General features: G+C 69.9%; 40 protein-coding genes (1 of these 40 only partly in view). 22 read left to right on the top strand and 18 right to left on the bottom strand.

Going from position 1 to position 57,671, the window contains the following annotated elements; genetic code table 11:
- Positions 1-55: 55 nt before the first annotated feature.
- From ACOACQ_RS01015 to ACOACQ_RS00995, 5 genes are all read left to right on the top strand, one after another.
- Positions 56-1,189, top strand: a complete 1,134-nt coding sequence (locus ACOACQ_RS01015) for a branched-chain amino acid ABC transporter substrate-binding protein (RefSeq protein WP_420287429.1) — start codon at positions 56-58, stop codon at positions 1,187-1,189.
- A 98-nt stretch (positions 1,190-1,287) separates the two neighbouring features.
- Positions 1,288-2,277 (top strand): branched-chain amino acid ABC transporter permease, encoded by a 990-nt coding sequence (locus tag ACOACQ_RS01010; protein ID WP_378599874.1) that lies wholly within the window; start codon positions 1,288-1,290, stop codon positions 2,275-2,277.
- Positions 2,274-3,416 (top strand): branched-chain amino acid ABC transporter permease, encoded by a 1,143-nt coding sequence (locus tag ACOACQ_RS01005; protein WP_378599871.1) that lies wholly within the window; start codon positions 2,274-2,276, stop codon positions 3,414-3,416. Before ACOACQ_RS01010 ends, ACOACQ_RS01005 begins: the two co-directional genes overlap by 4 nt.
- Positions 3,409-4,188, top strand: coding sequence for an ABC transporter ATP-binding protein (locus ACOACQ_RS01000; protein WP_378599869.1), 780 nt, complete (start codon positions 3,409-3,411; stop codon positions 4,186-4,188). The genes ACOACQ_RS01005 and ACOACQ_RS01000 overlap by 8 nt, the downstream gene beginning before the upstream one ends.
- A complete protein-coding gene (locus ACOACQ_RS00995) occupies positions 4,178-4,897 on the top strand; it encodes an ABC transporter ATP-binding protein (RefSeq protein WP_378599866.1) in 720 nt (239 codons plus the stop codon). The genes ACOACQ_RS01000 and ACOACQ_RS00995 overlap by 11 nt, the downstream gene beginning before the upstream one ends.
- Positions 4,898-4,923: 26 nt before the next feature.
- On the opposite strand, the gene ACOACQ_RS00990 is transcribed toward ACOACQ_RS00995, so the two are convergent.
- From ACOACQ_RS00990 to ACOACQ_RS00980, 3 genes are read right to left on the bottom strand one after another with little or no spacing between them, the layout of a single operon-like run.
- Positions 4,924-5,682, bottom strand: a complete 759-nt coding sequence (locus ACOACQ_RS00990; RefSeq protein ID WP_378599864.1) for an amino acid ABC transporter ATP-binding protein — start codon at positions 5,680-5,682, stop codon at positions 4,924-4,926.
- The gene (locus ACOACQ_RS00985; protein WP_378599861.1) at positions 5,679-6,485 is read right to left on the bottom strand and encodes an amino acid ABC transporter permease; all 807 of its coding nucleotides are present in this window, start codon (positions 6,483-6,485) and stop codon (positions 5,679-5,681) included. The genes ACOACQ_RS00990 and ACOACQ_RS00985 overlap by 4 nt, the downstream gene beginning before the upstream one ends.
- A 39-nt stretch (positions 6,486-6,524) precedes the next feature.
- Positions 6,525-7,313: an ABC transporter substrate-binding protein gene (locus ACOACQ_RS00980; protein WP_420287428.1), complete on the bottom strand. Its 789-nt coding sequence runs from the start codon at positions 7,311-7,313 to the stop codon at positions 6,525-6,527.
- Positions 7,314-7,491: 178 nt separating this feature from the next.
- On the opposite strand from ACOACQ_RS00980, the gene ACOACQ_RS00975 reads away from it, so the two are divergent.
- Positions 7,492-8,079: a GNAT family N-acetyltransferase gene (locus ACOACQ_RS00975; protein WP_378599850.1), complete on the top strand. Its 588-nt coding sequence runs from the start codon at positions 7,492-7,494 to the stop codon at positions 8,077-8,079.
- A 1-nt stretch (position 8,080) separates the two neighbouring features.
- Here the strand turns inward: ACOACQ_RS00975 and ACOACQ_RS00970 are convergent, their stop codons facing one another.
- Complete coding sequence (locus ACOACQ_RS00970; RefSeq protein WP_378599848.1) at positions 8,081-8,506, bottom strand: hotdog fold thioesterase; 426 nt, start codon at positions 8,504-8,506, stop codon at positions 8,081-8,083.
- A gap of 64 nt (positions 8,507-8,570) precedes the next feature.
- Between ACOACQ_RS00970 and polA the strand changes: the two genes are divergently transcribed.
- Entirely contained in the window at positions 8,571-11,267 is a 2,697-nt protein-coding gene (gene polA, locus ACOACQ_RS00965; RefSeq protein ID WP_378599845.1) for a DNA polymerase I, read from the top strand.
- On the opposite strand, the gene ACOACQ_RS00960 is transcribed toward polA, so the two are convergent.
- Entirely contained in the window at positions 11,264-12,517 is a 1,254-nt protein-coding gene (locus ACOACQ_RS00960) for a lipopolysaccharide biosynthesis protein (protein WP_378599842.1), read from the bottom strand. The genes polA and ACOACQ_RS00960 overlap by 4 nt on opposite strands.
- A gap of 86 nt (positions 12,518-12,603) precedes the next feature.
- On the opposite strand from ACOACQ_RS00960, the gene ACOACQ_RS00955 reads away from it, so the two are divergent.
- The 7 genes from ACOACQ_RS00955 (at position 12,604) to ACOACQ_RS00925 (ending at position 23,429) form a co-directional block, all read left to right on the top strand.
- Entirely contained in the window at positions 12,604-16,662 is a 4,059-nt protein-coding gene (locus tag ACOACQ_RS00955; protein ID WP_378599840.1) for an alpha-(1->3)-arabinofuranosyltransferase domain-containing protein, read from the top strand.
- Entirely contained in the window at positions 16,659-18,437 is a 1,779-nt protein-coding gene (locus tag ACOACQ_RS00950; RefSeq protein WP_378599837.1) for a hypothetical protein, read from the top strand. Before ACOACQ_RS00955 ends, ACOACQ_RS00950 begins: the two co-directional genes overlap by 4 nt.
- Positions 18,438-18,444: 7 nt before the next feature.
- Complete coding sequence (locus ACOACQ_RS00945; protein WP_420287427.1) at positions 18,445-20,133, top strand: hypothetical protein; 1,689 nt, start codon at positions 18,445-18,447, stop codon at positions 20,131-20,133.
- A gap of 51 nt (positions 20,134-20,184) precedes the next feature.
- Positions 20,185-20,316, top strand: coding sequence for a hypothetical protein (locus tag ACOACQ_RS00940; protein ID WP_272902622.1), 132 nt, complete (start codon positions 20,185-20,187; stop codon positions 20,314-20,316).
- Positions 20,317-20,412: 96 nt separating this feature from the next.
- Positions 20,413-21,222 carry a glycosyltransferase gene (locus ACOACQ_RS00935; protein ID WP_420287426.1) on the top strand — a complete coding sequence of 270 codons (810 nt, stop codon included), beginning with the start codon at positions 20,413-20,415 and terminating at the stop codon, positions 21,220-21,222.
- Positions 21,219-22,445: a glycosyltransferase family 4 protein gene (locus ACOACQ_RS00930; RefSeq protein ID WP_420287425.1), complete on the top strand. Its 1,227-nt coding sequence runs from the start codon at positions 21,219-21,221 to the stop codon at positions 22,443-22,445. Before ACOACQ_RS00935 ends, ACOACQ_RS00930 begins: the two co-directional genes overlap by 4 nt.
- A 12-nt stretch (positions 22,446-22,457) precedes the next feature.
- Positions 22,458-23,429 (top strand): DUF3068 domain-containing protein, encoded by a 972-nt coding sequence (locus ACOACQ_RS00925; protein WP_420287424.1) that lies wholly within the window; start codon positions 22,458-22,460, stop codon positions 23,427-23,429.
- Here ACOACQ_RS00925 and ACOACQ_RS00920 read toward each other — a convergent pair.
- The 4 genes from ACOACQ_RS00920 to ACOACQ_RS00905 all read right to left on the bottom strand — a co-directional run bounded on the left by ACOACQ_RS00920 (position 23,423) and on the right by ACOACQ_RS00905 (position 29,410).
- Entirely contained in the window at positions 23,423-24,463 is a 1,041-nt protein-coding gene (locus tag ACOACQ_RS00920; protein ID WP_420287423.1) for a hypothetical protein, read from the bottom strand. The genes ACOACQ_RS00925 and ACOACQ_RS00920 overlap by 7 nt on opposite strands.
- An 18-nt stretch (positions 24,464-24,481) precedes the next feature.
- On the bottom strand, positions 24,482-25,180 hold the full coding sequence (locus tag ACOACQ_RS00915; protein WP_420287422.1) for a class I SAM-dependent methyltransferase: 699 nt from the start codon (positions 25,178-25,180) through the stop codon (positions 24,482-24,484).
- A gap of 35 nt (positions 25,181-25,215) precedes the next feature.
- A complete protein-coding gene (locus tag ACOACQ_RS00910) occupies positions 25,216-28,473 on the bottom strand; it encodes a binary toxin-like calcium binding domain-containing protein (RefSeq protein ID WP_420287421.1) in 3,258 nt (1,085 codons plus the stop codon).
- A 112-nt stretch (positions 28,474-28,585) separates the two neighbouring features.
- Positions 28,586-29,410, bottom strand: a complete 825-nt coding sequence (locus ACOACQ_RS00905) for a class I SAM-dependent methyltransferase (protein WP_420287420.1) — start codon at positions 29,408-29,410, stop codon at positions 28,586-28,588.
- Between the two features lie 147 nt (positions 29,411-29,557).
- Here ACOACQ_RS00905 and rpsA point away from each other — a divergent pair, with 147 nt between their 5' ends.
- Both rpsA and ACOACQ_RS00895 read left to right on the top strand, forming a co-directional pair.
- Positions 29,558-31,048: a 30S ribosomal protein S1 gene (gene rpsA, locus ACOACQ_RS00900; RefSeq protein WP_378599819.1), complete on the top strand. Its 1,491-nt coding sequence runs from the start codon at positions 29,558-29,560 to the stop codon at positions 31,046-31,048.
- Positions 31,049-31,344: 296 nt separating this feature from the next.
- On the top strand, positions 31,345-32,289 hold the full coding sequence (locus ACOACQ_RS00895; RefSeq protein WP_420287419.1) for a GlxA family transcriptional regulator: 945 nt from the start codon (positions 31,345-31,347) through the stop codon (positions 32,287-32,289).
- A gap of 21 nt (positions 32,290-32,310) precedes the next feature.
- Here the strand turns inward: ACOACQ_RS00895 and ACOACQ_RS00890 are convergent, their stop codons facing one another.
- Positions 32,311-33,468 carry a DUF2306 domain-containing protein gene (locus ACOACQ_RS00890; protein WP_420287418.1) on the bottom strand — a complete coding sequence of 386 codons (1,158 nt, stop codon included), beginning with the start codon at positions 33,466-33,468 and terminating at the stop codon, positions 32,311-32,313.
- Between the two features lie 54 nt (positions 33,469-33,522).
- Here ACOACQ_RS00890 and ACOACQ_RS00885 point away from each other — a divergent pair, with 54 nt between their 5' ends.
- Together ACOACQ_RS00885 and ACOACQ_RS00880 are read left to right on the top strand one after the other, a co-directional pair.
- Positions 33,523-34,179, top strand: a complete 657-nt coding sequence (locus tag ACOACQ_RS00885) for a TetR/AcrR family transcriptional regulator (protein ID WP_378599807.1) — start codon at positions 33,523-33,525, stop codon at positions 34,177-34,179.
- A gap of 188 nt (positions 34,180-34,367) precedes the next feature.
- Positions 34,368-39,587, top strand: coding sequence for an MBG domain-containing protein (locus ACOACQ_RS00880; protein WP_420287417.1), 5,220 nt, complete (start codon positions 34,368-34,370; stop codon positions 39,585-39,587).
- A gap of 18 nt (positions 39,588-39,605) precedes the next feature.
- Here ACOACQ_RS00880 and ACOACQ_RS00875 read toward each other — a convergent pair whose 3' ends face one another.
- From ACOACQ_RS00875 to ACOACQ_RS00845, 7 genes are all read right to left on the bottom strand, one after another.
- On the bottom strand, positions 39,606-40,169 hold the full coding sequence (locus tag ACOACQ_RS00875; protein WP_420287416.1) for a GNAT family N-acetyltransferase: 564 nt from the start codon (positions 40,167-40,169) through the stop codon (positions 39,606-39,608).
- Between the two features lie 135 nt (positions 40,170-40,304).
- Positions 40,305-43,115, bottom strand: coding sequence for an immune inhibitor A domain-containing protein (locus ACOACQ_RS00870; RefSeq protein ID WP_420287415.1), 2,811 nt, complete (start codon positions 43,113-43,115; stop codon positions 40,305-40,307).
- A 121-nt stretch (positions 43,116-43,236) separates the two neighbouring features.
- Positions 43,237-46,530, bottom strand: coding sequence for a hypothetical protein (locus ACOACQ_RS00865; RefSeq protein ID WP_378599785.1), 3,294 nt, complete (start codon positions 46,528-46,530; stop codon positions 43,237-43,239).
- A gap of 142 nt (positions 46,531-46,672) precedes the next feature.
- Positions 46,673-48,292, bottom strand: coding sequence for a helicase (locus tag ACOACQ_RS00860; protein ID WP_378599782.1), 1,620 nt, complete (start codon positions 48,290-48,292; stop codon positions 46,673-46,675).
- 262 nt (positions 48,293-48,554) lie between these two features.
- Complete coding sequence (locus ACOACQ_RS00855) at positions 48,555-49,331, bottom strand: alpha/beta fold hydrolase (protein ID WP_378599780.1); 777 nt, start codon at positions 49,329-49,331, stop codon at positions 48,555-48,557.
- A gap of 23 nt (positions 49,332-49,354) precedes the next feature.
- Positions 49,355-51,847 (bottom strand): ATP-dependent helicase HrpB, encoded by a 2,493-nt coding sequence (hrpB, locus tag ACOACQ_RS00850; RefSeq protein WP_378599948.1) that lies wholly within the window; start codon positions 51,845-51,847, stop codon positions 49,355-49,357.
- Positions 51,848-51,885: 38 nt separating this feature from the next.
- Positions 51,886-52,473: a TetR family transcriptional regulator gene (locus ACOACQ_RS00845; protein WP_378599777.1), complete on the bottom strand. Its 588-nt coding sequence runs from the start codon at positions 52,471-52,473 to the stop codon at positions 51,886-51,888.
- 129 nt (positions 52,474-52,602) lie between these two features.
- Between ACOACQ_RS00845 and ACOACQ_RS00840 the strand changes: the two genes are divergently transcribed.
- Complete coding sequence (locus tag ACOACQ_RS00840) at positions 52,603-54,228, top strand: GMC oxidoreductase (protein WP_378599775.1); 1,626 nt, start codon at positions 52,603-52,605, stop codon at positions 54,226-54,228.
- A gap of 73 nt (positions 54,229-54,301) precedes the next feature.
- On the opposite strand, the gene ACOACQ_RS00835 is transcribed toward ACOACQ_RS00840, so the two are convergent.
- Positions 54,302-54,952 (bottom strand): TetR/AcrR family transcriptional regulator, encoded by a 651-nt coding sequence (locus ACOACQ_RS00835; RefSeq protein ID WP_378599772.1) that lies wholly within the window; start codon positions 54,950-54,952, stop codon positions 54,302-54,304.
- A gap of 102 nt (positions 54,953-55,054) precedes the next feature.
- Between ACOACQ_RS00835 and ACOACQ_RS00830 the strand changes: the two genes are divergently transcribed.
- The 3 genes in view from ACOACQ_RS00830 to ACOACQ_RS00820 are tightly spaced (each overlapping or abutting the next) and all read left to right on the top strand, a layout consistent with a single transcriptional unit that may run on beyond the window.
- Positions 55,055-56,188, top strand: coding sequence for a VOC family protein (locus ACOACQ_RS00830; protein WP_378599770.1), 1,134 nt, complete (start codon positions 55,055-55,057; stop codon positions 56,186-56,188).
- Positions 56,185-57,117 (top strand): fumarylacetoacetate hydrolase family protein, encoded by a 933-nt coding sequence (locus ACOACQ_RS00825; RefSeq protein ID WP_378599767.1) that lies wholly within the window; start codon positions 56,185-56,187, stop codon positions 57,115-57,117. Before ACOACQ_RS00830 ends, ACOACQ_RS00825 begins: the two co-directional genes overlap by 4 nt.
- On the top strand, positions 57,114-57,671 hold the start of the coding sequence (locus ACOACQ_RS00820) for a bifunctional 3-(3-hydroxy-phenyl)propionate/3-hydroxycinnamic acid hydroxylase (protein ID WP_378599765.1). It continues 885 nt past the right edge of the window; the window shows 558 of its 1,443 coding nt (coding positions 1-558); its start codon is at positions 57,114-57,116; the stop codon falls past the right edge of the window. The genes ACOACQ_RS00825 and ACOACQ_RS00820 overlap by 4 nt, the downstream gene beginning before the upstream one ends.

The raw sequence follows: 57,671 nt of genomic DNA, 5'->3' as shown, positions 1-57,671 counted from the left end.
CCTCCGCGTGCAGCGACCGCTGCACGCCGGAACGACACAGGAAGCGGGAATTGTCTTGAGGCGTAACAAGGTAGTCGGGCTCGGCGCGGTTGTGCTGACCCTCGGCCTTTCACTGACGGCATGTGGGACCACTGAGGACGGCGACGGCGGCAGCGACGCCGCCTGCGATCTCAAGCTCGCGTTCTTCGGCCCGGAGACCGGGCCGGCGGCTGGCCTCGGCAAGCCGATCATCCAGGGCATGCAGCTCGCCGTCGACGAGTACAACGACGACGCCGACTGCGACGTCGAAATGGTCAAGTACGACTCGCAGGGCAGCCCGGACGAGGCTCCGTCGCTGGCCACCGAGGTCGCGGGCGACGAGTCCATCGTCGGTGTCGTGGGCCCGGCCTTCTCCGGTGAAGGTGCCGCAGCTGGCCCGATCTTCGCCGAGGCCGGCGTTCCGACGGTCACCCCGTCGGGCACCAACCCCGGTCTGTCCACCAACGGCTGGGACACCTTCCACCGTGCCCTCGGCAACGACGCGACCCAGGGTCCCGCCGCTGCCAAGTACATCAAGGACACGCTGAAGGCTGCCTCGGTCTTCGTCATCGATGACGCCTCCGAGTACGGCGCCGGCCTTGCCGGCATCGTCGAGAAGGACCTCTCTGGCGCGGTCAAGGGCACCGACACCATCCAGACGGGCCAGACTGACTTCTCCACGACGGTCACCAAGGTGAACGACGCCAAGCCGGACGCTGTCTTCTTCGGTGGTTACTACGCCGAGGCGACGATCCTCATCGGTCAGCTCCGCGACGGTGGCTACGAAGGCAAGTTCGTCGTTGCCGACGGCGTGAAGGACCCGGCGTTCCTCGACGCGAAGGACGCCGCTGAGGGCACCATCATCACCTGCCCGTGCATCCCGGACACCGACCCGGCCGTCGCGACCTTCGCGAAGGACTACGAGGCGGAGTTCGGCGAGGCGCCGGGCACCTATGCCGCCGAGGCGTACGACGCCGCGAACATCTTCCTCGACGGCATCGAGTCGGGCATCGACAACCGCGAGGACCTGCTCGCCTTCGTCAACGACTACGACGAGAAGGGCATCACCAAGCAGCTGAAGTTCGACAAGACGGGTGAGCCGGCCGACGTCCACGTGTACGCGTACACGGTCAAGGGCGGCGCCATCGTCCCCGAGGGCGAGATCAAGTGATCGACGGCTGAACCGTTTCACAACCATGACAGTGCGGCGGTCGGGGACGTGCGTCCCCGACCGCCTCTCTGTCCACAACCAGGGGCCAGGAGGCCTGGGTGAATTTCGAATTCTTCTTCAACAACCTTCCCGAGCTCACCATCACCGGGCTCGCGTTTGGTGCCATCTACGCGCTGATCGCGCTCGGCTACACGATGGTCTACGGCGTTCTCCAGCTGATCAACTTCGCTCACTCCGAAGTGTTCATGTACGGCACGTTCGCGACACTCTGGACGGTCATCGCCCTCAATGCGGCTGATGCGAACGGCGTGAAGCTGATCGCGATCCTGATCGTGGCGTTGTTCGCCTCGATGGCGTTGTCCGCCCTGATCGCACTGGCTCTCGAGCGGGTGGCCTATCGCAGCCTGATCGAACGGGACGCACCGCGCCTGATCGCCCTGATCTCCGCGATCGGTGCCTCGTTCGTCCTCGCCGAGATCATGGGCCTGCGCGACCGCATCGCCGGCTGGTTCGGCCTCGAGGACGACCTCAGCGAATACGTCGGCAAGGCCCGCATCAACAACAGCATGGCCGGCACGCTCGAGAAGCCGCGCTTCGATGTCGCCGGGGTCTCCATCTCGAGCATCGACATCATCGTGATCGTTGCGGCGATCGGCATGATGGTCCTGCTCGACCAGTTCGTACGACGGTCCCGACTCGGCAAGGGCATCCGCGCCACCGCGCAGGATCCCGAGACCGCGTCGTTGATGGGCGTCAACCCGACCCGGACCATCCAGGTCACCTTCCTCATCGGCGGTCTGATGGCCGGTGTGGCGGCGTTCCTCTACATGCTCAAGATCGACACGACCAAGTACGACGTCGGCTTCCTGCTCGGCGTCAAGGCCTTCACGGCCGCCGTGCTCGGTGGCATCGGCAACCTGCGCGGCGCCCTGCTGGGTGGCCTGGTGCTCGGTGTGGCGGAGAACTGGGGCCAGGCACTGTTCGGCGGTGAGTGGCGTGACGTGATCGCCTTCGTCCTGCTGGTCCTCATCCTGCTCGTCCGGCCCACCGGCCTCCTGGGCGAGTCGCTCGGAAAGGCGCGGGCATGAACATCGGTTTCAAGGACAAGTTGACCGGGCTCCCGAAGCCCGTGCGGATCCTGCTCTGGATCCTGTTGGCGCTCTTCGCCTACGCGTTGCCGTTGCTCGAGCTGCCGATCATCTCGACGCCCGGCGTCGACTTCGGTGGCGTGCTGTTCACGGTGACGATCTACTGCCTCGTGGCGCTCGGGCTCAACATCGTCGTCGGCTATGCAGGCCTGCTCGACCTCGGGTACGTCGGCTTCTACGCCATCGGCGCCTACACCGTCGGCATCCTGACGTCGTTCCACGCGAACTGGCCGCTGCTCCTCGCGATTCCGGTTGCGGTCGTGGCTGCCATGATCTCGGGCGTCATCCTGGGCGCACCGACCCTGCGGGTCCGCGGCGACTACCTCGCCATCGTGACCCTCGGGTTCGGCGAGATCATCCGCCTCACCGCGGTGAACCTCGAGTGGCTCGGCGACGCACGCGGCATCAAGAACATCGCCAAGCCGCCGAACATCGGTGACGAGAAGACCGGCCTGTTCGAGATCCCGCACCTGCTCTGGGGCGACGGCACCGTGCTGGTCGACACCGAGCACCCGACGAAGTTCCTCGTGTTCGGCTACATCGACCAGGTGCCGTACTACTGGATGGGCCTGACCGCGGTCATCATCGTGCTGATCGCCGACATCCTCATCAAGAGCAGTCGGGTCGGCCGCGCCTGGGAGGCCACGCGCGAGGACGAGGACGCCGCCGAGCTGATGGGTGTCCCCACCTTCAAGTTCAAGCTGCTGGCCTTCTCCACCGGCGCGTTCGTCGGTGGCCTGGCCGGTGCGCTCTACGCCAGTCGCCAGGGGTTCATCAACCCGCTGTCGTTCCTGCTCCTCTACTCGATCCTGTTCCTCGCGGCCGTGGTCGTCGGTGGACAGGGGAACAGGTGGGGCGTCCTGCTGGGCGCGATCCTGGTCGCCTACCTGCCGCAGCGGTTCCGGGAGTTCGACGACTTCCGGGTGCTCGCCTTCGGCGCCGCACTCGTGCTGCTCGCGACCTTGCGTCCCGAGGGCCTGCTGCCGCCGAAGCGAACGGTCCGCGCCAAGCAGCTGGAACAGGAGCTCGAAGAGCTCGAACAAGGCACCGACGAGGGAGAGGAGGCAGCCCGTGTCTGAACGCATCCTGGATGTCCAGGGCCTGACGTTGAAATTCGGTGGCCTGACCGCCCTCGACGACGTCTCGCTCCACATCAACGAGGGCGAGATCCTCGGCCTGATCGGCCCCAACGGAGCCGGCAAGACCACCTGCTTCAACGCGATCACCGGTGTCTACGCACCGACGAACGGCGACATCCTGTTCCAGGGCAAGTCGATCGTGGGCATGAAGAAGCACCAGATCACCAAGCAGGGGATCGCGCGCACCTTCCAGAACATCCGGCTGTTCCCGACGATGACCGCGCTCGAGAACGTGCTCGTGGGGGCCGACGCCCAGCACAGCACGGGCATGCTGACCGCGCTGTTCCGGTTGCCCAAGCACCGGCGGGAGGAGAGGCAGGGCCACGAGCGGGCGATGGAGCTGCTCCGCTTCATGGGCATCCACCGCAAGGCCGACGAGCTGGCGGCCAACCTCTCCTACGGCGACCAGCGGCGTCTGGAGATCGCGCGGGCGATGGCCACCGGCCCGAAGCTGATCTGTCTCGACGAGCCGGCCGCGGGCTTCAACCCGGCGGAGAAGGTCGAGCTGATGGACCTGATCCGCAAGGTGCGCGACCAGGGCTTCACCGTGCTGCTGATCGAACACGACATGCGTCTGGTCATGGGCGTGACCGACCGGATCGTGGTGCTGGAGTTCGGCCGCAAGATCGCCGAGGGCAGCCCGTCCGAGATCCGTGACAACCCGGCGGTCATCGCCGCCTATCTGGGAGTGGACGAAGAAGATGCTTCTTGAGGTCGAAGGCCTCTGTGTCAACTACGGGCACATCGAGGCAATCCGTGACATCAGTTTCGGCGTGCCGGAAGGCACCGTCACCACCCTGATCGGCGCCAACGGCGCCGGGAAGACCACGACGCTGAAGACGGTCTCGGGGTTGCGGAAGGTGCGCGCCGGATCCATCAAGTTCGAGGGCAAGGACATCACCTCGATCGAGCCCTACAACCGGGTGAAGCTGGGCATCAGCCAGTCCCCGGAAGGGCGCCGCTGCTTCATCGGCATGACCGTGCGCGAGAACCTGGAGATGGGTGCGTTCACGCGCAAGGACCGCAAGACCGCGGCCTATCGTGAGGACCTCGACCGGGTGCTGGCGTTGTTCCCGCGCCTGGACGAGCGGATCGACCAGGTCGCCGGCACCATGTCGGGTGGCGAGCAGCAGATGCTGGCGATGGGGCGAGCCCTGATGTCGCGCCCGCGCCTGTTGCTGCTCGACGAGCCGTCCATGGGCCTGGCGCCCAAGCTGATCCAGCAGATCTTCTCGATCATCACCGAGATCAACCAGCAGGGCACGACGGTGCTGCTGGTCGAGCAGAACGCTGCGCAGGCGCTCAAGCGCTCGCACGACGCCCACATCCTCGAGACGGGCTCGATCGTGCGTACGGGCACCGGCAAGGAGCTGGCCGGCGACCCCGCCGTCAAGGCCGCCTACCTCGGTGGCGACGTGTGAGTCGTCCGGGGCTGCCGGCCTGAGGGTCAGAGCACCTTCGAGAGGAAGGCCTGCGTCCGCTCGTGCTGCGGGTTCGACAGTACGTCGGCGGGCCGGCCTTCCTCGACGACGACTCCGCCGTCCATGAAGACGAGCTTGTTGCCGACCTCGCGGGCGAAACCCATCTCGTGGGTCACGACCATCATCGTCATGCCCTCGCTGGCGAGGTCCTTCATGACAGCCAGGACGTCGCCGACGAGCTCGGGGTCGAGCGCGCTCGTGGGCTCGTCGAACAGCATCATGTCCGGGTCCATCGAGAGCGCCCGGGCAATGGCGACGCGTTGCTGCTGTCCGCCGGAGAGGTGCGCCGGGTAGGCCGCTTCCTTCTCCGACAGCCCGACCTTGGCGAGGTTCTGGCGCGCGATCTCCACGGCCTCGCCCTTGCCCCGGCCACGGACAGTGCGCTGGGCGAGGGTGAGGTTCTTCAGCACGGACAGGTGCGGGAACAGGTTGAACTGCTGGAACACCATGCCGATCCGCGACCGCACGTCGTCCAGGTCCACCTCGGGGTCGCAGATGTCGACGCCCTCGATGAGGATCTCGCCCGAGGTCGGCTCCTCGAGCCGGTTCACGCAGCGCAGCAGCGTGGACTTGCCCGAGCCCGAGGGACCGATGACGCACACCACCTGGCCGGGGTCGACGTGGAAGTCGATGCCCTTGAGCACTTCGTTGTGCCCGAAGTACTTGTGCAGGCCGCGCACGTCGATCGCGGGAGTCGTGGACTCCGCCAACAGCTCGGATGTCATCGTGTTGCCTTCCTCTGCCGGCGTTCGAGCCAGGCCACGAGCTGGGTGAGCGGGATGGTGATCACCAGGTAGAGCAATGCCGCCTGGACCAGGCTGGTGGCCGTTCCGGCGGACGGGCCCGAGGACTGGAAGTCGCGGGCGACGTTGGTGAGCTCGCGACCGTTGAACTCGGCACCGATGACCGAGAGCAGCGCGGTGTCCTTGATCAGGAGCACGAACTCGTTGGTCAACGGCGGGATCACCACGCGGAAGGCCTGGGGGAGGACGACCTTGAACATCGTGGACATCGGCCCCATGCCGAGGGACCGCGCCGCCTCGGTCTGGCCCTTGGGAACGGCCTGGATGCCGGCACGCAGCGTCTCGGCCATGTAGGCGCCGGCCACCATGATCAGGGCGAGCAGGCCTGCCCCGACCAGGCCGCCCGGCGGTGACCACTGGAACGCGATCGGCACGCCGAACCCCATGAACAGGATGACGACCAGCGCCGGCAACCCGCGGAAGAACTCGACGTACACGGTCGCGATCCAGCGCAGCGTCGCGATCGGCGACATGCGCATCAGCGCGAGGACGACGGCGAGCACCAGGCCACCGGCGAACGCGATCACGGTGTACTTGATCGTGTTGAGGGCGCCGATGGTGATCAGGTCGCCCCAGTTGCCGTCGCTGAGGGCGACACCGAGCGGGTTCCAGAAGTTCTGCTTGATGACCGTCCAGTCGGCGACGAGCGCCAGCGCGAGCAGGACGAGGACGATGGCGAGATTGACGCCGTAGCGGACCAGCCGCGTGCGGGTGGTCCGCTTCATGGTCGCCACGTCATGCCCGCCCGGCCGGAGCCGGGGTCATCACTCGACCTCGAAGTACTTGTTGTAGATCTCGTCGTAGGTGCCGTCGGAGCGCATCTCGTCCAGGGCCTCGTTGATGTCCTCGACGAGCTGGGTGTTGCCCTTCTTGATGGCGAAGCCGTAGTTCTCGTCGGTCTCGAAGGTCTCGACGACCTCGTACTTGCCGTCCTTGGCGTGGTCGAGGTTGACGGGCAGGTCCTGCAGCAGCGCCTTGACCTGGCCGGCCTTGATCGCCTGGAACATCTCGGCGTCGCTCGGGAAGGTCACGACCTTCGCGCCCTTGGCGTTCTCCTCGGTGTACGTCTTGCCGGTCGTGCCCTGCTGGACGCCGACCTTGACGCCGTCGAGGTCGCCGATGCCCTTGATGTCGCTGCCGGCCGGGACCAGGAGCGACTGCTTCGAGACGTAGTAGCCGTCGGTGAAGTCGAGGTTCTTCTTGCGGTCGTCGGTGATGGTCATCGCCGATGCCGCCAGGTCACAGGTGCCGGCGTTGAGCGCCTGCCCGCTCTGGAGGGCGTCGAAGCCGGAGTCCTTGATGGACAGCTCGAGGTCGAGGCGGTCGGCGACCTCGTCCACGATGTCCACGTCGAAGCCCTTGAAGCCGCTGTCGCTGGAGGTGTCGAAGTCCTCGAAGGGCGGGTAGGGGACATCGGAGCACACGGTGAGCGTGCCGGCCTTGACCACGTCGGCGCCGGAATCGGTCTTGCCGCTGTCGTCCGAACCGCACGCGCCGAGCGCGAGGGCGGCAAGGGTCGTCAGGGCCAGGGCAGGAAGTCGTGACTTGTGCATGGCCGCACTGTAGGACTTTACTTCCGCTGGCGCACTGCCCTGAGGGTCCCGAAACGTGGTTGTTCCACGATCGTGACCATCGGCCTGTTCGCCGCAATCCCGGGGGCGTACTCTTGGCCACCGGACCGCACGTCGCAGGGCGGTTCCCGTCTTGGGGTGAGGAAGGCAGGAGCCACAGGTGAGCCGATATTCGCTGACGACGCGCAGCGCGACCCCCCAGGACGCGGCGGCGCTTGCCGAGCTGTGGAGCGATGTCGTGCGGCGGGCCGACCGGTCCGAACAGGTCGCCGACGTCGAGCTGATCATCAAGAACTGTCTGGTGTCACCCGAGCACCGCGTCGTGGTCGTCGAGTACGAGGGGCAGCTCGCGGGCGCCGTACACCTGCGGATGACGACGCTGACGCCGCTGAACCTGGAGCCGTGCGTCCAGGCGATCCAGCCGCGGGTGGTCGAGAAGTTCAGCGGACACGGCGTCGGTCACACGTTGATGGAGGCAGCGACCGCGTTCGCGGAGGAGAACGGCATCCTGCACGTCGTCGCCGCGATCCCGCACGCTTCGCGCGACGACAACCGGTTCATGGCGCGGCTCGGTCTCGCGCCGGCCGCGATGTACCGGATCGCTCCTGCCGCGGTCCTGCGTGCGCGGTTGTCGCCCCAGCGCGTCCAGCCCGGTGTCGACGGGCGCAGCAAGGTCCTGGCCGCGCGACGCTCCATGCGTCGCTCCCGGGCCGAGCGGCTTGCCGTCGCCGGGACCGACCAGCCCTGACTCAGTTCTTCGGACCGGGGTCGCGGTCCAGCACGGCGCAGGTGATGCGCGAGGTGCACACCCGGCGACCGTCCTCGTCGGTGATGACGATCTCGAAGCTCGACATGCTGCGTCCGACGTGCAGCGGCGTGGCGACTCCGGTCACCACGCCCTGGCGCGCGGAGCGGTGGTGGGTGGCGTTGATGTCGGTCCCGACGGCGAACCGGTCCGGGCCGGCGTTCAGCGCGGCCGCCACGGACCCGAGGGTCTCGGCGAGGACGACCGAGGCGCCGCCGTGCAGGAGGCCGTAGGGCTGGGTGTTGCCCTCGACGGGCATCGTCCCGACCACCCGATCGGGGCTGACCTCGACGAGCTCGACACCCATGCGGAGGTTCAGTGCACCCATGTTGTCGCGCATCAACTGGGCAAGGTCCTGGTCGTTCGTCATGGTCCGACCCTAGCGACGGTGACCGAGGCCTGCCCCTGTCGGTCGGCCTCGGTAGAGTCGCCGGGTGCCAGAGACCAGTCTTCAGCGTCGTCCGCGCCTGCTCCTCCTCGACGGCCACTCGCTGGCCTATCGCGCGTTCTTCGCGCTGCCGGTGGAGAACTTCTCGACCGCCACCGGACAGCACACGAATGCCGTCTACGGATTCACCTCGATGCTGGTCAACGTCCTGCGCGACGAGCAGCCCACGCACGTGGCCGTCGCGTTCGACGTCTCGCGCCAGACCTTCCGGCTCGAGGAGTACTCCGAGTACAAGGCCAAGCGCAACAAGACGCCCGACGAGTTCCGCAGCCAGCTCTCGCTCATCGAGCAGATGCTGGCGACGTTCTCGATCCCGTTCCTCAAGCTCGACGGGTTCGAGGCCGACGACCTGATCGCCACGCTGGTCACCCAGACGCTGGCCGACAGTGACCTCGAGGTCCTGATCCTGACCGGAGACCGCGACTCGCTGCAGCTGGTCACCGACCGGTCGACGGTGCTCTACCCGATGCGCGGCGTGTCCGACCTGGCCCGGATGACCCCGGCCGCCGTCGAGGCGAAGTACGGCGTCCCTCCGCACCGCTACCCCGAGCTGGCCGCCATCGTCGGCGAGGTCTCCGACAACCTGCCCGGTGTGCCCGGTGTCGGTGCCGGCTTCGCAGCGAAGTGGATCAACACCTACGACGGCCTCGACAACGTGATCGCCGAGGCCGACAAGATCCCGGGCAAGAAGGGCGAGGCGTTCCGCGAGCACCTCGGCGACGTCATCCGCAACCGCCGGCTCAACGCGCTGGTGCGGGACCTGGACCTCGGCGTCACGACGGATGACCTCGTCCGCAAGGAGTGGGACCGCACCGCGGCCCTCGCGCTCCTCGACGAGCTGGAGTTCCGCGGGGAGCTGCGGACCCGGATCCTCGACGTGGTCGCGCCCGCCGAGGACGTGGTCGTCGAGCCCGGCATCGAGCTCGACGGCGAGACCCTGGCGCCCGATGCGGTCGCGAGCTGGTTCGACGCCGTGGGTGGCGAGACGGTCGGCGTCGCAGTGCGCGGCACGTGGGGCAGCGGCACGGGTCGCGCCGACGGCATCGGCCTGGCGCTCGGCGACGGCCGGGCGGCGTACCTCGACGTCGAGGCGCTCACCCCGGCCGACGACGCAGCGGTCGCGGCATGGCTCTCCGACGCGACTCGACCGAAGGTGCTCCACGATGCGAAGGGCCAGGGCCTGGCGCTCGCGGCCCAGGGCTGGCAGCTCGCCGGCGTGGCCGAGGACACCGCGCTGGCGGCGTACCTCGTCGCGCCCGACCAGCGTTCCTACGACCTCGCCGACCTCACCCTGCGCTACCTCCACCGCGAGCTCGAGCAGAGCACCGACGTCGACCAGGGCGTCCTCTTCGAGGAGGAGTCCGGCCAGGGTGGTGTCGCCCGCAGCGCGATGGTCCACGCCCGCGCGGCGCTCGACCTGTCGGTCGAGCTTGCCGACGAGGTGGAGCGTGCCGGGGGAGAGCGGCTGCTCACCGACGTCGAGCTGCCGCTGGTCGCGGTGCTCGCCGCGATGGAGCAGACCGGCATCGCCGTCGACATCGAGCAGCTCGAGGGGCTGGAGCAGTACTTCGCCGAGGAGGTGCGCAAGGAGGCCGAGGCTGCCTACGAGGTGATCGGCCGCGAGATGAACCTCGGCTCGCCCAAGCAGCTGCAGGAGGTGTTGTTCGACCAGCTGGCCATGCCGAAGACCAAGCGCACCAAGACCGGCTACACCACCGACGCCGATGCCCTGCAGAAGCTCGCGGTGACCAACCCGCACCCGTTCCTCGACCACCTGCTGCGGCACCGCGAGGTGATCCGGCTCCGCCAGACGATCGAGGGCCTGCTCAAGACCGTCCAGCCCGATGGCCGGATCCACACGACGTTCCACCAGACGATCGCAGCCACCGGCCGGCTGTCGAGCACCGAGCCGAACCTGCAGAACATCCCGGTCCGCACCGAGGAGGGCCGCCGGATCCGTGAGGGCTTCGTCGTGGGCAGCGGCTACGAATGCCTGCTGACGGCGGACTACAGCCAGATCGAGATGCGGATCATGGCGCACCTCTCCGAGGACGCCCTGCTCATCGAGGCGTTCCGGTCCGGTCACGACTTCCACGCCGCGACGGCGTCCCGGGTCTTCGAGGTCGCGCCCGAGGACGTCACGCCCGAGATGCGGGCCAAGATCAAGGCGATGAACTACGGCCTCGCCTACGGCCTGTCCGCCTTCGGGCTCTCGCAGCAGCTGGGGATCGAGCCCGGCGAGGCGCGCGGCCTGATGGACGACTACTTCGAGACCTTCGGTGGCATCCGTGACTACCTCGGCGGCGTGGTCGACGAGGCCCGGCGGACCGGCTTCACCGAGACCATCATGGGTCGTCGCCGGTTCCTGCCCGACCTGACCAGCGACAACCGGATGCGCCGCGAGTCGGCCGAGCGGATGGCGCTCAACGCGCCGATCCAGGGCTCGGCCGCTGACCTGATCAAGGTGGCGATGCTGCGCACGCAACAGGCCATCGCGGACGCCGGGCTGAAGTCACGGATGCTGCTCCAGGTCCACGACGAGCTCGTGTTCGAGGTCGCCGCGGGCGAGCGCGAGGCGCTGGACGCGCTGGTCCGTGCGCAGATGGCCGGTGCGGCCGACCTCACGGTCCCGCTCGACGTCTCCGTCGGCACGGGCCGTTCCTGGCACGAAGCCGCGCACTAGGCGACCTGCTGGGTCTCCCGCCGGTGCCGGAACATCTGGAGCACCGCGAGCAGGGCGACGACTGAACCGTCGACGACCGCGACCGTCACCGCCAGTGCGGTGACGCTGTCCGCGGTCGCACCGACGCCGATGAGCGCCACGACGCCCGCGGCGATGAGGTACTTCGTCGCGCGGCCGCGCTTGGCGAGGCCGGCGTAGACCAGCAGCTGGAGCACCGACAGCAGTCCACCGAGGACGGCGAACAGCCACAGCCTGTCCTGCACGGCGGCGTAGTCGTCGCCGCCGATGAAGACCAGGGCCAGGCTGGAGAGCAGGTACGTCGCCGCGGCGCCTGCCGCGCCCAGGCCGGTCAGGAACGCCAGCCCCTTGAGCACCGCGCTGCGGCTCTCGTGCTCGGTCGACATCGACGGGAACAGGATCACCACGGCGAACTGGGGCAGGAACAGCACGGCCTTGGTCACGATCAGGCCGCCGGCGTACAACCCGGCGTCGTGCTCGTCCAGCATGCTGCGGGCGACGACGACATCCAGGTTGGACAGGGCGACGAAGGCAAGGAGCGCGACCGAGCTGCCGAGCGTCTCGCGGAGCACGTCGCGGCGGACGTGGGTGTCGTGGTGGTCGATCTGGTCGTCGGCGCGCGGGTGCTTCAGCGCCCAGGTGCCGACGGCGACCGGCAACCACGAGGCCACGAGCACGCCCAGCATCGCGCTGGTCTCCGTGGGGGACACGAGCATGAAGGCGCCGCCGAACAGGACCCGGGGCACGCCGACGGAGAGGTAGACCATGCTCAGCGGGAGCCAGCGCCGTTCGCCCTGGAGCACGCCCGCCTGCCCACCCATCACCGTCACGGGGATCACGCAGAGGCCGAGCAGGATCGCGGGCCACAGGCCGTCGAGACGCAGCAGCTGCCACACCGCGGGGGAGGCAGCCACCGCCAGGACGCCAAGGACACCGGCGGCGCGCCACGTCGTGAGGAGCACGGTGTGCTCGATCGCGCCGACGTCGTCGGGCTCCGCGGAGATCCGCCGGGCCGCGGTGGCCTGGAGGCCGAGCTGGACCACCGAGAGCACCATGAGCAGCGCCATCATGCTCGCCACGGCGCCGTACTGGCTGGGGCCGAGCATGCGCGCCGCCACCATCTGGAAGGCGTAGGTGCCGACGTTCATCACGGCCATCGCGATGGCGATGCCCGCGGTGCTGCGCAGCAGCCGGACCAGTCGAGAGCCCGAGACCTCGGCGGTTGTCGTCACATGAGCAGATTAGGGCGTGGCCTGCCCTTGCCGCGGAACCGGACCCCCTCCCCGCATACAGTGACTTCCGCCACGGAGGAGGTGGGATGAGGGAGAGGCCGGAGCAGTCGGTCAGGGGAGCCGCGGTGGTGAGCGTGCTCTACGCCGTCATCACCATCTTCATGCTGCTGCAGCAGCCCGGGTCGACGACCTACGACACCCGCGCCGAGCTGACCCAGCGCCCGGGCGACTTCCTGTCCGGTGCCTTCACGTTGTGGCACCCCGAATCGAACTTCGGTGAGTTCCAGAACCAGGCCTACGGCTACCTCTTCCCGCAGGGCACGTGGTTCGTGCTCACCGACGTGCTCGGCATGCCGGACTGGATCAGCCAGCGCCTGTGGTCTGCGCTGATCCTGATCATTGCCTGCGAGGGCGCTCGCCGGGTCGCCCGCGCGATCGGGATGGGGGACCTTCCGGCACTGCTCGCCGGCGCCGTGTTCGCCTTCTCCCCACGCCTGCTCGGCACCGTCTCCGTCCAGACCGCCGAGTCGCTCCCCGGTGCGGTGATGCCGTGGCTCGTGCTCCCGGTCGTCCTGCACCTGCGCGGTCGACTCGGGCCCTGGCCCACGGCGTTGCTCAGCGGCGCCGCGATCGTCTGCATGGGCGGCGTGAACGCGGTCGAGACCGCCGCCTGCCTCCCGCTCGCCGTGATCCTGGTCCTGTGGGGCGCGCGCCATGGCCTGACCGACCGGCGCTTCGTCGTGGGGTGGTTCGCGTCGGTCGGCGCCGCGTGCCTCTGGTGGGCGCTGCCGTTGCTGGTGCTGGCCCGCTACACCCCGCCGTTCTACGAGTACGTCGAGAGCGCTGGCGACACGACGTCGCTCATCGGATGGTCGGAGGCCGCGCGCGGCGATTCGTCGTGGCTCGGATACCTGCTGTCCGGCGACCAGCCGTGGTGGCCGGCGATGTACCAGTTGACCAACGAGCCGGTGCTGATCGTCGTGGCGGCGGTCGTGGCCGGCATCGGGCTCGCGGGCCTCACCCAGGTGCCGGGCGACATCAAGCGTCCGTTGATGTTCGCCGCCGTCCTCGGGCTCGCCTGCATCACGGTCGCCCACGGAGGTGTCGCGGGCGCACCTTCGGCGGACGTCGTGCGGAACCTGCTGGACGGCGCCCTGCAGATCTTCCGCAACGTCCACAAGATCGATCCGCTCGTCCGCCTCCCGCTCGCGCTGGGCTTCGGGTGCGCGGTGGTGTGGGCCGTCGAGCGCCTCGTGGCCTGGCGTCCCCGCGTGGCACCAGGTCGCGACCTGCTGTTCCTTTCCCCGTTGCTGCTCGTGCTGGTGCTCGGCCAGCCGTACCTCGCCAACGACGCCCGCACGCCCGGCTGGGACACCATCGCGGCGCCGTGGCAGGAGGCGCGGGACTACCTCGAGGCGGCGGATGCCGCGGACGGACCCGGCCCCGGGAGTCGCGCACTCGTCGTCCCCGGATCGAGTTTCGCCCTGCAGGACTGGGGATGGACGATCGACGAGCCCCTGGTGATCCTGGGCGGGACCAGCACCGTGACCCGGAGCCAGATCCCGCTCATCCCCGGGGAGTCGATCCGCTATCTCTCTGCGCTCGACCAGATGATCGCCACCGGCCGGGCGACCGAGGCCCTGGTCGACCAGCTCGCGCGCGTCGACATCCGGTACGTCGTACTGCGCCGCGATCTGCTGCGGAACAACACCCGTTCGCCGCACCCCGGCGGTACCGCGGTCTCGCTCGCGCGGGCCGGCCTCGAGCGGGTGGCCGGGTTCGGCACTGCCGACAGCGGTGAGTCGGCCGTCGAGATCTTCGAGGTACCGCGACGCCTCTCGGCGGTGCGGGTGGCTGCGCTGGACGATGTCGCGACGGTCCGGGGAGCACCCGAGAGCGTGCTGGGGCTGCAGTCAGCAGGTCTCGTCGACGCGCAGCGCCCGACGGTGCTCGAGGGCGAACCCGGGTGGAAGGCCCTCGCCGACGTGGTCACCGACAGCAACCAGCGCCGCGAGCGCGCGTTCGGGAACAACGACGAGGGCATCTCGGCCCTGATGACACAGGACGAACCGTGGCGCCTGGACCGCGCGACCCACGACTTCCCGGCCGGCCCCGGACGCGACCAGGTGGTGGCGAAGTACCACGGCCTCACCTCGGTCACCGCCTCGACAGCGCAGGGCTACGCCGACAACTACGGCCCGGTGACCCTCCAGTCCGCGCCGTACGCCGCCATCGACGGCAACCTCGACACCCAGTGGGTCAGCTCGATCGTCGGGGCGGCCGACGAGCAGTGGCTCCGGCTGCGGTTCGACGGTGAGCGAGCGATCCGCGAGGTCACCGTGACGCCCGTCGCCGACGACCCCCAGGTCGTCCCGATCCGCACCATCGAGGTCGTGGCCGGCGACCAGCGCGTGCGTGCGAAGGTCTCGCCGAGCGGTGCCCCCGTCGTCGTCGAGCTCGACGGCAGCACGGTCGACGGCCTCGAGATCCGGGTCGTCGAAGCGGCGACCGATGCGCGCTCGGCACGTGTCGGACTGCGCGAGGTCTCCGTCAGCGGTCTCGTGCCCCGTCGTACGGCGGTGCTGCCGGGCGTCGTGCCGCGCGGTGCGCCGGTGCAGTTCTCGGTGACGCCGGGTCGGCGCGCCTGCAACATCGCCCTCGCCGCGCCGGACTGCGAGGTGGCGCGGGTGCGCACGGCCGAGGAGCAGGGTGGGCTCGACCGGACCTTCGCCACCGACGGCGACCAGCAGGTGCGGTTGTCCGGTCACGTCGTGGCCCGCGGTACGCCGGAGGCCGCTCGCCTGCTGGACCCGATCGAGCGGCAGTTGTCGGTCACCGCAACGTCCTCCTACGGCCAGGACCCCAAGGTTGCGGGGCGCTTCGCCTACGACGGGCAACCCACCACGGCCTGGGTGTCCGACAACACCGACCTCTATCCGACGCTCGTGTTCGAGTGGCCCGAACCCCGCACGATCACGGCACTCACGGTGCGTTCGGGTGGTGCCAACGAGGCTCCGGTGGCCGCGGTCGTCGGCGTCGGGGACGGCGAGCAACGGGTGCCGCTGACCAACGACGTGGCCGTCGCGATCGAACCGGTGCGGACCCGCACCCTGCGCGTGCGTTTCGAGAAGGCCCCCGGTGCCGCGCACGTCGTCGTACCCGAGATCGAGCTGAGTGGAGCCGACGTCACCCGGCCCTTCTTCGCAGAGACACCGACCGGAGCGGTGTGTGGCTTCGGTCCGCCGCTGCGCATCGACGGACGGGCCATTCCCACGAGGGTGACCGGCACGATGGCGGACGTCGTCAACGGCAGCCCGCTCTCCTTCGAGGCCTGCGACGTCGACGACGTGGGCGGCGATTCCCCTGCGCTGGCGCTGAACGGCGGTGACCACCACGTGGTGGCGACGCCCAACGCGGAGTTCGAGCTGCTGGACCTCGCGGTGGTGCCGACGCAGGCCGATGGTGGGTCGGTCAGCGCCCGCACGGTGCGCATCGAGCAGTGGGGGAGCAGTCGACGCACCCTGTCCGTTGCCGGCGGCCCCGCCTCGCTGCTCCACCTCCCGGAGAACTTCAATCCGGGCTGGCGCGCAGAGGTCGACGGGAAGGCGCTGACGGCGGTGCGGGTCGACGGCTGGCAACAGGGCTGGGTGCTGCCTGCCGGGGAGGAGACCTCCGTGCAGCTGCGGTACACCCCCGAGCGGACGTACGACGTCGTGCTGCCGGTCGGCCTCGCCGTGAGCGGACTGGTGCTGCTCGCCGGGTTCGCCAGCCTGCTCCTGCTGCTGTCCGGTCGCCGTGGCCGGGCCGTCGTGGACGAACCGCGCCCCTGGCCGGTCACCGGCCAGCCGGGTCGCACCTGGGTGGTCGGGGCGCTGGTCGTGACGCTGCTGTTCCTCGGGCCGTTCGCCGCGCTCGGCCTCGTCGCAGGCAGCCTCCTGCCGCGCCGACGAATGCTGTCGGCGGTCGTCGGTGCAGCGGCGCTGCTCCTGGCGTCGGGTGCACTCGACGCACTGAACGGCGGTGGCTTCGTTGCCGGCACGGCCGACATCTGCGCAGCGCTGGCCGTGGGCGTCCTGGCCGGCGTCGTGCTCGGCACGCCCGTGCACCGACCGGCCGAGGGACGACGCAGGGCGGTGACCCCATGACCGGTCGCTGGGCTGCGTGGCGCGGCGGCCAGGGCCTGGCCGCGCTCGGGGTCATCGCCGTGACCCTCGTGGTGCGCGCCATCCTGCTGTCCGGGTCGTACTTCAACCAGGACGACTTCTACATGACGGGGCGCGCCGCCGAGTCCGACCTGACCTGGGAGTACCTCTTCCGGGACTTCGCCGGTCACGTCAACCCGCTGCAGCAGCTGACGTTGTGGCTGGTGGCCCACGGGACGCCGTACGACTGGCCGGTGCTGGCGATCGGGATCCTGGTCGTCAACATCACCGCTGTCGTCGTCATGTGGCTGATCCTCAGCCGGTTGCTGCCCGGACGCTGGTCGCGGGTGGTGCTGCTCGCCATGTTCGCGTGGGCGCCGTTGACGCTGGTCTCGACGCTGTGGTGGAGCGCGTCGATGTTCCTGTGGCCGCACGTCCTGTGCTCGCTCGTCGCCGTGTGGTTGCTGATCCGGTGGAAGCAGGGTGGGCGCGCGTTGCCGCACCTCGCCGGGATCGTCGTGATCACCCTGGTCGGGCTGCTCTGGCACGAGCGGGCGGTGCTGATCCCGCCGCTCCTCCTCGGTGTCGCGGTCGCTCTCGCCGACGAGGCCCGGGGATGGCGCCGCGTGGTCGCGGCCCTGCGCCAGTTCCTGTGGCTGTGGGTCGGTGTGGCGGTCGTCGGCATCGCCTTCCTGGTCGTGCACAGCCAGCTGACCTCGGTCGAGGGCGGTGGCGGCACCCCGTCGCAGCTGCTCGGTGTCTCGTGGTCATTCCTGGGCCAGAACGCGGCGGTCGGACTGACCGGCGGACCGTGGGCGGGGCGGATCGAGGGCGGCGCCGTACGACCCGACACGTGGGTCGTGGTCGTGAGCCTCACGCTGGTCGCGCTGGTCGTGGCGGCATTGCTGTGGCGCGGTGGCCCGGCTCGCCGCTGGGCGATCGCCGTGCTCGTCGGCTACCTCGTCGCCGACACGGCGTTGCTGCTGTCCGGCCGTGCGGCCTTCGGCCCGGTCATCGGCCTCGATCCCCGCTACTCCTCCGACATCCTGCACGCGGCGGTCCTCTGCACGGCCCTCGCGCTGCGCGGCGGCCCGGACTGGCTGGGCCTGGACCTGTTCGCCCGGCCACGGGCGCGCGCGATGGCCGTCGGTGCCCTGGTGGGCGGGTACGGCGTCGCCTGCTGCTTCGGTACGGCGCTGCAGGTGCCGCACTTCCAGAACAAGGCCGACCGTGAGTTCGTGGCCAACCTTCGCGCCGATCTCGCGATGGACCCCACCCAGGTGATCTTCGACGAGCTGGCGCCGGCCGAGCTGGTCCTGCCGCTGGTCGGCGACGACTCGCGCTACTCCCACATCTTCGGACCGTTGCCCGAGAACCCGGCCTTCGACGAGCCGACGCCGCGGATGCGGGTCGTCGACGAGGACGGCCACCTGAAGCCGCTCGTCTTCGACGGGGTGGTGTCGGCACGGCCCGGCCCCGCCCGCGACTGTGGCTACGAGGTCGGTGGCGACACGGTTGCCGTGCCGTTCCAGCTGCCCGTCGAGGGACGGCTGGCGGTCCGCCTCTCGTACTACTCGGCGAACGAGTCGACGGTCCGGGTCGCGGCGGGGGACTGGCAGGAGTCGTTCCTCGCGCGCCGCGGGCCGAACGAGGTGTGGCTGGTCCTGCCGGACCTCCCGGGTCTGGTCAGCGAGGTCGACCTCAGCAACGACGGGCGTGCGACCGTGTGCGTGACCGGCGTCGACGTCGGGCTGCCCGTCGCGGTGGCGAAGCGATGACCGGCCGATGACCGAGCGCCGCCGCGACCTCGCCTGCGTCCTCGCCGTCACGCTCCTGGTGCTCGGCCCGCTGCTGGCAGGTCGCGGCTTCTGGCTCGTCGGGGACATGGTGTTCGTGCCGCAGCAGCCCTGGAAGGCGGCCTGGCTCGGCATGGACGGAGCCCTGCCGCGGGCGGTGCCGATGGACGCCCTGGTCTCGCTGGTCACGCAGGTCGTGCCGGGCGACTTCGTGCAGAAGGCCTTGCTGGTGGGGGGATTCCTCGCTGGTGGCCTCGGTGTCGCGCGGTTGGTGGGGGAGCAGGCGTGGTTCGCCCGAGCGGCCGCGATCATGTTGTTCTGCTGGAACCCGTGGGTCTACGAACGCCTGCTGATCGGCCAGTGGGCGATCCTGCTCGGGTACTTCCTGCTGCCGTGGGTCGCGCTCGCCGCGGTGCGCCTGCGCCGTGGGGAGCCGGGGGACTGGGCACCCGCCGCCGTGGCGCTCGTCCTGTCGGCGATCTGCAGTCCCTCCAGCGGCGCGATGGCCGCAGGGGTGCTGCTCGCGCTGGGGCTCGATCGCAACTGGCGCGGATGGTGGCGCCCGGTCGGCATCGCTATGGTGGCCAACCTGACGTGGGCGGTTCCGGCGCTGACCGCCGAGTCCGCGCGCGTGACCACCGACGGCGTCTTCGCCGCCTTCGCGGCGCGCGCCGAGTCGGGCGCCGGTGTCGTGGCGAGCGTGTTCTCGCTCGGTGGCATCTGGAAGACCTCGATCCTGCCGGGCGAGCGGACCAGCGCGCTGCTGGTGCTGCTCGCCTGCCTGCTCTCGGTGGCGGCCCTCGCCGGACTGTGGCGGACGGGCACCGACCGCTCGCGCTGGGCGCTGATTGGCGCCGTGTCCCTCGCCGTCACCCTGGCCCCGGTGACATCGGTGGGTGCCGACGTCATGGAGTCTCTCGGGGCGCGGCTCCCGGGGCTCGCCCTGCTGCGCGACTCCCACCGCTACCTCGCGCCGTTCGGCCTGGTTCTCGCGGTGGGCGTGGCGTACGCCGTCACGGCCCTCCGCACGCGGATCAGGCCCGGTACACAGGCGCTGTGGAGCGCGGTCGCCCTGCTCGTGGTGGCGCCGCTGCTGTTGCTGCCGAGCCTGGCGTGGGGCGCCGCGGGGGAGCTGGAACGGTCGTCGTACCCCGAGGCGTGGACGGAGGTGGCGGCGTTGATCGACTCCGACGAGGCCACCGTGGTGCTGCCGTGGGCCGGTTCCTACCGCGGGTTCGACTGGAACCACCGTCGCGCCGTGCTCGACCCGGCCCCGCGGATCCTGCCGGGGCAGGTCCTGGTCGACGACACCGTGCGGCTCGAGGGTCGCGAGGTGCCGGCCGAGGATCCGCGCGTCCGTGCGGTCGACGATGCCCTGGCGCAGGACGATCCGGCCGCCGCGCTGAGGGACCTCGGAGTGCGCTGGGTCCTGGTCGAGAAGGGGATGGTCGAAGTCGTCCCACCCGCCGGAAGGACCGTGTACGACGCCTCGGGCCTGGAACTGATCGACGTGTCAGACCAGGGACAGGTAGCCGTGGAGTCCCGTTCCGCATGGCCCGAAATGACTAGGCAGCGGGAGATCCTCGTGACGATCGGTCACTTGTTGGCGTTTCTTTTGCTTTTCGTTGGGGCGGCCGTGATACTTCGTGGAGGGAGTAACGGGCATCACACATCATGATCGTCATGGGGAGTGGGTGCTCTGTGCTGGCCTTTGGGAGGGGGCCTGCGCATGAACACGATTATCGCAACTGTCGTCGGAGCACTGGCTTCGACCGTCGTCCTCGTCGGTGGCGTCAACGCCGCCCAGGGTGAGCACAAGCCTGTCAGCAACGAGAAGCTCTACAGCTACTCGGACCAGTAGGTCGTCGGCTGCGCCCTGCCCCTCAGGGGGTGGCGCAGCTCATTTCACACGTTCTCTGGGAAGGGGACGTATGAGCAGACGGCTTGGGAGGGTCAGATGCTGCAGATCGTCATTCCGGCGTACAACGAGGAACGCCGCTTGCCGCGCACCCTGCGCGAGTTGCGTCGCCACGTCGGCGCGCATCGCGGAGTGCTCGGTCGCGTCGAGGTCCTCGTCGTCGACAACGCGAGCTCCGACCGCACGGCGGAGGTCGCCCGCGAGGCCGACTCCGCTGCGCTGCCGGTGCGTGTGGTGCGTTGCGATCGCCGCGGCAAGGGCGCAGCCGTCCGTGCCGGGCTGCTCGCGACGGACGCCGACCTGGTCTGCTTCATGGACGCCGACGGCGCGACCGGCCTCGACGCGATCGAGGACGCCTGGCGCCGGGTGCTCCAGGGTGCCGACGTCGTCATCGGTTCGCGTGGCCTGGCCGAGAGCGACACCGAGGCCCGGCACTGCCGGACCCGTTCGACCGGTGCTGCCGCCTACCGTCGTCTCGCGGGTCGACTGACCCCGGGGATCGTCGACACCCAGTGCGGCTTCAAGTTCTTCCGCGGTGACGTGGTCCGTGGGGTCGTCGGCAACCTGAAGACCCCGGGCTTCTCCTTCGACGTGGAGCTCCTCGTCCTGCTGCGTGCTGCCGGCGCGCACATCGAGGAGATGCCGGTGACCTGGGTCGACGTGCCCGGATCCACCTTCGTTCCCGCGCGCCACGGCGCCGCGGCTTTCGCCGAGCTCGCGCGGATCGCCTGGCGCAACCGCGAGCTCGTGCGTCCGGTACCCGGCAGGGTGGCGGTCGTCGGAGTGCGGTCCCCCATGCCGCTCCCGGCTTCTGCTGCCCTGTCGGCCGGGGCATGGAGCGCCCGATGACCACGGCGTCCGCCCTCCGGGGCAAGCGGGTCGTGGTCGTCAACTGGCGCGACCTCGACCACTCACAGTCCGGCGGAGCCGAGATCTACGCCTGGCAGTACGCCCGTACCCTGCGCGAGGGTGGCGCCCAGGTGCGTTTCGTCACCGGCCGTGACGCGGGCCAGTCAGCCCGCGAGTCGCGCGAGGGCATCGAGATCCACCGTGGCGGCAGCCGGATCGGCTTCAACCTGTTCGCGCTGCTGTGGCTGTTGCGCCACCGCAGTGGCATCGACGCGGTCATCGACCCCGCGTGCGGCCTGCCGTCGTACTCCCCGCTGGTGCTGCGCCGCGGCACGCCTGCCTTCCTCATCGTGCACCACGTGCACCAGGCCCAGTTCGCCGTGCACTTCCCGGCTCCGGTCGCCGCCTTCGGTCGCTGGATGGAGCGCGTCGCCATGCGGCGCGTCTACCGTCGGCAGCTGACCGCCGCGGTCTCGCAGTCGACGGCGACCGAGATGCGCGAACAGCTCGGCTGGACCGGCGACATCCGGATCCTCGAGAACGGCGCCGACCTGTCGTCGTACGACGCCGCGGACGCCGTGGACAAGGACGCTGACCGGATCGTGGTGCTCGGCCGCCTGGTCGCGCACAAGCGGGTCGACCTGGTGCTCGACGCCGTCGCCGCGGTGCGCGCCCGTCCCGAGTTCGCCGACCGCAACCTGCTCGTCGACGTGATCGGCCACGGCCCGGAGAGCGAGCGCCTCGTCGCCCACGCCGCCGCGCTGGGCCTCGCCGACAAGGTCGTCTTCCACGGCTACGTCTCCACCGAGGAGAAGGACGACCTGCTGGGTCGCGCCGCCGTGCACGTCTGTGGTTCCGATGCCGAAGGCTGGGGCCAGGCCGTCATCGACGCTGCTGCGTCAGGCGTTCCGACCGTCGCCCGCGACGTGCCGGGCCTGCGCGACTCGATCCGCAACGGCAAGAGCGGCTGGCTCGTCCCCGACGCCACCGACCCCGAGGTGGTCACCGATCACCTCGCCGACGCCCTCTCCACCGCCCTGGTGGAGGCCGCCGACCCCACGACGCGGGTGCTCCGCGCCGAGGCCTGCCTCAAGTGGGCCCACAAGTTCGACTGGTCGCAGATGCGCAGCAACGCGCGCGACCTGACCACCGAAATGCTCATCGGGCGTGCTCCTGCGCTGCCCGACTGTCACAACCCACGCGATTCTCGCGTGGCCGTCTGAGAGGTCCATGCCATGCGCAAGTTTGCGTCCGTATCCGTTGGGGTCGGGGTGTTCATGATCGTTGCGGCGATCCTGGTGCGCTTCTACGCATACCCGACCCTGGCCACCGTGCCCGCCAACTACGACGGTGTCACCGAGCTCGAGTCGTCCGGCGCCCAGATCTTCAACTCGGACCCCAATGTGCTCAAGACCGAGACCTGGGACCTGGACATCTCCGCCTTCACCATCGCCGACAGCGGGGCCAAGCAGCCCGACGACGTCGCGACGTGGGTCAGCTCCACGACGGTCACCCGGGCCGACGGCACCGTGTTCCAGCAGACGCGGGAGCGGGCACCGTTCGACGCCGTCAGCGGCGCTGCCGTCACCTGCGACGCCTGCGGTTCGTGGGAAGAGGTTGCCGAGGACGAGCGCGTCGACGTGACCCGCAAGGGCCAGGTCTTCAAGTTCCCGTTCGCCACCGAGAAGCGTGACTACGACGTCTGGGACGGCACGGTCAACAAGGCGCCCAAGGCCACGTTCGAGGGCGAGGAGACCATCCAGGGCCTCAACGTCTACAAGTTCGTCCAGCACATCGAGCCGCAGGTCGTCGAGACCCGCGAGGTCCCGGGCAAGGTGTTCGGGGCGACCGAGCCGTCCGTCGACGCGGAGATGTGGTACGGCATGACCCGTACCTTCTACATCGAGCCCCAGACCGGTTCGCCCGTCGACCGGGTCGAGGAGCGGATCCAGGAGCTGCGCTACGACGGGGTCAGCGTTCCGGCGTTCACCGCCACCGTTCAGTACACCGACGCCCAGGTCACGAAGTCGGTCAAGGACACCAAGTCGAACGCGACCCTGCTCGGCGGGATGCGCCTGACGTTCCCGCTGCTGCTCCTGCTGCTCGGCGCTGCGTTCATCGCCGTCGGACTGTTCATCTCGCGCAAGTCGCACCGTCCGCTCCACACGGACGCCAACGACAAGCCGCTCGTCGGAGCCGGTCACTGACCGTCCGACGCACCTGACTCCTCTCTGAGGAGGGAGATGATGGCCTCGAGCAATTGCTCGAGGCCATCGTCCTTCCATGACGCGGCTCGGGCCCGCAGGGTCAGCACGGTCTCGCCGCGGAAGCCGACGGCGCCCAGGGAGAGGCCGCTGCCGCCGCCCGTCACCGGGTGGAAGCTCAGCCGATCCACGTGCGGCGCGGTCACCTCGCCGAGGTGGGACACGAGCAGCGTGGACCCCAGCCTCGATGCCAGGACGCGCAGTCCGGTCGTGGTGGCGCGGACGGACAGGGGCGTCCACGGACGCGGCTCGCCGGCCACCGGCGGGGTCTGCACCGGAGCCTCCGCGAGGGCGCGGGCGATCCCGGCGGCGTCGAGGCGTTCGACGTCCCGCAGGCGCAGCAGGACGCTGTTGTCCCGGATCGCTCCGTCGCCGGACTGGGCGCGTACGGCGCCCACGGCCACCGCGACGTGACGGGCCGTGGTTCCCCGTGCTGCCTGGTGCTCCACGATCGCCCGGGTCGCCGCGGCCACGATCGCGGCCGTGCGGTGACTGCCGGGGACGGTGCGTTCCACGAGTACGTCGCCCGGTTGCGGCACCGGCGCGGACGGGGGAGTGACTTCGGCCGGCGGCTGGAAGGCCACCTCGCCGAGACGGCGGCCGATGGTGCGCGCGACGCTTCCGGTCGTCGTACGGTCTCCGACGCCGCGGGCGTTCGAGGTGACGGGTGCGAAGCCGAGGCGGGCGAGCACCGCCAACAGGCTGAGCCCGTCGACCGCGCTGTGGTGGGCCGACAGCACCAGGTGCCGGCCTGAGAGGCCGACCACCAACGGGGCGGCGTGGGGCGCCAGCACGGCTGCCTGCACCCGCTGGAGTGAGTCGTCGACCAGGGGCGGGGGGAGCGCCGGCCATTGCTGGTCGGACGCGAGGGCAGCCAGCCGGGTCTCGACGACCACCGGGTCCGCCGGGTCGGGGAGGTCGGCGGTCAGCAGGATCCGCCAGGCGATTCGGGGGTCGGCGACCCACGGTTGCGTCATGGGCGGGTCACGGGCGGGTCATGGCTTGCGCGCGACGACCACGAGGCTCACACCTGGCAGGCGGCGCACCGGCAGCACCCGTTCGAGGCCGACGGCGGCGCGGAGGCCGGCATTGAGCACCGGGTGCACCGCCTCCATCTCGCTCTCGGACTCCTGGCGACTGCGGCGGCGGGCCTTCACGACGGGCCGGAGCAACACGTTCCACGAGCGCAGGTCCTCGATCACCAGTCCGGCACCGATGACGCGCTCAGCGAGCTCGTCGCGCTCGTAGCGGCGGACGTGTCCGAGCGCCACGTCGTGGCCGCTCCACAACGCCATCCCGGCAGGGACGGCGATCAGCGCTCGACCACCGGGACGCAGGACGCGTCGGGTCTCGTCGGCGACTGCGACGTCGTCGTCGATGTGCTCCCATGCGTCGGTCGACATGACCAGGTCGACCGACTCGTCAGCGATCGGCAGGCGCCGGCCATCGCCCCGCACGACAGGGATCCCGCGGGACGCCGCGATCTCCGCGCCGGTCTCGGTGTACTCGACACCGATGGCCTTCCAGCCGAGCTCACGGAGCACGACCGTGTTGCCGCCCATGCCGCACCCGACGTCGACGGCGCGACCGGCCGGCCAGTCCTTGACGGTACGACGGACCAGGGCCCGGCGCGCGGCGTACCACCAGTGCCGTCTCTCGAGCGCGGCCGACTTGGCGATCTCCTCGGCATCCACGCGCCGAGCCTAGTGGCTCGTTCGGGACGGGCGGCTCACCCGTGCCGGGAGGGATCGGAGCGCTTCTTCACCTCGGCGCCGTCCCGGCCGCCACCCCAGTCGGTGTCGGCGACGGTGGGGTCCGTCTTGCGCTTCTTGAACCGCCAGTTCGCACTTCCGGTGACCTCCTGCTTGTCAGTCAGGCCGTCGCCGTCGGTGTCCTTCCGCGTCGGGTTCGTCTTGCGGATGGTGATCTTGTACTTGCCGCCGTTGGCCCGGGAGCGCACGACCACCTGGTTGATCGCGATGCCCTTGACCTCGGCGCCGTCGGTCAGCCCGTCCCGGTCGGTGTCCCTCACGCACGGGTTGGTGCGCACGATGCCGATATTCTTGCCGTCGCGGGGTCGTCCGCCGTTCGTGAAGTAGGTCTGACGGATCGCGATCCCGAGGACCTCCTTGCCGTCGGACAGGGTGTCGCCGTCGGTGTCGGCACGCAGCGGGTTGGTGTGCCCGGTCGTGCAGCCGGTCGGACCGGCGAGCTCGCGCTGGTCGCTGAGGCCGTCGCGGTCGGTGTCGGCGCGCAGCGGGTTGGTGCCTGCGGACTTCTCGGCGCCGTCGTTCAGGCCGTCGTTGTCCGAGTCGCTGTCCGTCGGCACCGTGCCGTCCGTGATCTCCTGGCCGTCCTGGACGCCGTCGTCGTCCGTGTCGGCGTCCTTCGGGTCGGTGTTGTGGGTGTTGACCTCGGCCCCGTCCGTCAGTCCGTCGTTGTCGGTGTCGGAGTCGTCAGGGTCGGTGCCGAGGGTGGCTTCCTCGTCGTTGGTCAGGCCGTCGCCGTCGCGGTCGTTGCTCGGTACGTCGTCGGCGGGGGCGTCCACCGGGTTCGTGCCGTTGGCGACCTCGGCCCCGTCGGTCACGCCGCCGTCGTCGGTGTCGGGGTCGAGCGGGTCGGTGTGGTGGGTGTTGACCTCGGCGCCGTCGCTGAGGCCGTCGTTGTCGGCGTCGGCGTCGGCCGGGTCGCTGCCTGCGGCGTCCTCCTCGACATCGGTGAGGCCGTCACCGTCGGCGTCTCCCGTCGCGGCGAGGTCGTCGCCCGGAGTGGCGACCGGGTTGGTGCCGTTGTCGACCTCGGCGCCGTCGTTGACGCCGCCGTCGTCGGTGTCGGGGTCGAGCGGGTCGGTGTGGTGGGTGTTGACCTCGGCGCCGTCGCTGAGGCCGTCGTCGTCGCTGTCGGCATCGGCCGGGTCGGTGCCCAGGGTGTCTTCCTCGACGTCGGTGAGGCCGTCACCATCCGCGTCGGTGGACGGCAGGTCGTCACCGGGGTTGTCGACGGGGTTGGTGCCGTTGTCGATCTCGGCTCCGTCGGTCACGCCGCCGTCGTCGGTGTCGGGGTCGAGCGGGTCGGTGTCGTGGGTGTTGACCTCGGCGCCGTCGCTCAATCCGTCGTGGTCCGTGTCGGCGACCAGCGGGTCGGTGCCCGTTCCGGTGTCGGGTCCGCCGTCGTCGGTGTCGACCTCGACGCCGTCCTCGAGGCCGTCGTCGTCGCTGTCCGCGTCCGCGGGGTCGGTGCCCAGGGCGTCCTCCTCGGCATCGGTGAGGCCGTCGAGGTCGCGGTCATCGTCGTCTGCGGGGTTGTCGACGGGGTTGGTGCCGTTGGCCACCTCGGTGCCGTCGTTGACGCCACCGTCGTCGGTGTCGGCGTCGTTGGGGTCGGTGCCGGTCCCGGTGTCGGGTCCGCCGGCGTCGGTGTCGAGCTCCTCGCCGTCGGTCAGGCCGTCGTCGTCACTGTCCGCGTCGGTCGGGTCGGTGCCGGTCCCGGTGTCCGGGCCTGCGCCGTCGGTGTCGACCTCGGCACCGTCCTCGATGCCGTCGTCGTCGGAGTCGGTGTCGTCCGGGTCGGTGCCCAGGACGGCTTCCTCCGAGTCGGTGAGGCCGTCACCGTCGCTGTCGGTCTGTACGTCGTCCGCCGGGTTGAGCGGGTCGGTGAGGTCGGTGTTCACCTCGGCGCCGTCGCTCGCCCCGCCGTCGTCGGTGTCGGCGTCGTTGGGGTCGGTGCCGGTCCCGGTGTCGGGGCCACCTGCGTCGGTGTCGATCTCGGCGCCGTCGGTGAGGCCGTCGTTGTCGGAGTCGGCGTCCAGTGGGTCGGTGTTGTGCGTGTTGACCTCGGCGCCGTCCCCGAGTCCGTCGTCGTCGCTGTCCGCGTCCGCGGGGTCGGTGCCCAGTGCGTCTTCCTCGGTGTCGGTCAGGCCGTCGCCGTCGGTGTCGTCGAGCGCGTCGCACTCGACACCGCCTGCGGGCGCGAGGGCCTGCGACTCCATCGGTGCGACGCCGAGGTCGAGATCGGCCAGCGGGACCGCGCCGAGCAGCAGGTCCAGGTCGACCGTGATCCGCAGGACCGCGGCCAGGCTCCCGTGGGCGGTCGCGCCCGAGTCCTGGTCGAAGGTACTGAGGAGCTCGATGTGGATCCCTGCCGAAGCCAGGCCCAGGACGTTGAGGGTCCGGTCGATCGTCTGGTTCGGCTCGTCGTTGAGGGTGATCACGTTGCCGCCGATCGTCACGTTGACGGCCGGCGGGACGAAGGTCGTGGTTCCGGTGGTGCCGTCGGAGGTCGACGTCATCACGATGGGGTCGGCGAGGTGGATCTGGACCAGGTTGCCGAGCAGGCCGATGTCGCCGACGGTGGTCTCGGTGATGGTCTGGACGGCCGAGGTGCCGTCGCTCTCGGGATCGACCAGCTGGGTCGTCGAGGTCGACTGGCTCGCGTCGAGGGTGGCGACATCGAGGCCGAGCGCACCCACCGACAGCAGGCTGAGGCTGGCCAGGCTGGTGTCGGCCTTCGACAGGACCCGGGCGCCGCCGACGGCCGTGGGGCACTGCGTGGTGGAGACGAATCCGGCTTCGGCGTAGGTGTCGAGCAGCCCCAGGTTGAGGACCGGGGGGAGGGCGACCGGCGGCAGGGGGCCGTCGTCGTCGACCGCGGCCGGCGGAGACGTCGCGGTGGAACCTGCGACCGGCAGGCTCAGGCCGGGCAGTGCGACCCCGATGTTGGTCGACGTCGCGGTCGCGTTGTCGCCGACGGCGGCGCTGTCGGCCGTCGAGGCCGAGTGGCCCACCCGCAGGTCAGCCAGCGGCGTGCCGATCACGCCCGTGGTCACCGAGACGATGTCGGCCTGTCCGGAACCCGAGTAGGTCGCCGGCAGCGGGTCCGCGTGCGCCGTGCCCGGGGGGAGCGCCACGGTGAAGACAGCTGCCGTGGCAAGTGACGTGCCGATCAAGAGGGCAGCGCGAAGCCGCCCGGGAACAGAGGACGAGGCCACGATGGGCTCCTGACAGGCGCTGGAACATGAGCGGACCCGGCCACTATTGCTCCGCGATCACGCGCGGGAGGCACGTCAACCCGAAATCAGGACCAAGTCCCGGACGGCACCCTCACGAATGACCAAGGTCGGCGCCGAAGAGGGCCGTTCCCGGTGTCACGGAGCCGCGAACCCGGGACCAGCCACCCCAGAGCCGGTCGTGGTCCGCGGGCCATTCCGGTTCCAGCAAGGTGGTGAGCCGGAACCCCTTGGCGGCCAGCAGCTGCACCCAGTCACCGAGCGTCCGGTGGTGTTCGACGTACGACGTCCGGCCGGTCTCGTCGTCGACCTCGACGTAGGGCGTGCGGTCCCAGTAGGACTGGGTCGCGGTGAGCCCTTCCTCGGTGGGGTCATCGGGGAACATCCACCGGGTCGGGTGGGTGATCGAGAACGCGAACCGGCCGCCGGGCCGCAGGACCCGGGCCGTCTCGGCCACCGCGGTGTCGATGTCGGCGACGAACTGCAGGGCACCGAAGGACGAGAACACGACGTCGAAGGTGTTGTCGGCGAAGGGGAGGTCGGTCGCCGTACCCCGGACGCTCGGCACGACGACTCCGGTGATCTCGTCGACGCGTCGTGAGTGCTGGAGCTGGCGGTGGGACAGGTCGAGCCCGAACGCGCGTCCGCCCTGGCTGCGGATCCAGCGCGCGCACTGCCCGGCGCCGGAGCCGACCTCGAGGACGTCGCGGCCCTTCACGTCGCCCAGGATCCGGGCGTCGGCCTCGGTCAGGCCCTCGGGTCCCCACACGAAACCGGCGTCGCCGAGGAACTCCCCGTGGGTGGCCTGGTACTCGTCGGCGTAGCGATCCCAGTCGGCGCCATTGGCGCTGCGGGACTCCTGTTCATCGGCGGGACGACGGTGCGCCGTGACCGGCGGGTGGAGCCACTCCTGTTGCACGGACCGAGGATAGTGCCGCCGGTTGGACGTGCGTGCAACGCGGCGCGTACCCTTGAATGTCCGCCTCCCGTCGGGAGGTGGTCCCGTGCCGCCCAGACGGCGGTCATGGCCCAACTACATCTGCCCACCCAAGGACTGTCCCTACTTATGACGAGCACCCTCTCGACTCCGATCTCGAGCCACTACGACGACAACGCGCCCCAGGTCGCGATCAACGACATTGGCTCCGAGGCGGACTTCCTGGCCGCCATCGATCTGACGATCAAGTACTTCAACGACGGCGACATCGTCGACGGCACCATCGTCAAGGTCGACCGCGACGAGGTCCTCCTCGACATCGGCTACAAGACCGAGGGCGTCATCCCCTCGCGCGAGCTGTCGATCAAGCACGACGTTGACCCCTCCGAGGTCGTCAAGGTGGGTGACAAGGTCGAGGCTCTCGTTCTCCAGAAGGAGGACAAGGAGGGTCGCCTGATCCTGTCCAAGAAGCGCGCCCAGTACGAGCGCGCCTGGGGCACGATCGAGGAGATCAAGGAAGCCGACGGCGTCGTCGAAGGCACCGTCATCGAGGTCGTCAAGGGCGGCCTCATCATCGACATCGGCCTGCGCGGCTTCCTGCCCGCCTCGCTGGTGGAGATGCGTCGCGTCCGCGACCTGCAGCCCTACGTGGGTCAGACCCTCGAGGCCAAGATCATCGAGCTCGACAAGAACCGCAACAACGTGGTCCTGTCGCGCCGTGCCTGGCTCGAGCAGACCCAGTCCGAGGTTCGCCACGGCTTCCTCACCCAGCTCCAGAAGGGCCAGATCCGCAAGGGTGTCGTGTCCTCGATCGTCAACTTCGGTGCGTTCGTGGACCTCGGCGGCGTCGACGGTCTCGTCCACGTCTCGGAGCTGTCCTGGAAGCACATCGACCACCCGTCCGAGGTCGTCACGGTCGGCGACGAGGTCACCGTCGAGGTGCTCGACGTCGACATGGAGCGCGAGCGCGTGTCGCTGTCGCTCAAGGCGACGCAGGAAGACCCGTGGCAGCACTTCGCCCGGACCCACCAGATCGGCCAGATCGTGCCCGGCAAGGTCACCAAGCTGGTGCCCTTCGGTTCGTTCGTCCGCGTCGAAGAGGGCATCGAGGGCCTCGTGCACATCTCCGAGCTGGCCGAGCGCCACGTGGAGATCCCCGAGCAGGTCGTCCAGGTCAACGACGACGTCATGGTCAAGATCATCGACATCGACCTCGAGCGTCGCCGGATCTCGCTCTCGCTGAAGCAGGCGAACGAGACCACCGCCGCGGTCGACGTCGAAGAGTTCGACCCGACGCTCTACGGCATGCCCGCCACGTACGACGAGGCCGGCAACTACATCTACCCGGAGGGCTTCGACCCCGAGACGGGCGAATGGCTCGAGGGCTTCGACGATCAGCGCGCCGTCTGGGAAGAGCAGTACGCCAAGGCGCACGCCCGCTGGGAGGCGCACGTCAAGCAGCAGGCCGAGGCGAAGGTTGCCGAGGCCGAGGCTGGCGAGGCGACGTCGTACTCCTCCGGTGGTTCGGACGACGAGCAGGCCGAGGAGACTGGCGGCTCGCTGGCCTCCGACGAGGCGCTGCAGGCGCTTCGCGAGAAGCTGACCGGCGGCCAGGCCTGATCCGTCAGGATCGCGCGTAGACGCACAAGCAACGAAGGCCCTCGACCTCACGGTCGGGGGCCTTCGGGCTTTTCAGGGGGAGTGGTGCGTGCTGGTCACGCGAACCAGGGAGTCGGGCGACGGGTGGAGAAGTCGTCGTGGCGGACCCAGGAGATCAGGGACCGCAGGAGCAGGGCCAGGAAGAGGATCAGGAAGAGGTTCATGGCAGTAATCATGCTCTTGGCAGATTCCTGCCACCAGTGGCAGAAAAGCCGCTTTGCGTTGATTTACTGCCATGTCCGTGACAAGGTGGCGGAATGCTGACGAACGTTGCCGTCCTGGCCTTCGACGGGGTCGCTCCGTTCGAGCTCGGCATCCTCTGCGAGGCGTTTGGGATCGACCGGACGGCCGACGGGGTCCCCGCCCTCGACTTCGCCGTCTGCGCCGAGAACAACCTCCCGATGCGGACCTCGATGGGGTTCAACCTGCAGACCGACTTCGGACTGGACCGCGTCGCGGAGGCCGACCTGGTCGGCATCCCGGCCATCCCGCGTGGTGGCGTGCCGTCCGACGCGGTCATCGAGGCGATCCGCGCGGCCTACGACCGCGGGGCGCGGATCATGTCCGCCTGCAGCGGTGCCTTCGCGGTCGGAGCGGCCGGCCTGCTGGACGGGCGCGAGTGCACGACCCACTGGATGTACACCGACGAGCTGCAGCGACGGTTCCCCGAAGCGATCGTCGTGCCCGAGGTCCTCTACGTCGACACCGGCCAGATCGTCACCAGCGCCGGGAGTGCCGCCGGCCTCGACGCTGCGCTGCACATCTGGCGCCAGGAGTACGGCGCCGCGGTCGCCAATGTCGTGGCCCGACGGGCCGTCGTACCGCCGTACCGGGACGGGGGACAGGCGCAGTTCATCGCGCGCGCCGTCCCCGACTGCGACGCCGACACCTTGCGGCCGCTGTTGACGTGGATCCTGGAGAACCTCGAGGAGGACCACGGTGTCGAGGCGCTCGCGAAGCGCGCCGTGATGTCGCCGCGCACCTTCGCGCGCCGCTTCCGCGACGAGACCGGTACGACGCCGCACCACTGGGTCACCCGGCAGCGGGTGTCGGCGGCCGAGGAGCTGCTCGAGCGCACCGACCACCCGGTGGAGTGGATCGCGGGCGAGGTCGGGTTCGGCAACGCGGCGACCCTGCGCCACCACTTCGTGAGGGTGCGCGGGGTCAGCCCTCAGGCGTACCGGCGCCAGTTCGCCTGCTGATTCGCCTGCTGATTCGCCGGGTCAGTGGTCGACCAGCTGTGCGGCCTCGCCCGACCGGGTCGTCCGTCGTACGACGCGGCGACGCCAGACGACCACCAGGAACCCAATGCTCAGGGCGAGGGCGGGCGCGGTCAGCAGCATGCCGAGGTAGGCGTCGTACGTCGTGAAGGGCAGGTCGTAGAGCGCCCACAGCACGACGCCCGTGGGTGCGCCGGCCAGCTGGGCGAGACCGATGACGCGCCACTCCTCGGCGGCCAGGTCGTTGCCCGCGCGCCGGGCAGCAAGGTGGTTGGTCAGGGCGACCGAGAGACCGGCGACGACGCCGACGAGGCCGGTCGTCGTGACGCGGTCGAGGCCGTCGAACGCCGTTGAGTAGCGCCATCCGAGTGCCGCTGCCGCAACGACGGCCGTGGCGAGGACGCCGAGGTCCAGGGCGCGTCCGGGCAGCGGACCGATCGCCGTCGTACGCCGCTGCCGGACGTCCAGGGCGCGGGCGGCGAGGAACGCGCCCAGGGGCGCCCAGGTCGCGAGGAAGGCGGCACCGGCGAGGTTCGTCTCGAGCTGGGTCGTCTCCGGCCAGAGGTTGCCGAGGAAGAGGTAGAAGACGCGCAGCAGCGGCGCGGTCAGCAGGAGCGCGAAGGCATAGGCCATCAGGGCCTGGTGCATGGCGATCTGTCGCTTGACCGCTGCGGCGAGGCCGAGGCCCACACCGATCGTGGTGCCGAGGGCGAGAGCCCAGAGCTGGAGGTAGAACGCGGCGCCGTCGAAGGTGCCCTCGGGGCCGACGGCGAGCAGGAAGGCCATGGCGCCGGCCATGCCGATCAGGGCGATGGAGGCGGCGAACCGCCCGATGAGGCGGTGGCGGGCGAGGTTGCGGCGCACGCGTGCGGAGAACTGCGCGGCGAAGAGCACGATCGCGATTCCGCCGGCGGTGGTGTGGAAGAGCAGGATGTAGCGGTTCTGGGTGTACTGGACGACCTGTTCCGCCTCGATCGACCCCGGCCCGTAGGCCTCCTCGTGGTCGACGACGGCGCCGAAGGTGTGGTTCCACAGCTCCGGTGCGTCGGGGTTGAAGAAGCGCCACATGTACTCGATGGCCATCGGTCCGTAGAGCACCGCCAGTGCCGTGATGGCTCCCCAGCCGATCAGGCTGGCTCTCTTCCTGGCGGTGGTGCTCACGGGAACTCCTTGCTATAACGACTGTTATTACAAGTGTGATGGATACTGGGGAACATGTCGAGCGATGTGAGTGCACTCACGGACGAGCCCATGCGGCAGCGGCTCACGGCGGCCGCCGCGCGTCTCGTCGCCGCGGGAGGCGCAGCAACGCTGAGCGTCCGCCGCGTCGCCAGCGAGGCCGGGACCTCGACCATGTCCGTCTACAGCCAGTTCGGGTCGATGGATGCGCTGGTCGACGCCGTGGTCAATGAGGGCTTCGAGCGCCTGGAGCGACGGTTCGTCGCGGTCGAGCCCACGGACGACCCGATCGCCGATCTCGGTCGGCAGACGGCGGCCTACGTCGACCATGCGCGCGAGAACCCCGAGCTGTACGCCGTGATGTTCGGCGTCGCCCGCGTCGGCTCCCGCCAGGCCGTCACTCCTGACCAAGTGGCCATCGGGCGCGCCGGAACCCTCGATCGCGTGGGGGCGACCCTCCAGCGAGCGGTCGAGAAGAACCGGTTGCGCGAAGCCGGCGGTTCCGCGCTGGCGTTCCGCTGGTGGACCCTCGTCCACGGCTACGCCATGCTCGAGGGCTCGGGATACGTCACCCGGGACAAGGGCCCCGTCCGCATCCTGGCGCCGCTCCTGATCGACTTCGTCATCGGTGAGGGCTGCCCGCGCCGGATTGCGGAGCGGTCCGTTCGAGAGGCACTGGAAGCGCCCGCCTAGTCCTGCGGGTGCGGGGCCGGTGCCGCCGGCGCTGACCCACCGGTGGGCAAAATTCGTCGCGCGCGCGAATCTTTACCCTCATTTCGAAGACGCCTTGTGGCGGCTGCTGCCAATGTCGAGTCACACGCAGCGCCGACGTCTCCCTCGTCGTTCTCGGGCCTGTTCCCAACCACGTGGGGGGTTGTGGCATGTCCGGAACGCATCGACGAGTGACGCGCGCGAACAGGGCTTCGAAGGGCGCATCGATTGCGCTCGCCGGAGTCCTGGCGGCCATCGGCCTCGTGGTCGCCGGCGCATCTCCCGCGCTGGCCGCGGTCACCGCCGCGCCCAACACCTCCGCGGGCGCAGCCACGATCAGGAATGCCATGGCGGCGCCCGGCTTCACCTCGACCGGGGCCAGCTTCGCGTCGGTACCGTCGTCGACGACGGTCAACGGGGTGTCCAACACGGCCATCGGCGGGTTCCCGTCACCCTCGGGTGCGTTCGGCATCCTCACGACCGGCTCGGTCAACAACGTGTTGAGCTCACAGGCCACCGAGAGCGATGTCACCATCAGCAACGCACCCTCGCGCGGCAACTCGGCCCGCGACGTGACGGTGATGAAGATCGACTTCACCGCCCCTGCCGGCGTCAACTGCCTCAGCCTGAACTTCAAGTTCCTGTCCGAAGAGTTCCCCGAGTGGGTCGGCCAGCAGTACAACGACGGCTTCATCGCCGAGCTCGACAGCACCACCTGGACGGCCAACCAGACCGGCAACTCCGCGTCGATCACGGCGCCACTCAACTTCGCGAAGGACGCCGGGGGCAACGTCGTCAGCATCAACAGCACTGGCATCGGTGGACTCACCCAGGCCAACGCCTCCGGCACCGTGTACGACGGGGCGACGACGCTGCTGCGGGCGAACACCCCGGTCTCGCCGGGCGCCCACTCGCTCTACCTGTCGATCTTCGACCAGGGCGACGCCAAGCTCGACTCGGCCGTGTTCGTCAACAACCTGCGCACGAGCTTCATCCCGAACCCCTCGATCAACTGCGTGTCCGGCGCCCAGCCGGTCAGCAGCACCCTGACGCTGACCCCGTCGACCGACGCATCGCCGGTCGGGACGCAGCACACCGTCACGGCCACCCTGAAGGACTCGAACAACGTCGCCATCTCCGGCGGCCCGGTGAGCTTCAACGTGACCGGCGCGAACACGTCGAGCGCCGTCGTGAACACCAACGCGTCCGGCGTCGCGACGTACACCTACACCGGCGGCTTCGCCGGCACCGACCAGATCAGCGCCTGCTACCTGCCAGTGACCACCTGCCTGGCCACCGCATCAGCCACCGAGGTCTGGAACCCGCCCGTGGTCGTCACGGCCGAGCCGAAGACCAAGGTCTTCGGGACCGCGGATCCGCCGTTGACCTACACGGTCTCGGGCGGCACGCTCACCACCCCTGCCACCTGCACGGTCGCGGGTGCCCACACGAACGTCGGCAACTACGCGATCACCTGCTCGGGCGGCAGCGCCGGCCCGGACACGAACGTCACCTACGTCGACGGCAACCTCGGCGTGACTCCGGCGACGGTGACGGTCAGCGCCGACAACAAGGCCAAGCAGTACGGCGACGCCGACCCGGCCTTCACCCACACCACGAGTGGCCTGGTCGGTTCGGATGCGCTGACGACGGCACCCACCTGTGGCGTTGCGGGAGCCCACGCGAACGTCGGCTCCTACCCGATCACCTGCTCCGGTGCCACGGCCGGCAGCAACTACACGATCGCCTACACGGCCGGCACGCTCTCCGTGGGCAAGGCACTGGTGACGATCACGGCCACCAGCAAGGCCAAGACCTACGGCCAGGCCGATCCGTCGTTCACCTTCACCACCAATGGTCTCGTCGGCTCGGACTCCCTGACGACGGCACCGACCTGCACCGTCGCGGGCTCGCACACCAACGTCGGCACCTACCCCATCACCTGCTCGGGCGCGAGCGCCGGCGGCAACTACGACATCGCGTACGTCGGCGGCACGCTGACGGTGGCCAAGGCCGAGATCGTCATCACCGCGGTGCCCCAGAGCAAGACCTACGGCACGCCCGACCCGGCCTTCACGTACACCGTCGCCGGTCTGGCGAGTGGTGACGCGCTGACGACCGACCCGACGTGCTCGGTGACGGGTACGCACGTGAACGTCGGCAGCTACGTCATCGCCTGCGCGGGCGCCGATGCCGGTGCCAACTACACGATTCGCTACGAGACCGGCACCCTCCAGGTCACCAAGGCCACCGCAACGGTGATCGCGGACAACAAGACGAAGGTCTACGGCGCCGCCGACCCGGCGTACACCTACGACGTGCAGGGCCTGGTCAACGGCGACACGCTGACGACCCCGGCATCCTGCTCGGTCACCGGTGCGCACGCGAATGTCGGGAGCTACCCGATCACCTGCTCGGGCGCGAGCGCCGGTGGCAACTACGACATCGCCTACGTCGGCGGCACGCTGACGGTCACCAAGGCCACGGTCGTCATCACGGCCGACCCGAAGTCCAGGGCATATGGCGCGCCCGACCCGGCCTTCACGTTCACCGTCTCGGGCCTGGTCAGCGGCGACCAGCTCGTCGACCAGCCGACCTGTGACGTCGCCGGACCGCACGTGAATGCCGGCACCTACGACATCACGTGCTCCGGGGCCGATGCCGGCAACAACTACGACATCGAGTACGTCGACGCCCAGCTGACGGTCACCGCGAAGACCGTCGTCGTCACGGCCGACGACGCCAGCAAGGTGTACGGGTCGGCCGACCCGGCCTTCACGTACACGGTGGCGGGCCTGGCGAGCGGCGACCAGCTGCTCGACCAGCCGACCTGCGACGTGGCGGGGGCACACCACGACGTGGGCACGTACGCCATCACCTGCTCGGGCGCGGATGCCGGCACCAACTACGTCGTCAGCTACGCCGCGGGCTCCCTCGAGGTGACACCGAAGACGCTGGCGATCACTCCCGATGACGCCATCAAGACCTTCGGTGACCCCGATCCGGTGTTCGGCTACTCGGTCGACGGCCTGGTCGGCTCCGACACCCTCGTCGATGCGCCGCTCTGCGAGCCCCGCGTCGCGCACGAGAACGTCGGAAGCTATCCGATCCTCTGCAGCGACGCCGACGCGGGCGACAACTACACGATCGAGTACTACACCGGGGAGCTGGACGTGGTGCCCGCCGCAGTGGTGGTGACCGCCGACAACAAGTCGATCACCTACGGCGACGCCGAGCCGGCCTTCACCTGGTCGGTTTCCGGGATCGACGCGGAGGACCTGGTCACCGACCCGGCCTGCACCGTGGCAGGAGCCCACAGCGACGCCGGTTCCTACGACATCGAGTGCTCCGGTGCGAGCGCCGGACCGAACTACACGGTGTCGTACCAGCCGGGCACGCTGACCGTGGCGCGCAAGGTCGTCACCGTCGTCCCGGACAGCCAGGTGACCGTCTTCGGGGACGACGACCCCGACTTCACCTGGACGACCGACGGCCTCGTCGGCGACGACGACCTGGTCACCGACCCGACGTGTGGCCCCACCGACGCGCACTCCGCGGTCGGCAGCTACCCGATCACCTGCACCGGTGCGGACGCAGGCGACAACTACACCGTCGAGTACGGCACCAGCACCCTCACGGTGACGGCCAAGGCAGGTGTGGTGGTCGCCGACGACCAGCAGATCACCTTCGGTGAGGACGACCCGGAGTTCACCTACCAGGTCTCCGGCCTCAACGGCTCCGATGAGCTCCTCACGCCGGCGACGTGCTCGGTCAGTGGTCCGCACAGCAATGTCGGCACCTACCCGATCACCTGCTCTGGTGGCGATGCAGGCGGCAACTACACGCTGTCGTACGAGGCCGGCTCACTGGTCGTCGTACCGGCCGGGGTGACGATCACCGCGGACAACAAGTCCAGGGTGCACGGCGAACCCGACCCGGCGTTCACCTACCAGGTGACCGGCCTGCTCGGTGGCGACGACCTGGTGACTCCGCCGGTCTGTGACGTCGCCGGGCCGCACACCGCGGCAGGGGAGTACGACATCACCTGCTCGGGTGCGGACGCAGGGGACAACTACGACATCACCTACGTCGACGGCACCCTGGAGGTCACCCGGGCCACGGTGACCATCACGGCCGACGCCAGGTCCAAGGTGTACGGCGCCGACGACCCGGCCTTCACGTTCGGCGTCTCCGGCCTGGTCGGTGACGCCCAGCTCGTCACCGCACCGACGTGTACGGCGGCCGACCCGCACACCGCGGTCGGCAGCTACGTCATCACCTGCTCGGGTGCCGACGCCGGGCCCAACTACACCGTGGAGTACCAGCAGGGGACGCTCACGGTGACCCCGGCGCTGCTCACGGTGACGGCGGACGACAAGACGAAGGTGCAGGGCAACCCGCTGCCGACCTTCACCGCCACCATCACCGGCTACGTCAACGGCGACGACAGTGGTGACATCAGCGGCGCTCCGGCCCTCGGCACGTCGGCGACGGCCACGAGCCCGGCGGGCACCTACCCGATCACCGCCGCGATCGGCACCCTGTCGGCAGCCAACTACACGTTCGCCTTCGTGGCAGGCACCCTGACGGTCACGTCACAGCCGCCGACGGCCACGATCGTCACCCCGCCGTCGGGCGCGGTGTACTTCCAGGGCCAGACGGTGAAGGCGAACTACTCGTGTGCCGACCCGGACGGAACGGTGACGAGCTGTGTGGGCACGGTCGCGAACGGAGCTGACGTGAACACGGCAACGACGGGCACGAAGACGTTCTCCGTCATCGCCACCGACAACAACGGCCTCACCGGCACGGCGTCCACCAGCTACCAGGTGGTCCCGGTCGTGGGCGCCTGCCGCGGTACTGCGGTGTCGGTCCTCGGCATCACGCTGGCCGACGCCAACCCGGCGACGACCCCGTGTGTCGCGGCGACCGAGCGGGTCCTGAAGGCCAACGTCACCGTGACGCCGAGTGTCCTGCTCCTGCCGGCACAGACGGTCAAGGCCGACGTGATCCAGGGAGTGACCGAGAAGACGACAGGCGGGTCCAAGGCGTCCGCTGAGGTCAGCGGGGCATCCATCTCCCTGATCGGCGCGACGATCAAGATCAACGCGCTCACCAGCTCCGCCTCCTCGCAGCTCTCGAGCTGCACGGGCGGAGCCGCGACCGCCGGTTCGTCGAAGGTCGCGGGCCTCACCATCAACGGGGTCCAGGTGGTGCCCGCGGGCGGCCTCAGCGCCCCGCTGAAGGTCGACGTCGGCCTGGTGAGCGTCTCGATCAACGAGCAGACGAGGGTGGGCAACACCATCACCCAGACGGCGCTGCGCATCACGGTCCTCGGCACCGAGATCGTCCTCGGACGCTCGATCGCTGGTGCGAACTGCGGCAGCTGATCCGGGCCGACGGGGCGCCTACAGGCGGCTGAAGGGTTCGGCGTAGACGAAGCGGCCGACGGGGTGCGTGCCCGTGCCGAGTGCCCGCGCCTGGAAGTAGTCGCCCCAGGCCGGGTCCGGTGACGCGATCCCACACTCGCTCGCCGGCACGAAGCCGAATCTCCCGTAGTACGCCGGGTCGCCGAGGAGGGCGACGAGGGCCTCGCCTCGCTGCTCGGCCCGGCTCAGGAGCTCGCGGACCAGCGCTCCGCCGACTCCTTCGCGCTGGTGGTCGGGGCGGACGCTCAGCGGTCCGAGGCCGAGCGCGGGCTCGCCGTCGACGTACGCCCGGGTGGCCACGACGTGGCCGACGACCTGGCCCCCGGAGGTCGCCACCAGGGAGAGGTCGGGCAACCAGCCGACGTCGTCGCGGAGCCAGGCCAGCAGGTCTACCTCGCCCGGCGGTCCGCCGATCCGGGTCGGGGGAGCGGAGTGCTCGGCGAGCGAGAACGCCGCCCCCACGACCGAAGCGATCTCGTCGATGTCTTCGGCGAGCTCGGTGCGGATGTCGAACGATGGTGAGCCAGATGGGGAGGAAGTCATGGTCCGACGCACGCTAGCCGCATTGCCTGCCCCGATTCGACCGGGTTTCGCGGCGCTGAGGGGCTGGCGCAGAACGCCGCCGCCGACGCCAGGACAGTCCTGGCGTCGGCAGCCTGCGAGGTTTCCTCGCGACTACTAGGGGGTCGGCGGCACGATGTGGATCTTCGCCGCCGTGTTCCCGCTCTTCACCTCCAGCAGCTGGAACTTCGTGTTCCACGCGACGCCGGCGTCGGCAGGGTTGCCCGTGCCGAGGAGGCTGTTGATGCCCAGGTCGATCCCGTACAGGTCCGGGCGGGGTGACCCGTCCTGGCCGACGACACGCGTCGAGTACGGCGCGTTGCCCCTCGACGGAACCACCGTCGATGCGTCGATGTCACGGAAGAAGACGCTGCTGCCGCGGATCTCGATACCCGCGTACCAGCCCTGGGCATCCGTGAACGTGCTCACCGGTGCCTGGGCACCGATGGAGGTGCAGTACTCGCTGAACGGCTCGGCCGGCAGCAGTTCGAAGCACTCGTTGAACGGCTTGGTCGGAACCAGGCCGAACGCGGCGTTCGAGGACTGCGGACGCGAGGGCATGTTGTTCAGCGTGCTCGGGTCCTTGTCGGCGGCGACCCCGGTCCGTCGGAACGGGTCGAAGTGGCTGTCGACGAGCAGGAGTCCGCCCTTGGAGCCGGCGCTGGGCAGTGCTGTGGTCGTGGACGTGACGTGGTTGACGTTGCCCCACGTCGTGTCGCGGTACCACACCAGCATGCCCGGCGCGTTGTACTTGATCCGCTCGACCTTCCACGCGTCATGGGCGTACGACGAGTCGTAGGCGTACTGGAGGCCCTTGTCGAAGCCGTCGTAGTTGCGCCACTCGATCAGGTAGTAGTGCGCCCGGGTCGACGTACCCGTGTCACGGTGCCAGCCGGCTCCAGTCGTGTCCGTGAACGAGTCCACGGTCGCCACCCAGTCGCCATCGGTCTCGGCGTCGTCACTCCACACGGTGGCGCCGCCCGCGGTCACCGAGAAGTCGTCCGCGAACCAGCCGCGCTCGACGAACGCCTCGTCCGTGGCTTCGCGCAACCGCAGCTTGACGTTCTGCCCTGCGAAGGCGCCGAGCTTGACGTAGTCGAGCCGCCAGCCGTGGCTGTCGCCGGTGAGGCCGTACTTCTTGTCCCCGAAGTCGTGCATCCGGCCGTTGGGGTCGGCGTAGCCGTCCGGTGTGGACACCTCGACGTCATTGCCGGTGTAGACCTTCTGCTCGGTCCAGGTGGTGCCACCGTCGGTCGAGACCTCGATGAAGCCGAAGTCCCAGTCCTCCTCGATGACGTAGTTGTTCCACACGTTGAACCGGGCGTCGGCGTTGTTCGGTACGGCGATGTCACGGGTCAGCCGGATGTCGGCCCAGTCCTGGTCGGCGCCGGAGTACCACATGTTCGCGCCGCTGTGCGGCGTGGCCAGGGTGATCACCTTCGGCGGCAGGTTCACCTTGACGCCGTCCTTGGTGCCCTTGGGCGTGCGGGACGTCTGGCCGACGATGACGTCACGCGGTGCGTCACCCGGGTTGAGCTGGAGCGGGTCGGCCCAGCCGAGCACCCACTTGTCCCAGATGCCCATGTGGGTCGGCAGCGACTGGAAGATCGGGCCCGAGTGCGAACCCGAGCTCATCAGGTCCCAGAAGTCGATGTCGGACTCGCCTGCGCCGGAGGTGTCGTAGAGGTCCGGCAGGCCGAGGTCGTGGCCGTACTCGTGGGCGAAGACACCGACACCGGAGTCCTCGGGCTGCACGATGTAGTTCGCCACGGCGACGTCGGTGCCCGGCACCGGGTAGCCGCCGGGCACCGTCGAGGAGTGTGCCCAGATCGCGTAGACGCCCTGGGAGCCACCGCCACCGGACTTGTCCTCGCCGGCGTGCACGAGCACGAGGTGGTCGACCACGCCGTCGGGCTCGAGGACGTTGCCGTCACCGTCGACGTCGCCCTGGTCCTCGATGTCGTAGTCCTCCCACGGGAAGTCGGGCTGGGCCGCGGCCAGTGCGTCGACGGCGTCCTTGGCCAGCGTGCCTGCTCCGCCCGGGTTGTCCGGGTGGCCGCTCATGTTCTGGGGTTCCGGAGCGGTCCAGACGCCGTTCTCCAGGAAGCAGCGGCTCGCGCCGTACCAGCCTTCGGAGTGCGGGACCTTCACCCAGGGCGTCGCCGAGCCGGAGACGGTGTAGGCGTTCTTGGACATCTCCTCGTACATGTTCTTCATCGTGTAGCCGGAGATGTCGAAGCCGGGCTGGCCGTCGGGGCCGGTGAGGTCGGTGCGGACCCGGTCGGTGATGCCGGTCGAGGTGTAGAGCATCTTGTTGAAGTGCTCGGGGGAGAAGTCGGGCACCCACATGGAGTTGTTGTCGGGGTGCGACGCGTTCGCGGGATTCGGGATGTTGTTGTGCAGCGGGCCGTTCTGGACGTTGCCGGCCACACAGTTGCGCGACTCGAAGACCGTCTCCGGGACCATCGAGCCGGTGAAGTCGTCGTTCGCGGTGGTGCTGAAGTCGACCAGGAGGGTGAGCAGCTTCGCGGTCTGGGTGCTCTTGGCACCCTTGATCGCCTTGGGGCTCTTGCCCGTCTTGATCGCCTTGGCCTCCAGCTTGGCCAGTTGACGGGCGGTGACCGGGTTGCCGCGGGCGTGCTTGGCATCCACCTCATACGCGCGGGCGAGGGCATCGGGCTTCCGATGCGTGATCTTGCCGGTCTTCTTGTCGACCTTGGCGTCGTCCCCGACCGAGCGTTCGGCTTGTGGCGCGACGTAGTTGATGTAGCCGTCGTCGTAGGCGCTTGCGCCGGTGGGCGCGTTCGATGGCGCCGCGGCTGTCGTTCCGGACGCGCCCACGCCGGACAGAGCGGCGGCGGAGAGCGCGAAGGTGGCAACGACGGCGGCTGCGCGCATCGGCCTGCGTGCGAACCTGCTGGTGGTCATGATTCCCCCCTGAGAGAAACCCGGGTCTGGGTCGGTCGAGGACAGCGCCGCTGGTGGCGGCCCACTGATCTTGCTCTTGTGACTCCCGTCACGTAAAGGGTCCGGGCCAAGGATTTACTGCCTACTCGTCCCTGAGCGGTGCCAGTCGGTCCCGGAGGTCGGACAGCGTGCCGTGGCCGTCGACGCAGACGGGGTCGGGCGGTTCGGCCGAAACGGTCGACACGGTCGGGCAGCCGGTGCTCCGGGCTTCGTCCATGTCGGACACGAGGTCGTCGACGCTCTCGTCGGAGAGCACCCAGCCCAGCGGGGCCGACAGGGTCGGCTGGGTCGCCTGGTGCACCACGAAGACCTGCCGCTCCGACACCTGCTGCTGGAGCAGCTGCTGGCACGCCGTGGGCCCGGCGTCCGGCGCGGCGACGCTCGGCTCGGAGCACAGGAACCTCTCGGCGGCGTCGGCGCCCTGCCGGAGCAGTGCGCTCGTCGGGGCCTGCCGGGTGGCGGCGGCGCTGATGGCCCACAGCGGGATCAGGCTCTCGGCGATGGATCCGCCGCGCTGGTCGATCCCGAAGCTCGTTGCCGGGCCGTTGTCCAGGTAGACGACCATCGGCAGGATCAGCTCGCCCGTGCCGGCGGCGAGCACCTCGTCGTTGTGGGCACGCACGAGCGGCCCCCACTGCGACGCCAGGTCGACGATCGTGCCGAGTCCGGTGTTGTCGGTGATCCCGCCGTCGATCAGGGGTGTCTCGGTCAGCTCGCCGCAGGGCCCGACCACGGCCGAGGGGGTGACGTACGGGAAGCGCCCGGACACCAGTCCTGCCGTCAGGGCGCTGATGTTGCCGACGCAGTTCTCCTCGGTGTCGGCCGTGGCCTCGGTGGCCCCGAAGGAGCCGAGGACGTCGTAGCTGTTCGGCCCCGCTCCGCCGGTGCCGCAACCGGGTGCGTTGCTGGTGTCGGTCATCGACGGTGCGGCGCTCATGTCCGGGGGAGACAGGTCGATCTGGCTCCACAGGGCCCGGCAGCCGTCGTACGAGTCGGTCGAGGTCAGCACCAGGTGACCGGTCACCGAGTCCAGGGCCGAGTCGTCCTCCTCGATGAACCGGTGGTCCGCGGGACCGTCGCCGGTGTCCGCCTCGTCCCACGCCTCCACCCAGACCTCCTGCATCGTGGCGGCGCGGTCGGTGCCGTCCGGGTCCGTGTCGGCCGGCGGCGCACCGACCCGGACGCCGATCGTCGAGGCCAGCAGGTCACCGGTCACGAGGGCCACGGCCCCGGCGCCGAGCGAGTCGGGGCCGCGGATGGCATCCACCGCTGCCAGCGGTTCGTCGTCGTACCGGCCGATCGTGAGGCCGAGCGAACCGCCACTGGCGCCGGTGGAGAACAGCGTCATCCTCTGGCCGCAGGATCCGCCGGCGTCCGCGACCTCCTCGAGCCCCTGCGCCGTCCAGTACGTCGCGCGGATGCCGCCGCCCTCGGCGGCCAGGATGAGCATCGGGCGGGCGTCGAACGGTGTCTCCTTGCCGTCGACCATCACCGTGATCGCGTCGGGGGCGACGCAGGGCGACGGGCCGTCGGCCCAGTCCTCGAAGGCCTCGGTCAGTGTCGGACGTGTGGGCACCGCCCGGTACTCCTCCTTGTCCTGGTCGATGCCGTGCACGAAGGTCGGAGAGCCGATCTGGGCCGTCCCGACGAGGCCGATCAGGATGAACGGGACGATCGGCGTGGCCGTCAGCCAGGGCCGCGGGACGACCAGCAGGATCTCGGGCGGACGGCTCTCCTGGGCGTAGGCGACGACCACCCCGAGCAGCATCATGGCCGCGCCGAGGGCAAGGGTCACGGACGCGACGACTCCCACCCGGGAGGCCCAGCCGATGGGGTCGAAGGCCATCCAGCCGAAGGCACCGCCGGAGCCGGCGAGGAGCAGGACCCGTATCCACTGGCTGTTCTCGCCGGTGACGCGGGTCCCGTCGGTGTCTGCGTCCTCGTACACCGGCGCGGTCGGCGTCGCCCAGACCGCGAGCAGGGATGGCTGCCCGGTCGGCGGGTCGGGGATGTCGAGGCGCTTGAGCACCGGCCCGGCGAGGAACCACGGCAGTACGGCGGCTCCGATCGCGAGCGGGATCGCCAGCCACAGCTGCCAGGGCACCTCGACGTCCTTCGTCGAGAGACCGGCTCCGAGCAGTCCGATCCAGGCGCGCATCATGCCGAGCCCGAGGGAGGCCACCGCCGCGATGGCCAGCGCGTCGCCGACGGCCATGACGTGCGCGGGTCGGGTGGAGGCCGTCTCCTGCCGTGCGGCGGGGCCCGGGTACCCGTCCTCCTTCGCCCGCTTCTGGAAGCGCCACCGCATGGCGCAGGAGGCGATCGGCACGGACACCGTGATGAAGCAGAAGACGGCGAGGCGCCTCCCGTCGGTCGGCCAGTCGCGCACCTCGGCGAGGCCGAACAGGGCCGCAGCGATCGCCGGTGCGATCAGCCAGTGCCACAGGTGCGCCTCGCGCGGTTCGCCCTTCGGGTAGTACCAGGGCCAGCCGCGGCCGTCCTTCGCCTGGTCATGGAACCGCTTGAACGCACAGTCCGCACGCAGTCGTCCGAGGAAGAAGATGGCGGGGGCAACGACCACGAGGGTCGCCAGCACGGCCCACACGAGGTGCCAGGCCTCGTGGCCGCCGTACAGCCAGCGTCGTTCGATGTCCGGCACCTGGTCCCCGACCTTCGGAACCGGGAGGCAGGCGAGGGCGGCGACCGGGAGGAAGGCGAGCAGGGAGTACCGCTGCACCCAGAGCGCGCTCCGCCACGGCTTCACGACGTCGCCCCGGTCCTTGGCGAGCAGCGAGAGCACGAAGGACCCGAGTACGACGGCGGCGGTCGCCCACTTGAGGGCCGTGAGCGCCACGAGGAGGAACGGCTGGTCGTAGCCGCCGGCGGGGCCTGCGTCGACCCGCTGGTTGCCGGCGAACCACATGACGACGTTCTCGAGGACGTCGAGGGCGCAGAGCGACAGGACGACGACGTCGAGGAAGCCGTGCCACTTCGCCGGCACGAAGCTCGCGCGCACGATCCTGCGCAGGAGCAGGGTGTAGACCGCGATGAACCCGAGGTCGATCACGAGGAAGAACCGCAGCAGCCGGTTCCAGGCGCTGAGGTCCTCGGCGGCCATCGGCAGGGCCCAGAAGTCCCGCACGCTCGGGAACCTGAGGCCCGACAGCGCGCCGAAGTCCATCGCGGCCTCGCCGCCGGCGACGAAGCCGCGGGCCAGTCCGTTGATCTCGTTGAGCGCGAGCAGGGCACCGAGCAGGAGGGTCCAGAGCACGGCGACCCTGTAGTCGCGGTTCTCCGGATGGAGCCGGTGGGTGGCGGTCGGCTCGGGCGGCGTCACGCGCGTCCCGAACAGGAGCCGCTTCAGCGTGGTCAGCATCCTCGGCTCCGGCTGGGGGACGGGAGCGAGTCGTCGGACGGGGAGATCGGCAGATCCTGCGCCATGACGGCACGCTAGTGCTCGGCGCGCCCTCGTGTCCTCGGGTGAGCCGGTTGTTGCCCGATCAGGCGGTGTTGCCCGATCAGGCGCCGTCCTCGGTCAAGGTCGTGGGCGGCAGCCAGTCGGCTCCGAGGAGCTGGGCAAGGTCGGCGAGACCGGTGGTGTCGCTTCCCACCGTGTCGGAGGCGGCGGCGATGCGCTCGACCATCACCTTGCCGACCTGCTCCTCGACCGTGCCTTCGGCGTACGCGATGTGCCACGGCGAGACCTGGTGGTCGCGGTGGGTGCGGCCGGTCACCTGCCGCCCGGCGATGCCCGAGAAGCGGGCCTGGTGGAAGACGCCGACCCGCGGCTCGGTGCTGGCCTGGCGGCCGTCGGCGAGGGTCTCGCCGGCATGCAGGCTGATCGAGGCGACGGTGGTGAAGACGCAGACCTTCGCCTGCCCGGTCTGGAACCGGAGCCGCTCGGCCTCGGGATCGAACCGGTCGCGCCCGTAGATCGTGGCGACGTCGATGCCGGAGTCACGCAGCCGCTCGGCGATCGGGTCGGCAGCGGTCGTGACGAACTCGACCGAGCACGCCACCTGTCGCTCGGCCTCGACCTGCTGGGCGATCCAGGCGACCGTCGAGTCGACCCGGATCAGCCCGGCCTTCTGCCGGAAGCGCAGGAGTGCGGCCCGGCCCTTCGCGACATTGCGGCCGTGCCGGGCGATCTCCATCTCGCGACAGAACTCTCCCCATTCGGCTTCGTACGTCGACCGCTCCGCCGGCGTGAGCGCCACCGGCATGCCGGAGATCGGCACCGGCCCCCACGGTGCGGCGCGGTGCAGCATCGCCGGAGGCCGCTCCTCGTCGAGCCAGCCGCGCACGAGCTTGAGGTCCGCAGCGCGCCGCGCCGGATCGGTGGTCCAGGTGGCGCCGTAGCGTCCGTGTTCCACCCCGACGCCGTGGCGCTCGAGTGCCGTGGCGAACGCGGCCCCGGCCTGGGTCGCCGAGGTCCACTCCTTCATCGGCTCGCCGAGAACCTGCGCGTAGGCCGGTGCGAGGTACGGCAGCTCGAGCGGCGTGTGTCCGGGCGTCGCGGTCGTTGCGATGACGAACGGCGCCTTGTCGTGGGGCTTGCCATGTCCCGAGATCCGCGCCCAGTGCTTCCATCGCTTCGTTGTCGTACGGCGGAGTGCGTGGGCCTCGTCGGCAATGATCACGTCCCACGTGTGGTCCTTGACCTTCTCCAGCCGGTCCCACGTGATCACGACCCACTCGAGACCGCCGTGGCCCAGCGCCGTGATCGTGCGGCACCAGTGGCCGATCGTGATCGCGGCCGGCCGGTCGGCCACCACGAGCACTCGCCGCGCACCGCGGAGGTCGCCCACCGCCGTCGCTCCGAGGACCGCGGAGATCGTCTTGCCCACGCCGGGCTCGTCAGCCAGCAGGAACTGCCGCCCGCCCGCCGCGGCGCGCTCCGCGATCGCATCGGCTGCCTCGAACTGGATCTGCCGGGGCTCGAGCTCGTCGGTCGCCTCGGGGCTGGGCGTCGGGTCGTCGGGGTTGAGGTTGTTCTCGATGAACCGACCGAGCGTGTACGGACCGGGGGAGTACGGCGCGAGATGCGTGGGCAGGGAACGCCCGACGTACAGGTGGGTCTTGACGGCCGGGTGCCAGGTGGCGCCGTCGACCTGCGTCCCGTAGGGGACGTCGAGCACCCACAGCCGCTCGCCCGGCCCAGCTGCTGGCAACGGCCGCTCTGACTGTCGTGCCTTGCTGCGGCGCGGGGACGTGCTTCGTCGACGACTGCTGGATCGTCGGGAACTGGCCACCTCCCGACGCTATCGGGGTTGTCGCCGCCAGCTGGGTTGGCTCGCCCACGCCCGAGGCGTTGCCCCCGGCGAACGCGTGAGCGGGTCGTGTGCCCCACGCCCCGTCATGGCGTTGCCTCAGGCACACGACTCGCGCCAACCGTGGGGTTCAGGCAGTTCCGGTCAGGATCGTGGCAGCAACCAGATCCGGGTTGTCCCACATCGGCACGTGGCCGCAACCGGCCAGCTCCAGCCAGTTCGTGTGAGCGGGAAGCTCGTCGCGTCTGCGCGCCGACGGCGGGATCAGCTTGTCCTCCGCTGCCCACGCCACCGTGACCGGGATCGACAGGTCGCTGCCACCCCTGAACCGTTGGCTGCGCCGGGTCCGGATGTGTGTCGGCAGGCGCTCGGTGTTGGCGAAGTCGCGGGCCAGCGCTGCGGCTTCGGCCGGCTGCAAGGACGCGGCCGAGGTCATGGCTTCGCCGAGCAGCGGTCTGCGCCCTCGCGCGCTCTGCGCCAGTCGAGGGAGGACGGGTTGCGCCAGCTTGGCGCCGAAGTGCTGTCCGAGGAAGATCACCTCCCGCATCCGCGGCTGGCCACCGGCCCAGAGACCTGCCGGTGACAGCCCGACGACCGACCTCGCTCGGCCGATCAGCGCCAGCTCCAGGGCTGTCCATCCGCCGATGGAGTTGCCCGCGACATCGACCTGGTCGATGCCCAGTGTGTCGAGCAGCCCAGCGACCTCATGGGCGTAGCCGGCTGGATCCGGCTGGGCCGGCGCCTGGGGCAGGGGAGAGCGCCCGTGCCCGGGGAGGTCCGCCACGATGACCTGTCGCTGCGCGGCGAGGAGGGGCAGCACCGGTGCCCAGGTCCTGCCGGAGAGGCCGAAGGCGTGCAGGAGGAGCAGCGGTCGGCCAGAGCCTTCGACCATGTGGTGCAGAGTCATGGACCCACCCTGACACTCGCCCCTCAACTTCTGGGGCGAGGCCTGTTCGTACGTGCAGTAGCTGTTGCGCTGCGGGGATCCTCGGGCCAGGCGTGCTTGGGGTAGCGCCCGCGCAGATCAGCACGCACGCCCGGGTAGCCGTTGTCCCAGAACGAATCCAGGTCCGCAGTGACGGCCGCCGGGCGGCGTGCGGGGGAGAGCAGGTGCAGCAGGAGCGGGACCCTGCCGTCGGCGAGGACCGGTACGGCGGTCCAGCCGAACACCTCCTGCAGTCGTACGGCGAGCACCGGTTGCTCGGCGGAGTAGTCGATCCGCACGCTCGAGCCACTGGGGACCTCGACTCGCTCAGGGGCCAGGTCGTTGAGCCGTCCCGCCTGCGGCCAAGGCACCATCGCCCGCAACGCGGCAACTACGTCGATGCGACGCAGGTCCTGGGTCGAGCGGATCCGCGCCAGCTGCGGTCCGAGCCAGGACTGGAGGTTCTGTGTCAGGGCCACGTCGCTCACGTCGGGCCACGGGTCGCCGAGCGCGCGGTGCAGGAAGTCGAGGCGGGCACGCAGCGCCGTGGCGGCCTCCGTCCAGGAGAGGAGAGTGATCCCCTCGCTCGCGATCGCCTCCCGGATCGCGTCGGTCACAGCCTGCGCCGGCGGATCGCTGAGCGGGACGGAGCTGAGCTCGATCGCGCCCAGCAGCGCGCGTCGGCGAGCCACCACCCGCCCTGCGGTCCAGGTGACCTCGTCCACCTCGGTCCACAGGGATCCCGCCGCCTCCAGCGCGAGGTCCTCGGTGAGCGGGGCCGCCCCCCGGATCCGGGCTTCACGTTGCCCGGGTCGCCGTTCCGCGTCGCCGACCGCGAGCCACTCCAGTCCGGCCAGGGGGCCGGGGGACCGCGGGTCGAGGGCCGCGCCCGTCCCGGACGCCATCAGGTAGCTCGAGGAACCGGAGCGCTTGCGCGCAATCCGGTCCGGATGCGCCAGGGCCACCACCAACCCCACCGCCACGTCGTCGGTGAGCACCTGGGCGTGGTCCGACTTCTCGACGATCTTCTCCAGTCGGGTGACCTGCGTGCGCCAAGCGCCTGCCCGCTGGTCACCGCGCAGCGATCGGAGCGCAGCCACCAGGTCTCCGCCGGGAGCGCGCACGTCCTCGCTCAGCATCGCGACCACCTCTGCGGCCCGCTTGGGCCCGACGAGACCTGCCCCGTCGAGGAGGGCCCGCGCCAGCCTGGGATCGGCCGGTACCCCGGCGATCACCCGGCCCCGCGCGGTGGCTTTCCCGTCGGCGGTCATCGCGCCCAGCTCCACCAGCACCTCCCTCGCCGCCGACAGTGCGTGCGCCGGTGGCTGGTCGAGGAGTGCCAGGTCCTGTACGTCGTGGCTGCCCCAGCACGCCACCTCCAGGGCGAAGGCCGTCAGGTCGGCGGTCGCGATCTCGGGCTCCGGGTGCGCGGCCAAGTGCGCGTGCTCCGCCTCGGACCAACAACGCAGTACGGCGCCCGGCCCCAGCCGGCCGGCCCGTCCCGCCCGCTGCTCGGCCGCTGCCCGGCTCACCGCGACGGTGACCAGGGAAGCCAGTCCGCGACGGTGGTCGGTGCGCGGCTCGCGCGAGAACCCGGCATCCACCACGACGCGTACCCCGGGCACCGTCAGCGACGACTCGGCGACCGCGGTCGAGACGATCACTCGTCGGCGCGGCCCCTCGCTGAGCGCCCGATCCTGCTCGGCACCGGGCAGGCGTCCGTGCAGGGCGTGCACGTCAGCGTCCACGCCAGCAAGGCGTCGTACGGTCGCCTCGACCTCCGCGACGCCCGGTACGAAGACCAGGACGTCACCCTCGTGCTCGACGAGTGCGCGCCGTACGGTCGCCGCGACGTGGTTGTGGAAGGCCGGGGTGATGCCCCGGTCGTCGGTACGGCGTACCCCTGCAGGCAGCGGGCACCAGACCGCTTGCACCGGGTGCAGGGCACCCGGGACGCGGATGACCGGAGCGGACCCACCGAGCAGCGCGGCCGTCCGCTCGGCCTCGACGGTGGCCGACATCGCCACGATGCACAGGTCGTCGCGCAGGTTGGCCCGGATGTCGACCAGCAGCGCCAGGGTCAGGTCGGCGTCGAGGTGGCGTTCGTGCACCTCGTCAAGTACGACGGCCCCGACGCCCGCCAGCTCGGGATCATGCTGGATCCGCCGGAGCAGCAGGCCGGTCGTGACGATCTCGATCCGGGTACCCCGGCTGGTGCGCCGGTCTCCGCGGACGGAGTATCCGACCGTCTCCCCAACCGGTTCGCCCAGCAGGTGCGCCAGCCGACGGGCGGCAGCGCGGGCTGCGATGCGGCTGGGCTGCGTGACGACGACGCGTCCAGCAACGACCCCGGCGACCGCGGGTGGGACCAGGGTCGTCTTGCCCGTGCCGGGCGGTGCCTGGACCACCGCGACCCCGCGGGTGCGAAGCGCCTCCTCGAGATCGGCCAGGCCGGCGGTGACCGGGAGGTCGGGCGGCGCGGCGAGCAGGCTGCGCAGCGGGTCTCCCCGATGCGGACCGGGGAGATCGGCCTGGGTCACGGCAGCACGGGCGCCATCGATTGCAGCGCCTCGTCCAGGTAGTCCCCGTAGGAGCTGCCGGGGTTCGCCTGCCAGTACTCCTGCGCCGCATCCAGGCAGGCGATCGCGCAGGCGGCAACGGCAACCTGCGCCATCGGTGTCAGATCGGGGTGCCGGGCGCCGACCAGGGGAGCGAAGAGGTCGATCCAGCGCTGGCGACGTTGATCGACGAAAGCCCGCGTCGACGCGGGCTTCAGCATGTCCAGGACCTGGGCAGCCAGGCTCGGTGAGTCGTCCGCGACGCGAGCCAGGTCGACCAGCACCGTGCTCAGTGCGGTCCACGCCGGCTGGTCGGCCGGCTGGGCCTCGATCTGGTCGGCGAGCTGCTGACCGACATCGGCCAGGAACTCGCCGAGCAGCGCATCCTTGCTCGGGAAGTAGCGGAAGAAGGTGCGCCGCGACATGCCCGCGGCGGTGGCGATCTGTTCGACGGTCACCTGGTCGAACCCGTGCTCCGCGAACAACGACCAGGCCTGCGCGAGCACGTGCCCTCGGATCGCACCGCGCGCGAAGGTGCGCAGGGTGGAGTCGGAGGGCTCGGACATGGAGGTCACCGTACCGGCGGGTGGTGGCGGCCGTCGGTGGACATGCCCTAGTCTGCGCTGGCACTGAGTGCCAACACGGACACTTGATGCCACGTCCGCTTCCTGCTTCCCACTTCCCTCGGAGACTCCATGCACCCCTCTCGTCGTACCTTCCTCACCGGTGCCGCGGCCGCCGCCGTGGCCGCCACCGCTGGTGCGGTGGCTCCTGCCCGTGCAGCCGAGGGGTCGGTGCCCGTCGTCCAGGAGCGACACCGCGTCATCGTCGTCGGCTCCGGCTTCGGTGGTGGCGTGAGCGCCCTGCGGCTCGCGCAGGCGGGCGTTCCCGTGACCGTGCTCGAGCGCGGCCGCTGGTGGCGCACCGGACCGAACTCCACGACATTCCCCAACGTGCTGGCTCCCGACAAGAAGCTGCTGTGGCACGGCACCACCCCCGAAGCGGTCCAGGCCACGCTGCGACTGCTCGGCGGCGCCCTGGGGCCGGCGACGGGCGGCCTCCTCGACGTGAGTCCGTACGTCGGACTCGTCGAACCGGTCCTCGGCAAGAACATGCTCGCCATGTGTGCCGCCGGCGTCGGCGGTGGCTCGCTCGTCTACCAGGGCATGACGCTGCAGCCGGCAGCCGAGGTCTTCGAGCAGGTCATGCCCGGTGGTCTCGACTTCGAGCTCATGGACCGGACCTACTACCCCCGGGTCGCCCAGATGCTGCAGGTGGAGACCGCGCCCGACGAGCTGGTCAACACCCCCAACTACAAGGCACCGCGCGTGTTCAAGCGACAAGCGGAGAGGGCCGGGTACGTCGTCGAGAAGATCCCGATGCCCATCGACTGGGACTACGCGCTGGCTGAGCTTCGCGGCGAGATGAAGCCGGCGTACACCAACGGCACGGGCGCCATGGGCGTGAACAACGGTGGCAAGCACAGCGTCGACGTCACCTACATCGACAGCGCCATCGCGACCGGCAACGTCACGGTCCGGACCTTGCACGAGGTCACCGGTGTCGCACGGTCGACGGACGGGTCGTGGGTGCTCAGCGTCAACCGGACCGACGAGTCCGGCAAGGTCCTCGAGCGGATCGAGATGACCACTGGTGCGCTGATCATGGCCGCCGGCACCATGAACACGACCCGACTCCTCGTCGAGGCCCAGGCCCGCGGGACCGTCACCGACCTGCCCGACGCACTCGGCACCGACTGGGGCACCAACGGTGACCGCATCTACGTCTGGACCGACCTGATCGACAACTTCGGCGCAGCCCAGGGTGGCCCGGTCGTGTACGGCTCGAAGGAATGGGCCAACCCGGCGCTGGCCAACACGATCATCCAGGCATCGATCCCGCCGGTGCCACTGGCGACCAACGTCGCCACGATGCTCGTCGGCTTCGGTGTCAGCGAGGGGCGCGGCCAGGTCCGGTACGACAAGCTGACCGGCCGCGCCGTCCTCGACTGGCCTGCGAGCGGCGACACCGCAGTGCACCAACGGATCGGGCAGCGGATCCGGGCGACCGCGGGGCTCACCGGTCCGGTGCTGGACACGCACCTCGTCGTGCCCAGCACCTGGCACCCGCTGGGCGGCGCCTCGATGGGGACCACGTGCGACCTCGACGGCCGTGTGCTGGGCCAGCGGGGCCTCTACGTCCTGGACGGTGCGCTCGTCCCGGGCACCACCGCCGGATGCAATCCCTCCATGACGATCGCTGCCGTCGCCGAACGCGCCCTCGACAACATCGTGCGCAATGACGTCGGCACGCTGATCTGACCGCGCCGTGTCGCGTAGAGCTGGCCGGTACGCGGCGAAGTGATGCACCGCTCGAGGCCGGCCGGTCGCGAGCTCAGATCGTGAGGTCCGGGAGGTCGATGCCCGGCAGGGGGTGGGAACAGATCTTCCGCGCCTCGTCATCCGGCACGCCGAGCATCCGGAGCAGGTCGGTGGTCATCTGGTCGGTGGTGGCGGCGTCGTCACGGGTCGGATCGTCGTGCAGGGCCTGCCCGAGGGCGAGGACGCCACCCGCGGCCAGCATCAGTGCGACCTGAGGGTCTGCGACCGAGAAGCGTCCGCTCGCGACGCCGTTCTCGATGTCGCGGAGCGCGCGGGGCGCCAAGCCGCGGTCGGAGCTGATCAGCGCCGGTCCGTGGGAGAGCAGCACCCTGCTCAGTTCGGGTACCAGGCGGTGGAGGCGGCCGGTGAGCCGGAAGCTCTGGGCAAAGACCTCGGCCGGATCGTCGAAGTCCTCGGCCAGCCGGTCAAGGAGGTCGGCATGGGCTTCCAGGGCGTCGTCGACAGCGGCTTGAAACAGCTCGTCCTTGCTCGCGAAGTGGTTGTAGAACGAGCCCATTCCGACGTCCGCGATCTGGGTGATCTCCAGGAGGGCGACGTTCTCGCGGCCGTCGGCGATGACGTGTTGCGCCGCCTTGATCAGCGCTGCACGCGTGCGTGCCTTGCGCTCCTCGTGCTTCGACGGTGCTGTCCGTTGCTCGGTCACGGCGCCACGGTAGCAACATCCGGACATTTCTGACGAAATCGTCAGAAACTGTTGACAGGGTGAGGGCAATAGTTGACGATTTCCTCAGAAATAGGAGGTGTCATGAGTCAGCACCACACCCACAGTCATCTGCACGCCGAGCAGGGCGGTCTCGCTGGCGAGCACCCCGGGCGAGCCAGGAACCCGGTGATCAAGGTCCGCGACATCGCCTGGCTCGAGTTCGAGAAGCCGGACCTGGCGGCTGCCGAGAAGTTCGCTCACGTCTTCGGGTTCAGCACGAGCCTGCGTACCGCCGATGAGCTGCACCTGCGCGGCACGCTCCCGGGTTCTCCGGCCGTCCTGATTCGCAAGGGTGCCAAGTCGCGGTTCACCGGGCCGGCCTTCAGAGCCGAGTCCGACGCCGACGTCCTCCGACTCGCCCAGCACCTGGGTGGGCAGGTCGTGCCACTCCCCGAGACTCTCGGCGGGATCACCGTCGACGCGCTCGACCCGAGCGGCGCCCGGGTCCGGGTGGTCAGCGGGACGCACGAGCTCCCGGCGCTGCCCGACCAGGTGCCGCTGACGCACAACACCGGTGTCGCGATCCCGCGCACCAACGGGACCCAGCGCCCACCGGCCGAGCCGGCTCGTGTGCAGCGGCTGGGTCACGTGGTGCTGCAGACCAACCAGTACCGGTTCGCACTCGACTGGTACCTGGAGAACCTCGGCCTGATCGTCAGCGACTTCCAGTACTACGAGGGCCAGCGCGATCTCGGGCCGACGATGAGCTTCATCCGCTGCGACCGGGGCTCCGAACCGGCCGACCACCACACCCTGGCGATGACGCTCGGGCCGTCCAACCGGTACGTGCACTCGGCGTACCAGGTCACCGACCTGGATGCCCTCGCAGCCGGCGGGGAGGTACTGCTCGAAGCCGGGTACACCCGCTCCTGGGGTATCGGCCGCCACATCCAGGGCAGCCAGATCTTCGACTACTGGCGCGACCCGGACGGATTCATGGTCGAGCACTTCACCGACGGGGACATGTTCGACAACACCCTCGAGCCCGGCTGGGCGCCGATGACCGCTTCGGGGCTGGCTCAGTGGGGGCCGCCCGCGACGAAGGACTTCCTCGGCCTCACGCCCGGCAAGGACTCGCTCGCCGAGGCGCGCGCCGTACTCCACGCCCTGCGCAGCAATGACACCGACTTCACCCGCACCCGCCTCAAGGGCCTCCTGAAAGTAGCCAGCTCATGACGACCTCGATCATCCGCACCAAGGACGCCTGGTGGGTCCTGGTCGACAGCGGCGCCGTCCGGATCGACACGGCAGCCACGACGACTGCAGAGCTGCTGAACGACCGGGCCGCGATCCGGGCTGCCGCCAGCGCGACGCCCGGCCCGGTGCCCGACGACCTGCTCTCCCCGGTCACGGCTCCCTGCCGGGTGGTCGCGCAGATGACCAACTACGTCTCGCACATCAAGGACTCCGGGATGAACCCGGCCACCGTTCCGCTGACGTTCTTCCGCAAGACCTCGCATTCCATCGCCGGCCCGGTCGACGACATCATCCGGCCTGCGCACGTGAAGCTGCTCGACTACGAGGTCGAGATCGGGCTGGTGATCGGGAAGGACCTCCCGGTCGGGACGACTATCACCGAGGACAACATCAGCGAGTACGTGGCCGGCCTGGTCGTCACCAACGACGTCTCGGCCCGCGACCTGCAGCTGCCGAAGACCCAGTTCTTCGAGGGCAAGTCCTACCCGACGTTCACGCCGGTCGGACCACGACTGGTCCTGCTCGAGGAGGCGGACTGGAGGCGCTTCGGCGACCTGCGGTTGCGTACCTGGGTCAACGGCGAGGTCCGCCAGGACTCGACCGTTGCGGACATGCTGTTCAAGCCGGTCGAGACGTTCGGCACCCTGACCGGCTTCCAGCCGCTTGCCGCTGGCGACCTGCTGCTGACCGGAACACCTGGTGGCACCGCGTTGAAGGCGCCACCGAAGCCGATCGAGATGATCGGGGCGCTGCTGCCGCCAGCCATGAAGTGGAAGGCCTTCTTCAAGGGCCAGGGCAAGAATCCGCTGTACCTCCAGGACGGAGACGTCGTCGAGCTGCACATCGGCACCGCCGACGGCGCGATCGATCTGGGGCGGCAGGCCAACACCGTACGGCGGGCGGGGTGAGCCCCGAGAGCACACAGGAGCACGCCACGGTCGTCATCGTCGGTGCCGGTCCGACGGGCGTCAGCGCGGCGATCCTGCTCGGTCAGTACGGCGTCGACGTCCTGGTGCTCGACCGCTGGGCCGAGGTCTATCCCCAGCCGCGGGCGGTGCACCTTGATGACGAGGTCTACCGGATCGTGGCCCGGCTCGGGCTCGAGCGCGAGTTCGCAGCGATCACCCGCCCCAGTGCTGGTCTCCGGCTGCTGAGCCCCGGCCACGATGTGCTGGCCCAGTTCGACCGCACCAACCCCTGCACGTCCAACGGGTTCCCGGCCGCCAACATGTTCGACCAGCCCGACCTCGAGTCGATCCTGCGCCACCGGGTCACGGCGTACTCGACCGTGCAACTGCGCGGCGGCGCGGAAGTCGAGGAGGTCCTCGCCGGCGACGACGGCACGCCCCAGGTGCGGTACGTGGCCGATGGCGTGCGTCGGACGATCACGGCGGAGTACCTGCTCGGTTGCGACGGCGCCAACAGCCTCGTCCGCGCCGCGATCGGGTCGACGATGGAAGAC

The organism is Nocardioides sp. CPCC 206347 (assembly GCF_048654605.1).
Lineage (GTDB): Bacteria > Actinomycetota > Actinomycetes > Propionibacteriales > Nocardioidaceae > Nocardioides.
The sequence above is the reverse complement of the archived record's forward strand: the minus strand, read 5'-3'. Positions and strand labels throughout refer to the sequence as shown.

What these genes read in the sequence shown, in the direction of transcription:
- ACOACQ_RS01005 (WP_378599871.1), top strand. Translation starts at nt 2,274, where the DNA reads ATGAACATCGGTTTCAAGGACAAGTTGACCGGGCTCCCGAAGCCCGTG.
- ACOACQ_RS00995 (WP_378599866.1), top strand. Translation starts at nt 4,178, where the DNA reads ATGCTTCTTGAGGTCGAAGGCCTCTGTGTCAACTACGGGCACATCGAG.
- ACOACQ_RS00990 (WP_378599864.1), bottom strand. Translation starts at nt 5,682, where the DNA reads ATGACATCCGAGCTGTTGGCGGAGTCCACGACTCCCGCGATCGACGTG.
- ACOACQ_RS00985 (WP_378599861.1), bottom strand. Translation starts at nt 6,485, where the DNA reads ATGAAGCGGACCACCCGCACGCGGCTGGTCCGCTACGGCGTCAATCTC.
- ACOACQ_RS00980 (WP_420287428.1), bottom strand. Translation starts at nt 7,313, where the DNA reads ATGCACAAGTCACGACTTCCTGCCCTGGCCCTGACGACCCTTGCCGCC.
- ACOACQ_RS00970 (WP_378599848.1), bottom strand. Translation starts at nt 8,506, where the DNA reads ATGACGAACGACCAGGACCTTGCCCAGTTGATGCGCGACAACATGGGT.
- ACOACQ_RS00955 (WP_378599840.1), top strand. Translation starts at nt 12,604, where the DNA reads ATGAGGGAGAGGCCGGAGCAGTCGGTCAGGGGAGCCGCGGTGGTGAGC.
- ACOACQ_RS00950 (WP_378599837.1), top strand. Translation starts at nt 16,659, where the DNA reads ATGACCGGTCGCTGGGCTGCGTGGCGCGGCGGCCAGGGCCTGGCCGCG.
- ACOACQ_RS00945 (WP_420287427.1), top strand. Translation starts at nt 18,445, where the DNA reads ATGACCGAGCGCCGCCGCGACCTCGCCTGCGTCCTCGCCGTCACGCTC.
- ACOACQ_RS00940 (WP_272902622.1), top strand. Translation starts at nt 20,185, where the DNA reads ATGAACACGATTATCGCAACTGTCGTCGGAGCACTGGCTTCGACCGTC.
- ACOACQ_RS00935 (WP_420287426.1), top strand. Translation starts at nt 20,413, where the DNA reads ATGCTGCAGATCGTCATTCCGGCGTACAACGAGGAACGCCGCTTGCCG.
- ACOACQ_RS00930 (WP_420287425.1), top strand. Translation starts at nt 21,219, where the DNA reads ATGACCACGGCGTCCGCCCTCCGGGGCAAGCGGGTCGTGGTCGTCAAC.
- ACOACQ_RS00925 (WP_420287424.1), top strand. Translation starts at nt 22,458, where the DNA reads ATGCGCAAGTTTGCGTCCGTATCCGTTGGGGTCGGGGTGTTCATGATC.
- ACOACQ_RS00920 (WP_420287423.1), bottom strand. Translation starts at nt 24,463, where the DNA reads ATGACGCAACCGTGGGTCGCCGACCCCCGAATCGCCTGGCGGATCCTG.
- rpsA (WP_378599819.1), top strand. Translation starts at nt 29,558, where the DNA reads ATGACGAGCACCCTCTCGACTCCGATCTCGAGCCACTACGACGACAAC.
- ACOACQ_RS00895 (WP_420287419.1), top strand. Translation starts at nt 31,345, where the DNA reads ATGCTGACGAACGTTGCCGTCCTGGCCTTCGACGGGGTCGCTCCGTTC.
- ACOACQ_RS00885 (WP_378599807.1), top strand. Translation starts at nt 33,523, where the DNA reads ATGTCGAGCGATGTGAGTGCACTCACGGACGAGCCCATGCGGCAGCGG.
- ACOACQ_RS00880 (WP_420287417.1), top strand. Translation starts at nt 34,368, where the DNA reads ATGTCCGGAACGCATCGACGAGTGACGCGCGCGAACAGGGCTTCGAAG.
- ACOACQ_RS00875 (WP_420287416.1), bottom strand. Translation starts at nt 40,169, where the DNA reads ATGACTTCCTCCCCATCTGGCTCACCATCGTTCGACATCCGCACCGAG.
- ACOACQ_RS00870 (WP_420287415.1), bottom strand. Translation starts at nt 43,115, where the DNA reads ATGACCACCAGCAGGTTCGCACGCAGGCCGATGCGCGCAGCCGCCGTC.
- ACOACQ_RS00865 (WP_378599785.1), bottom strand. Translation starts at nt 46,530, where the DNA reads ATGCTGACCACGCTGAAGCGGCTCCTGTTCGGGACGCGCGTGACGCCG.
- ACOACQ_RS00855 (WP_378599780.1), bottom strand. Translation starts at nt 49,331, where the DNA reads ATGACTCTGCACCACATGGTCGAAGGCTCTGGCCGACCGCTGCTCCTC.
- ACOACQ_RS00845 (WP_378599777.1), bottom strand. Translation starts at nt 52,473, where the DNA reads ATGTCCGAGCCCTCCGACTCCACCCTGCGCACCTTCGCGCGCGGTGCG.
- ACOACQ_RS00840 (WP_378599775.1), top strand. Translation starts at nt 52,603, where the DNA reads ATGCACCCCTCTCGTCGTACCTTCCTCACCGGTGCCGCGGCCGCCGCC.
- ACOACQ_RS00830 (WP_378599770.1), top strand. Translation starts at nt 55,055, where the DNA reads ATGAGTCAGCACCACACCCACAGTCATCTGCACGCCGAGCAGGGCGGT.
- ACOACQ_RS00825 (WP_378599767.1), top strand. Translation starts at nt 56,185, where the DNA reads ATGACGACCTCGATCATCCGCACCAAGGACGCCTGGTGGGTCCTGGTC.